General features: G+C 70.1%; 52 protein-coding genes and 4 pseudogenes (1 of these 56 only partly in view). 33 read left to right on the top strand and 23 right to left on the bottom strand.

All coding sequences use genetic code 11. The annotated features are described in order from the left end of the window. Positions 1-267 precede the first annotated feature (267 nt). From ACNFOC_RS04610 to ACNFOC_RS04620, 3 genes are read left to right on the top strand one after another with little or no spacing between them, the layout of a single operon-like run. Positions 268-1,026 (top strand): type 1 glutamine amidotransferase domain-containing protein, encoded by a 759-nt coding sequence (locus tag ACNFOC_RS04610; protein ID WP_416956825.1) that lies wholly within the window; start codon positions 268-270, stop codon positions 1,024-1,026. Positions 1,027-1,036: 10 nt separating this feature from the next. Then, entirely contained in the window at positions 1,037-1,423 is a 387-nt protein-coding gene (locus ACNFOC_RS04615) for a PPOX class F420-dependent oxidoreductase (RefSeq protein ID WP_384148281.1), read from the top strand. A gap of 37 nt (positions 1,424-1,460) precedes the next feature. Then, complete coding sequence (locus ACNFOC_RS04620) at positions 1,461-1,931, top strand: DUF1003 domain-containing protein (protein ID WP_416956828.1); 471 nt, start codon at positions 1,461-1,463, stop codon at positions 1,929-1,931. Positions 1,932-2,032: 101 nt separating this feature from the next. Here the strand turns inward: ACNFOC_RS04620 and ACNFOC_RS04625 are convergent, their stop codons facing one another. From ACNFOC_RS04625 to ACNFOC_RS04635, 3 genes are all read right to left on the bottom strand, one after another. Further along, complete coding sequence (locus ACNFOC_RS04625; RefSeq protein WP_416956830.1) at positions 2,033-4,819, bottom strand: alpha/beta hydrolase; 2,787 nt, start codon at positions 4,817-4,819, stop codon at positions 2,033-2,035. Between the two features lie 207 nt (positions 4,820-5,026). Then, on the bottom strand, positions 5,027-5,440 hold the full coding sequence (locus ACNFOC_RS04630; protein ID WP_416956832.1) for a Zn-ribbon domain-containing OB-fold protein: 414 nt from the start codon (positions 5,438-5,440) through the stop codon (positions 5,027-5,029). A gap of 149 nt (positions 5,441-5,589) precedes the next feature. Continuing rightward, positions 5,590-6,270 carry a TetR family transcriptional regulator gene (locus ACNFOC_RS04635; protein WP_416956922.1) on the bottom strand — a complete coding sequence of 227 codons (681 nt, stop codon included), beginning with the start codon at positions 6,268-6,270 and terminating at the stop codon, positions 5,590-5,592. A gap of 178 nt (positions 6,271-6,448) precedes the next feature. Between ACNFOC_RS04635 and ACNFOC_RS04640 the strand changes: the two genes are divergently transcribed. The 3 genes from ACNFOC_RS04640 to ACNFOC_RS04650 all read left to right on the top strand — a co-directional run bounded on the left by ACNFOC_RS04640 (position 6,449) and on the right by ACNFOC_RS04650 (position 9,212). Further along, on the top strand, positions 6,449-7,570 hold the full coding sequence (locus tag ACNFOC_RS04640; protein ID WP_416956834.1) for a substrate-binding domain-containing protein: 1,122 nt from the start codon (positions 6,449-6,451) through the stop codon (positions 7,568-7,570). Positions 7,571-7,628: 58 nt separating this feature from the next. Next, on the top strand, positions 7,629-8,471 hold the full coding sequence (locus tag ACNFOC_RS04645; protein WP_416956836.1) for an ATP-grasp domain-containing protein: 843 nt from the start codon (positions 7,629-7,631) through the stop codon (positions 8,469-8,471). 87 nt (positions 8,472-8,558) lie between these two features. After that, positions 8,559-9,212 (top strand): peptidoglycan-binding domain-containing protein, encoded by a 654-nt coding sequence (locus ACNFOC_RS04650; RefSeq protein ID WP_416956838.1) that lies wholly within the window; start codon positions 8,559-8,561, stop codon positions 9,210-9,212. A 264-nt stretch (positions 9,213-9,476) separates the two neighbouring features. Here the strand turns inward: ACNFOC_RS04650 and ACNFOC_RS04655 are convergent, their stop codons facing one another. The 5 genes from ACNFOC_RS04655 to ACNFOC_RS04675 form a co-directional block, all read right to left on the bottom strand. After that, positions 9,477-9,851: a hypothetical protein gene (locus ACNFOC_RS04655; protein ID WP_019064417.1), complete on the bottom strand. Its 375-nt coding sequence runs from the start codon at positions 9,849-9,851 to the stop codon at positions 9,477-9,479. A 365-nt stretch (positions 9,852-10,216) separates the two neighbouring features. Next, the gene (locus ACNFOC_RS04660) at positions 10,217-11,137 is read right to left on the bottom strand and encodes a MurR/RpiR family transcriptional regulator (protein WP_019064418.1); all 921 of its coding nucleotides are present in this window, start codon (positions 11,135-11,137) and stop codon (positions 10,217-10,219) included. 67 nt (positions 11,138-11,204) lie between these two features. Beyond that, complete coding sequence (locus ACNFOC_RS04665; protein ID WP_416956841.1) at positions 11,205-12,935, bottom strand: ArnT family glycosyltransferase; 1,731 nt, start codon at positions 12,933-12,935, stop codon at positions 11,205-11,207. Between the two features lie 92 nt (positions 12,936-13,027). Further along, the gene (locus ACNFOC_RS04670; RefSeq protein ID WP_416956843.1) at positions 13,028-14,956 is read right to left on the bottom strand and encodes a phosphatase PAP2 family protein; all 1,929 of its coding nucleotides are present in this window, start codon (positions 14,954-14,956) and stop codon (positions 13,028-13,030) included. A gap of 218 nt (positions 14,957-15,174) precedes the next feature. Beyond that, positions 15,175-16,074, bottom strand: coding sequence for an N-acetylglucosamine kinase (locus ACNFOC_RS04675; RefSeq protein WP_416956845.1), 900 nt, complete (start codon positions 16,072-16,074; stop codon positions 15,175-15,177). Positions 16,075-16,371: 297 nt separating this feature from the next. Here ACNFOC_RS04675 and ACNFOC_RS04680 point away from each other — a divergent pair, with 297 nt between their 5' ends. The 6 genes from ACNFOC_RS04680 (at position 16,372) to ACNFOC_RS04705 (ending at position 24,650) form a co-directional block, all read left to right on the top strand. Next, positions 16,372-17,505 carry an ROK family protein gene (locus tag ACNFOC_RS04680; RefSeq protein ID WP_416956847.1) on the top strand — a complete coding sequence of 378 codons (1,134 nt, stop codon included), beginning with the start codon at positions 16,372-16,374 and terminating at the stop codon, positions 17,503-17,505. Between the two features lie 278 nt (positions 17,506-17,783). After that, the gene (locus ACNFOC_RS04685) at positions 17,784-19,106 is read left to right on the top strand and encodes an ABC transporter substrate-binding protein (protein ID WP_416956849.1); all 1,323 of its coding nucleotides are present in this window, start codon (positions 17,784-17,786) and stop codon (positions 19,104-19,106) included. Between the two features lie 119 nt (positions 19,107-19,225). Next, entirely contained in the window at positions 19,226-20,140 is a 915-nt protein-coding gene (locus ACNFOC_RS04690) for a carbohydrate ABC transporter permease (RefSeq protein ID WP_317769705.1), read from the top strand. Next, entirely contained in the window at positions 20,137-21,039 is a 903-nt protein-coding gene (locus ACNFOC_RS04695; protein ID WP_416956851.1) for a carbohydrate ABC transporter permease, read from the top strand. Before ACNFOC_RS04690 ends, ACNFOC_RS04695 begins: the two co-directional genes overlap by 4 nt. 2 nt (positions 21,040-21,041) lie before the next feature. Further along, complete coding sequence (locus ACNFOC_RS04700) at positions 21,042-22,760, top strand: hypothetical protein (RefSeq protein WP_416956853.1); 1,719 nt, start codon at positions 21,042-21,044, stop codon at positions 22,758-22,760. A gap of 51 nt (positions 22,761-22,811) precedes the next feature. Then, a complete protein-coding gene (locus ACNFOC_RS04705) occupies positions 22,812-24,650 on the top strand; it encodes a hypothetical protein (RefSeq protein ID WP_416956855.1) in 1,839 nt (612 codons plus the stop codon). An 8-nt stretch (positions 24,651-24,658) separates the two neighbouring features. On the opposite strand, the gene ACNFOC_RS04710 is transcribed toward ACNFOC_RS04705, so the two are convergent. Then, positions 24,659-25,339 (bottom strand): nucleoside/nucleotide kinase family protein, encoded by a 681-nt coding sequence (locus ACNFOC_RS04710; protein WP_416956857.1) that lies wholly within the window; start codon positions 25,337-25,339, stop codon positions 24,659-24,661. A 114-nt stretch (positions 25,340-25,453) separates the two neighbouring features. Between ACNFOC_RS04710 and ACNFOC_RS04715 the strand changes: the two genes are divergently transcribed. After that, entirely contained in the window at positions 25,454-25,849 is a 396-nt protein-coding gene (locus tag ACNFOC_RS04715) for a YybH family protein (RefSeq protein ID WP_416956859.1), read from the top strand. Positions 25,850-25,883: 34 nt separating this feature from the next. Here the strand turns inward: ACNFOC_RS04715 and ACNFOC_RS04720 are convergent, their stop codons facing one another. Next, positions 25,884-26,759: an LLM class flavin-dependent oxidoreductase gene (locus tag ACNFOC_RS04720; protein WP_416956861.1), complete on the bottom strand. Its 876-nt coding sequence runs from the start codon at positions 26,757-26,759 to the stop codon at positions 25,884-25,886. Positions 26,760-26,930: 171 nt separating this feature from the next. Here ACNFOC_RS04720 and ACNFOC_RS04725 point away from each other — a divergent pair, with 171 nt between their 5' ends. Both ACNFOC_RS04725 and tmpA read left to right on the top strand, forming a co-directional pair. Beyond that, positions 26,931-27,521, top strand: a complete 591-nt coding sequence (locus tag ACNFOC_RS04725) for a TetR/AcrR family transcriptional regulator (protein WP_416956863.1) — start codon at positions 26,931-26,933, stop codon at positions 27,519-27,521. A gap of 120 nt (positions 27,522-27,641) precedes the next feature. Continuing rightward, positions 27,642-29,300 (top strand): 2-trimethylaminoethylphosphonate dioxygenase, encoded by a 1,659-nt coding sequence (tmpA, locus tag ACNFOC_RS04730; protein ID WP_416956865.1) that lies wholly within the window; start codon positions 27,642-27,644, stop codon positions 29,298-29,300. Positions 29,301-29,334: 34 nt separating this feature from the next. Here tmpA and ACNFOC_RS04735 read toward each other — a convergent pair whose 3' ends face one another. Both ACNFOC_RS04735 and ACNFOC_RS04740 read right to left on the bottom strand, forming a co-directional pair. Further along, positions 29,335-30,108: a GntR family transcriptional regulator gene (locus ACNFOC_RS04735; protein WP_416956867.1), complete on the bottom strand. Its 774-nt coding sequence runs from the start codon at positions 30,106-30,108 to the stop codon at positions 29,335-29,337. Between the two features lie 29 nt (positions 30,109-30,137). Then, positions 30,138-30,521 carry a DUF5997 family protein gene (locus ACNFOC_RS04740; protein WP_416956869.1) on the bottom strand — a complete coding sequence of 128 codons (384 nt, stop codon included), beginning with the start codon at positions 30,519-30,521 and terminating at the stop codon, positions 30,138-30,140. 58 nt (positions 30,522-30,579) lie between these two features. Between ACNFOC_RS04740 and ACNFOC_RS04745 the strand changes: the two genes are divergently transcribed. Next, positions 30,580-31,368 (top strand): LysR family transcriptional regulator substrate-binding protein, encoded by a 789-nt coding sequence (locus tag ACNFOC_RS04745; RefSeq protein ID WP_416956871.1) that lies wholly within the window; start codon positions 30,580-30,582, stop codon positions 31,366-31,368. 17 nt (positions 31,369-31,385) lie between these two features. Here ACNFOC_RS04745 and ACNFOC_RS04750 read toward each other — a convergent pair whose 3' ends face one another. Both ACNFOC_RS04750 and ACNFOC_RS04755 read right to left on the bottom strand, forming a co-directional pair. Beyond that, positions 31,386-31,544, bottom strand: coding sequence for a hypothetical protein (locus ACNFOC_RS04750; RefSeq protein ID WP_416956873.1), 159 nt, complete (start codon positions 31,542-31,544; stop codon positions 31,386-31,388). A 116-nt stretch (positions 31,545-31,660) separates the two neighbouring features. Beyond that, positions 31,661-32,044 carry a BlaI/MecI/CopY family transcriptional regulator gene (locus ACNFOC_RS04755; protein ID WP_416956875.1) on the bottom strand — a complete coding sequence of 128 codons (384 nt, stop codon included), beginning with the start codon at positions 32,042-32,044 and terminating at the stop codon, positions 31,661-31,663. Positions 32,045-32,341: 297 nt separating this feature from the next. Here ACNFOC_RS04755 and ACNFOC_RS04760 point away from each other — a divergent pair. Then, positions 32,342-32,404, top strand: a pseudogene (locus ACNFOC_RS04760) (hypothetical protein); the annotation flags it as partial. A 122-nt stretch (positions 32,405-32,526) separates the two neighbouring features. Here the strand turns inward: ACNFOC_RS04760 and ACNFOC_RS04765 are convergent. From ACNFOC_RS04765 to ACNFOC_RS04775, 3 genes and pseudogenes are all read right to left on the bottom strand, one after another. Next, positions 32,527-32,917 (bottom strand): annotated as a pseudogene (locus ACNFOC_RS04765) (transposase family protein); the annotation flags it as partial. Between the two features lie 246 nt (positions 32,918-33,163). Continuing rightward, positions 33,164-33,568: pseudogene (locus tag ACNFOC_RS04770) on the bottom strand (carbohydrate binding domain-containing protein); the annotation flags it as partial. 633 nt (positions 33,569-34,201) lie between these two features. Continuing rightward, positions 34,202-34,684 carry a GNAT family N-acetyltransferase gene (locus tag ACNFOC_RS04775; RefSeq protein ID WP_416956877.1) on the bottom strand — a complete coding sequence of 161 codons (483 nt, stop codon included), beginning with the start codon at positions 34,682-34,684 and terminating at the stop codon, positions 34,202-34,204. Between the two features lie 599 nt (positions 34,685-35,283). Between ACNFOC_RS04775 and ACNFOC_RS04780 the strand changes: the two genes are divergently transcribed. Continuing rightward, the gene (locus ACNFOC_RS04780; RefSeq protein ID WP_416956879.1) at positions 35,284-36,000 is read left to right on the top strand and encodes a hypothetical protein; all 717 of its coding nucleotides are present in this window, start codon (positions 35,284-35,286) and stop codon (positions 35,998-36,000) included. Positions 36,001-36,017: 17 nt separating this feature from the next. Here the strand turns inward: ACNFOC_RS04780 and ACNFOC_RS04785 are convergent, their stop codons facing one another. Then, positions 36,018-36,599 (bottom strand): hypothetical protein, encoded by a 582-nt coding sequence (locus tag ACNFOC_RS04785; protein WP_416956881.1) that lies wholly within the window; start codon positions 36,597-36,599, stop codon positions 36,018-36,020. A gap of 193 nt (positions 36,600-36,792) precedes the next feature. Beyond that, positions 36,793-37,005 carry a hypothetical protein gene (locus ACNFOC_RS04790; RefSeq protein ID WP_416956882.1) on the bottom strand — a complete coding sequence of 71 codons (213 nt, stop codon included), beginning with the start codon at positions 37,003-37,005 and terminating at the stop codon, positions 36,793-36,795. A 338-nt stretch (positions 37,006-37,343) separates the two neighbouring features. On the opposite strand from ACNFOC_RS04790, the gene ACNFOC_RS04795 reads away from it, so the two are divergent. The 8 genes from ACNFOC_RS04795 (at position 37,344) to ACNFOC_RS04830 (ending at position 46,103) form a co-directional block, all read left to right on the top strand. Next, a complete protein-coding gene (locus ACNFOC_RS04795) occupies positions 37,344-38,372 on the top strand; it encodes an NAD-binding protein (RefSeq protein ID WP_416956884.1) in 1,029 nt (342 codons plus the stop codon). Positions 38,373-38,590: 218 nt separating this feature from the next. Beyond that, positions 38,591-39,478, top strand: a complete 888-nt coding sequence (gene folP, locus ACNFOC_RS04800) for a dihydropteroate synthase (RefSeq protein ID WP_416956924.1) — start codon at positions 38,591-38,593, stop codon at positions 39,476-39,478. A gap of 177 nt (positions 39,479-39,655) precedes the next feature. Next, complete coding sequence (locus ACNFOC_RS04805) at positions 39,656-40,999, top strand: aminomethyl transferase family protein (RefSeq protein WP_416956886.1); 1,344 nt, start codon at positions 39,656-39,658, stop codon at positions 40,997-40,999. 133 nt (positions 41,000-41,132) lie between these two features. Then, positions 41,133-42,005, top strand: a complete 873-nt coding sequence (locus tag ACNFOC_RS04810; RefSeq protein WP_416956888.1) for a methylenetetrahydrofolate reductase — start codon at positions 41,133-41,135, stop codon at positions 42,003-42,005. Further along, positions 42,002-42,907, top strand: coding sequence for a formyltetrahydrofolate deformylase (purU, locus tag ACNFOC_RS04815; protein ID WP_416956890.1), 906 nt, complete (start codon positions 42,002-42,004; stop codon positions 42,905-42,907). Before ACNFOC_RS04810 ends, purU begins: the two co-directional genes overlap by 4 nt. 167 nt (positions 42,908-43,074) lie before the next feature. After that, entirely contained in the window at positions 43,075-43,944 is an 870-nt protein-coding gene (locus ACNFOC_RS04820; protein ID WP_416956892.1) for a bifunctional 5,10-methylenetetrahydrofolate dehydrogenase/5,10-methenyltetrahydrofolate cyclohydrolase, read from the top strand. A 57-nt stretch (positions 43,945-44,001) separates the two neighbouring features. After that, positions 44,002-45,021 carry a chorismate-binding protein gene (locus ACNFOC_RS04825; protein WP_416956894.1) on the top strand — a complete coding sequence of 340 codons (1,020 nt, stop codon included), beginning with the start codon at positions 44,002-44,004 and terminating at the stop codon, positions 45,019-45,021. A gap of 188 nt (positions 45,022-45,209) precedes the next feature. Next, a complete protein-coding gene (locus tag ACNFOC_RS04830) occupies positions 45,210-46,103 on the top strand; it encodes a LacI family DNA-binding transcriptional regulator (protein WP_416956896.1) in 894 nt (297 codons plus the stop codon). Between the two features lie 81 nt (positions 46,104-46,184). Here ACNFOC_RS04830 and ACNFOC_RS04835 read toward each other — a convergent pair whose 3' ends face one another. Beyond that, positions 46,185-46,682 (bottom strand): MarR family winged helix-turn-helix transcriptional regulator, encoded by a 498-nt coding sequence (locus ACNFOC_RS04835; RefSeq protein WP_416956898.1) that lies wholly within the window; start codon positions 46,680-46,682, stop codon positions 46,185-46,187. Positions 46,683-46,819: 137 nt separating this feature from the next. Here ACNFOC_RS04835 and ACNFOC_RS04840 point away from each other — a divergent pair, with 137 nt between their 5' ends. The 4 genes from ACNFOC_RS04840 (at position 46,820) to ACNFOC_RS04855 (ending at position 52,145) form a co-directional block, all read left to right on the top strand. Next, positions 46,820-48,163 carry an aminomethyl transferase family protein gene (locus tag ACNFOC_RS04840; RefSeq protein ID WP_416956900.1) on the top strand — a complete coding sequence of 448 codons (1,344 nt, stop codon included), beginning with the start codon at positions 46,820-46,822 and terminating at the stop codon, positions 48,161-48,163. 273 nt (positions 48,164-48,436) lie between these two features. Next, positions 48,437-49,348, top strand: a complete 912-nt coding sequence (locus ACNFOC_RS04845) for a LysR family transcriptional regulator (RefSeq protein WP_416956902.1) — start codon at positions 48,437-48,439, stop codon at positions 49,346-49,348. Positions 49,349-49,482: 134 nt separating this feature from the next. Beyond that, the gene (locus tag ACNFOC_RS04850) at positions 49,483-50,610 is read left to right on the top strand and encodes an MBL fold metallo-hydrolase (protein WP_416956904.1); all 1,128 of its coding nucleotides are present in this window, start codon (positions 49,483-49,485) and stop codon (positions 50,608-50,610) included. A 173-nt stretch (positions 50,611-50,783) separates the two neighbouring features. Continuing rightward, on the top strand, positions 50,784-52,145 hold the full coding sequence (locus ACNFOC_RS04855; protein WP_416956906.1) for an aminomethyl transferase family protein: 1,362 nt from the start codon (positions 50,784-50,786) through the stop codon (positions 52,143-52,145). Here ACNFOC_RS04855 and ACNFOC_RS04860 read toward each other — a convergent pair. After that, the gene (locus ACNFOC_RS04860; RefSeq protein ID WP_416956908.1) at positions 52,132-53,145 is read right to left on the bottom strand and encodes an MFS transporter; all 1,014 of its coding nucleotides are present in this window, start codon (positions 53,143-53,145) and stop codon (positions 52,132-52,134) included. The two genes, ACNFOC_RS04855 and ACNFOC_RS04860, sit on opposite strands and share 14 nt — an antisense overlap. Beyond that, the gene (locus ACNFOC_RS04865) at positions 53,142-53,612 is read right to left on the bottom strand and encodes an alpha/beta fold hydrolase (protein WP_416956910.1); all 471 of its coding nucleotides are present in this window, start codon (positions 53,610-53,612) and stop codon (positions 53,142-53,144) included. Before ACNFOC_RS04865 ends, ACNFOC_RS04860 begins: the two co-directional genes overlap by 4 nt. Positions 53,613-53,615: 3 nt before the next feature. Here ACNFOC_RS04865 and ACNFOC_RS04870 point away from each other — a divergent pair, with 3 nt between their 5' ends. Beyond that, a complete protein-coding gene (locus tag ACNFOC_RS04870; RefSeq protein ID WP_416956912.1) occupies positions 53,616-53,792 on the top strand; it encodes a hypothetical protein in 177 nt (58 codons plus the stop codon). Positions 53,793-53,942: 150 nt separating this feature from the next. Then, a pseudogene (locus ACNFOC_RS04875) lies at positions 53,943-54,847 on the top strand (universal stress protein). 137 nt (positions 54,848-54,984) lie between these two features. Here ACNFOC_RS04875 and ACNFOC_RS04880 read toward each other — a convergent pair. Further along, the gene (locus ACNFOC_RS04880) at positions 54,985-55,638 is read right to left on the bottom strand and encodes a pyridoxine/pyridoxamine 5'-phosphate oxidase (protein WP_416956914.1); all 654 of its coding nucleotides are present in this window, start codon (positions 55,636-55,638) and stop codon (positions 54,985-54,987) included. Between the two features lie 234 nt (positions 55,639-55,872). Here ACNFOC_RS04880 and ACNFOC_RS04885 point away from each other — a divergent pair, with 234 nt between their 5' ends. Next, positions 55,873-56,895, top strand: partial view of an ATP-binding protein gene (locus ACNFOC_RS04885; RefSeq protein ID WP_416956916.1) — the beginning only. It continues 1,875 nt past the right edge of the window; 1,023 of the gene's 2,898 nt are visible here — the first part of the coding sequence; the start codon lies at positions 55,873-55,875; its stop codon lies beyond the right edge, outside the window.

Genomic DNA, 56,895 nt, shown 5'->3' on the forward strand with positions numbered 1-56,895 from the left:
GAGGAGGAGCGGCGTATCGCCCGTGAGGTGTCCGCCCTGCGACCGACTTCGGGACCGGGGGAGTGGGGCACGTACGGCTGAATGTGGCGACGTCGCCCGAGGTGATCACGGAAGCGGTACGGCGGATGGCGGTGGCGCTGGAGTGAGCACGGCCATGACGTTGAGGTGAGCATGGTGCTGACGTCGGGGTGAGCGGGGCGATGGCGGCGGACCGAGCCGCCCCGGCGTGCTGTCATGGACACCCGACCCGGCTGCCATGATGACCCCATGCGTGTGCTGATGCCGGTCCCCGACCGTGACTTCGACGTCACCGAGGTCGCCGTGCCCTGGCGGCTGCTCACCGACGCCGGACACGAGGTCGTCTTCGCCACCGAACGGGCCGGTACCCGGCCCGCGGCCGACCCCCGGCTGCTGACCGGCGTCCTCTTCGGGCAGCTCGGTGCCGAGGACGAGCCCAAGCGGTTCTACCAACAGCTCACCCAGGCACCGGAGTTCAGCGCCACCGTCGCGTGGACGGACCTGGACGTGACCGACTTCGACGGACTGCTGCTGCCCGGTGGACACGCGCCCGGCATGCGCCAGTACCTGGGATCACCCGAACTGGCCGCCAAAGTCGGGGAGTTCTGGACGCTGGGCAGCCCGGTCGGTGCGATCTGCCACGGTGTCCTCGTGCTGGCCCGGACCCAGGACCCGGACACCGGCCGCGGCGTGCTCGCGGGACGCCGTACGACCTGTCTGCCCAAGTACATGGAACGCACTGCCTACTTGACCACCGCCTGGCGCCTCGGCCGCTACTACCGCACCTACCCCGCCTACGTGGAGGACGAGGTGCGGGCCGCCCTCGACGACCCCGGCACACAGTTCGAGCGCGGCCCCAAGGAACTCACCCGGCGCGGCACCGCGAGCGACGACACGCACGCGTTCGTCGTGCGGGACGGCACCTATCTGTCGGCGCGCTGGCCCGGCGACGCCTACCTTTTCGCCCACCGGTATCTCGACCTCCTGCGGGCACCGACGGGTGCTTAGACTGCCGACCATGGACGAGACCCCGCTGGACCGGCTCGGCGCAAGCCAGTACCTGCTGATCACCAGCTACCGCAAGAACGGCTCCCCGGTCGCCACCCCCGTGTGGGTCGTGCGCGACGGCGAGACCCTCGGCGTCTGGACGGTCGCCGACTCCTGGAAGGTGAAGCGCATCCGGGCCCGCGCCGATGTCCTCGTCGGCCCCTGCGACCTGCGCGGCAACCCGACCGGCAACCAGGTCCCCGGCACCGCCGAGATCTGCGACGCGGAGACCACCGCCCACTACCGCAAGCTCATCACCCGCAAGTACGGCCTCACCGGGCGCATCACGCTCCTCGGCAGCCGCTTGCGCCGCGGGCTCGACGGCACCATCGGCATCCGCGTGACGCTCACACCCTGACGACCACCCCCTCGCCCACCGAACCCAGGGAGCGCCCGTGGACCCCGCGCTGAACCCGGCCGACCTGCCGCTGCGGCAGGAGAGCGTCGTCTTCGCCCGGATGCGCGGCACCCAGGACCGCGTCGCCGACGCGATCACCGCCTTCGCCGGCACCATGCTCTTCGTCTACATCCACGCGCTGTGGTTCGCCGTCTGGATCGCCCTCAACGAAGGGCTCCTCGGATCGGCCGGGATCTTCGACCCGTATCCGTACGGCCTGCTCACGATGATCGTCAGCCTGGAGGCCATCTTCCTGTCGACCTTCGTCATGGTGAGCCAGAACCGCCAGGCGACCCGCGAGAACGTCCGCGCCGACCTCGACTTCGAGACCAACCTCCGCTCCGAGGTCTGGTCCGCCCACATCGGCGCCGCGCTCGGCCTCGACCCCCGCGAGGTCGAACAACGCGTCCAGGAACTCCTCACCGAGAACCGCGCCAAGATGAACGGCGCGACACAGAAGCCGAGTTGAGCGCCAGCACGATGAACATGACGAAGGGGCCGCAGCTCTCGCGCTGCGGTCCCTTCGCCTTCGTGCGACGTTCCTCTACGACTCTCCGCTACGACGTTCCGCTACGACGCGTCGAGCACCGTGCCGGTCAGCTCCGGTCCGCCGCTCTGCGGATCGCCGTTCTCGTCCACGGCCAGGAACCGCACGGACTCGGGCTGTTCGGTCACCTGGTCGGTGATCGTGGGCACGCTGATCTCCGCGCTGAGCTGCCCCGCCGGGACGGACGTCCAGAGGAACAGACCCAGCACCTTGGACAGCGGGCGCTCCGGCGCGGCTTCCTCACCGGAGTTCTCACCGAGCCACTGCGGGTCGACGTCCAGGGTCGACAACTCCGGGCCCGACGCGATCGGTTGGACGAGGAACGCCGGGTTCAGCTCTACGTCGGCGGGCGCGGACAGCGTCACTTTCCACTTGAGGGGCTGTCCCTCGGTGACCCGGCCGGCGATCGGCGTGACGGTGAACGTGGGCATCGGGTCGTCGTTCTCGGTGGTCACCCCGCCCCGGTGGGCGCCGACCACCGCGCCGTGCACCGCCTTCACGAACACGTCGTGCTGGACGCCGTAGTCGAAGCGGGTGTTGCCCTCCACCTTCACCGGTACGTCGATGGCGTTGCCGCCGGGGTGTACCGTCACCAGCCGTGATGTGTCCTGGCCTGTGGCCGGGTTGTTGACGTAGACCCGGACCTGGCCGCTGCCGTGGCCGGACACCTGCACGGGAACGCGGTACGTCTTGACGCCCGAGTCCCCTTCCTTGACGGTGAGTCGGCCGATGTCGACGCGGGGGAGCGGGGCCGAGGTGACCGCCGGAGTGCCGGGGCGCCAGGCCCAGGCGTCCATCAGCCAGGCCTGGCCGGAGCGCGAACGCGGGGTCAGCTCAAGGGACTTGATCCGGCGCAGGTCGAGCCCGGCGTGCGCGGCGGCGGCCAGCGGTACGCGGACCTCGCGGGCCCAGTAGGAGGCGGTGCGCTCGGTGCCGGGGAGGCCGTCGACACGGACCCGGCCGAGGGTCGCACGGTGGCCGGAGGTGTCGGTCACGGACACGTCGAGCTGGGTGCCGGCGGTGTTGGGCGGCACGATCACGCGCAGGGCGAGGCCCTTGGCGCCGCCGAGGGAGACCGGCTTGTCCGGGCGTACCGTCACCTTCGAACCGGCCGCGGACCAGCGCAGGGCGAGCGCGCGGCGGCCGGCCTCCTTCGAGGTCTCCCAGAAGGCGAAGTGCGGGGAACTGCCCTTGGTGTCCGGGCCGAGACAGGCGATAGCCGGATCGGGATCGACCGCGGAGCACAACCTGCCGCCGGACACGGTGACTTGACCGTCCGGCAGGAACCCGGCACCGCGGTTCGCGCCCACCGCGTGGGTGAGTACGCGCGCCGGGTCCGCCGAGGGCGCCCGGCGGCCGGAGCCGTCGAGCAGCTGACGGGCCCGGTCGTCGCCGCCGATGAACAGCCGTGCCGCCGTGGCGATGTAGGTGGAGCCGGCCTTGTGCTGCTGGTCGGCGGTCAGCCGGGTCGCCGTGCCCGGCGAGCACACCGCGTCGCGCTGGTCGGGGTCGTCGTAGAAGTCGTCGGACGCGGGCGCCTGGGCCTGGCCCGGCGTCCACTCGGTGTTGAAGAAGTTGTGGTCGGCGCCCTCGACGTAGACCGCGCTGTGCAGGGCGGTACCCCGGCTGACTCCGCGCGTGCCGTCGACGTAGACCTCGCCCTGGAGGTCGGAGACGTCACCGTCGCAGCCGGGCAGGATCGTCACCGACGGCACGTCGGCCACCGGGTTCTGGCCGAAGATCGTCGGGCCGATGAGGACGGTGCCGCGGATCTTCCAGCGGACCGGGCCGCGATAGCCGTCCTGGGCGGCCGGCGGCGGGTAGAGGCTGTCCATCGCCCCGCGGTTGACGCCCTCGCCACCGCGCGAGTGACCGATCAGCAGGACGCGGGAGAGGTCGGCCCGGGGTGCGTTCCGCACGGCCGGCGGGGCCGTCTCCGGGTGGGCGGACCAGTCGGCCCAGCGGGCCAGGTGCTGCCGGACCAGCGACGAACGGGCCTGCGCGCCGGCGTCCTCGGCATCGGCGTCCTGCGCGTTGATGCCGTTCGCGGAGATCGACACCGTCACATAGCCCTGTGAGGCGAGGAGTTGCTGGTCGCGCAGATAACCCCGGTAGCTCGGGACCGACTTCAGTCCGGTGGGGCAAGGCCAGTCGCCGGTGATGTCCTCGGTGCCTGGCTTGTAGCAGGTGTAGTGACGGCCGTGCAGGAACAGCGCGAGCGGCCGCTTGCCGGTGGCGCCCTTCGGCGCGACCACCACGGCCTGCATCTCGATCGGCTGGGGGTACCCGGGCAGACGGACCGAGTTGAGGGTGTACTCGCCGGTCGTCGTACGGTACGTGCCCGGCTTGCCGGGATCGATAGTGCCGGCCGGGAGCGGGGCGGAGGGCCGCACGGCGGCCCCTGAACGCCCGTCGGTGGAGTCGCTGTTGTCACCAGCGGCATCCAACCGCCGTCCTGCGGCCAGTACTTGAAGGTCCGTCAGCTGCTTCGGCGGTACGGCGCCAAGGCCCAGCCGGAACGTCCGTCCGTCCTTCGCCGGTCTCGGCACACCGAGGAGGCGGCCCCCGGCATGGAACTCCACGCGCGCGTCCCCCATGGGCACCCGCGTGCCCGAGCGCCAGACCAACTGCTGCGCGGAACCCTTCCCTGTGATCCGCCAACCCGGCGGAAGCGTCCCGTCGTTGGCCGCCGGCGTCGCCGTGAACGGTCCGGTGTCCGACGGTGGCGCCGCCTGCGCCGACCCGGACATCCCTCCCGCCACCGCGAGCACCGCCGCGGCCGTGACCCATATTCGCCGGGCACGGAACAATGTGTTCTCCTCCTCGAACCCCAGGCTCAGGCGCCCCGTGCGTCACGGGAGCCTCTCGCGCCCCGGAGGACGACAGGCTGGGCCTGTGGGTTGCCTGTGGAGGAGGATTCGGCCGATCTTCGTCGGGCCGGGCCTGAACTCGGTTTCGTGGTCAGGCCGTTCAGGGGCCGTCCGTCGATCGGTGCCCGCCGGGTCGGTCGGCGGCGGTCAGTGCCAGGCGCGGTAGGGCTCGTCGAGGAGCTGGAAGACGGGCTCGCCGCGCACCGGGTCCTTGGCCGTGGACAGCCGCACGCGGTCGCCGCTGTGGATGCCGATGGGCGGGCCGATGACCCGGCCGCGCACCACGAAGCCCTCGGCCATCTCGATCAGCGACACATTGCGGGCGGCGGGGGTGTTGCGGTGCACGACCGTGGAGTGGCGGACCGTGCCGGTGCCCTCGCTGCGCTCCGTGCGCAGGTCGCCGCCCTGACAGACCGGGCACAACAGCCGGTGGTACATGGCGGTGGCGCACCAGGTGCAGCGCTGGAAGAGGATCGTGTCGCCGTCCGCGGTGGGCGGATCGAGTACGCCCGCCGGGGAGCCGGCTGCCGGACGGGTCGCGAATCCTGAGTGGTGGTACACGCTGTCAACTCCCTGCGCTCGGCCGGAATCCCGCGCGCGCGGACGAGCCGGGCACGCATGTGCGCGGCTCGCCGTGCCACCGTGCACGACCACAGCGTATGGCACTCAGTGCCAAGCGTAAAGACACTGCGTACCCTTTCCTTTCCGGTTCAGTCGCGGCCGAACGCGGACTCGATCTCCTGGACCACGCGCCACATCGGGGCCCCGCGCCGGGAGACGACCACCACGACGTCCTCGGGGCGCTGTTCCTGGTGCGCGTCGGCGGGCCGCACCGGAGGGTGTCCGAAGGCGGACTGCACATACCCCAGGGCGTGGTCCACCTCCGCACCCGCGTCGCGCTGTCCGTCCGAACGCAGCCAGGAACGCAGGGCGTTGTTGTGCGCCGCGACCACGGCGGCCGCGATCACGTCGGCCTGGAGGGTGCCGTCGCGCCGCCCGGCGAAGCGCCCGCGCAGATAGTCGGCGAGGGCGCGCTCGTAGCGCCACACCACCGACAGTTCGTACGCGCGCAGCCCGGGCACCTTCTTGGTGAGGCGGTAACGCTGCACGGAGAACGTCGGGTTCTCGTTGTACATGCGCAGCACGAGCCGGGCCGCGTCGCAGACCCGCCGCACGGGTTCGTGCTCGTCGCCGGAGGCGGAGAGGAAGGCCGTCATGTCGGCGAGGCAGCGCTCGTGGTCGGGGAAGACCACGTCCTCCTTGGAGGGGAAGTAGCGGAAGAACGACCGCCGTCCGACCCCGGCCAGCGCCACGATGTCGTCGATGGTGGTCTGTTCGTAGCCCCGCTCCAGGAACAGCTGGAAGGCGGCCGCCACCAGGGCGTCCCGCATGGGCGGCTTGGAGCTCATGGACGGGAACGTAGCACCAGGCCGGCACGGATGGCACTCAGTGCGCTCCATGCGGGGAACTGAGTCCCCTGGAAGATCTGGAGCGACCGGGACGATCAAAACGATCGAAACGATCCGCGGCATAGAGTGACCGCGACCAGTTTCACCTTCAGGGGGACCCATGCGACCGCACGTCGACCAGCGCCATGAGCGGGTGCTCGAACTCGTCCGCGAGCGCGGCAGCCTGCGGGTCGCCGACCTAGCGGCCGAACTCGGCGTCTCCGCCGTCACCTTGAGGCGCGACGTGGAGGCGCTGGCAGGCCAGGGCCGGGTGCACCGGCTGCACGGCGCGGTGGTGTGGCCGGGCGGCGAGAGGACGGTCGGGCTGCGGGCGCGACAGGAGTCCGCCGCGTCCATCGGACCCGCCGCGTCCGCCGAGGGCGTCGTGATCGGAATGATCGTGCCGACCACCGCCTCGATCTTCGCCGACATCGTGCGCGGCGCCCGCGAGGCCGTGGGAGCACAGGGCGGCCGACTCGTGCTCGGCGTCTCCGGATACGTCGACACGGAGGACGCCGTCCAGGCCGCGCACCTCGTCGCGGGCGGCGCCGAGGGACTGCTCGTCGCGCCCAGCTGGTCGGGCGGCGTCCCCGTCGGCGGCCAGGAACAGTGGCTCCTCGACCGGGACGCGCCCACCGTCCTGGTCGAACGCTCCGCCCCGCCCGGCAACCCCGCGGCCGCCCTGGACCGGGTGCGCACCGACCGCGCCCACGGAGCCGCGGTCGCCGTCGGCCACTTCGCCGCCCTCGGCCACCGCAGGATCACCGCGGTACTCCAGGAAGGCCCGCACGCCGCGCAGATCCTCGCGGGCTACGAGTCGGCCGTACGCTCCCTCGGTCTCGACGACGCCCGGGGTGCCCCGTCCGTCCGCGAACACGGCGACTACGAGTCGAGCGTGGACTACCTGGCCGACGCGGTACGCGAGCGCGGAGTCACCGCCGCCCTCGTGCACAGCGACGAGGACGCGATCGTGCTCGTGCCCCGACTCCAGGCCCGCGGCATCCACGTCCCGGACGACCTGGCGCTCATCGCCTACGACGACGAGGTCGCCCCGCTCGCCGATGTCCCGCTCACCGCCGTGGCCCCGCCGAAGCGGGCGGTGGGGGAGTCGGCCGCGAAACTCCTCCTGCAACGGCTCGCCGAGCGCGACAGCGGACGCCGGCCGGCCCCGCGTCAACACGTCGAACTCCTCCCCGAGTTGAGGATCCGCTCGTCCTGCGGAGGCAAGGCGCTCGCCCGCTGACCACGGGCCGACCGTTTTGATCATTCCGCGCGAACGCTCTCGACCGAGGAGAACCGGCATGCCCTCCGCACCTCTCACCCGCCCCCGCCCCCGCGTCCTGTACGTCACCGACCTGGCCTACCCCGCACGCGGGCGCCGCTACTGCGACGAGGACATCGACCTGACCTCCCGGCTGCGCGAGGACTTCGACCTGGCGCTGTGCCATCCACTGGACGCGGCCACGCTGATGGACGGCTTCGACGCGGTCGTGGTCCGCAACAGCGGTCCCGTCCTCAGGTACCAGGCCCAGTACGACGCGTTCCGTGAGCGCGCGCTCCGCACCGGGGCCCGGGTCTACAACCAGCTGTCGGGCCGGGCGGACATGGCTGGCAAGCAGTACCTCCTCGACCTGAGCACCGCCGGGTTCCCCGTCATCCCGACCGTCGACCGCGTCGAGGACCTGGGCCGGCTGCCGCGCACCGACCGCTATGTGGTCAAGCCCAAATTCGGCGCCGACTCCATAGGCCTGGAGATCGTCCCTGCCGACCGCCTGCCCGTGCTGGCCGACGGAAGCGTCCTGGTGCAGCCGTGCGTCGACTTCTCGTACGAGGTGTCCTTCTATTTCGTCGACCACGACTTCCAGTACGCCCTCTACGCCCCGGACACCGAGAAGCGCTGGCAGCTGGAACCGTACGAACCCGCCCCGGCGGACCTGGAGTTCGCGCAGCGGTTCATCGACTGGAACGGCATCGACCACGGCATCCAGCGCGTCGACGCCTGCCGCGCCCCGGACGGCCGGCTGCTCCTGGTCGAGCTGGAGGATCTGAACCCGTATCTCTCTTTGGGGGCGCTCGACGACACACGCAGGGACGCCTTCGTCGCCGCGCTGGAGGCCTCCCTGCACAGGTTCGTGCGAGCGTGAGGTCGAGCTGAACTCCGGCGGCCGTGCGCGCGTATCTCTCCAGGGGGATGGCGGACATCCGTGCGCGCGGAACGGAAGGAGAGCAGTGTGTCTACACCGCCCGAACCGGGATCGTCGTCCGGCGGCCCGGTCCTCGAACCGTCCCGAGTGATGCGCCGCCGTCGCTCCGACAATCTCGCGGAGCTGCTGCGGGAGACCCGCCGGGACTCCTCCGTCTTCGAGTCCGTGCCGGTGCCCCGGCCGTTCTTCGGCTCCGAGGCCGAGACACAGGAACTGCCGCCCGTACCCGGCGAGTTGCGCCCGCTGCCGACCACCGCCGGTCCCTTCGGACCCGGTCTGCGCCGGGCCGCGATCGTGGTCGGCGTGAGCGCCGCGGCGCTGGTCGGCTTCGCCTGCGCCCTGCTGCTGCCCGGCAAGGGAGAGGCCAGCACGGCCCAGCCGATCAGCACCCCCACTCCGGTGGCGTCCGCCACGGCCACCGCCGCGACCGCGGACCCGGACGGCGCCGGCACCCTCCGCGAGGGCGACAGCGGCCCCGAGGTGAAGGAACTGGAGCAGCGACTCCTGCGCATCCCCAACGTCTATGACAACGGCTCCACGAGCGGCCAGTACGACGCGACCCTCACGGCGGCGGTCGCCCGTTTCCAGCTCTGGTACGGCATCCGGGGCGACGAGAACGGTGTGTACGGCGACGACACCCGCAAGGACCTGGAGTCCCGCACGACGCTCGATGGCCAGTAGGGCGGAACCCCGCCCCACGACACGTTCGGCCCGCTCAGTCGTCGTCGCGGTGTCGGACGTACCAGAACACACCCACGACGAGGGCCAGCAGAAAGATTCCGGGCAGGACGAGCCCCGGAAGACGGGAGGCGCTCATCGGCATGGCCTTCGGTTCGCAGCGGGCGCGACGCCGTCGACCCGCGACGCCGCGCTGTCCATGATGAACGCCGGTGCCTCCGCGAGCCCGCGACTTTCCGCGGGCCTTGCCGCGTGTTCGATACCGGGTCAGCGTCCCGTGCTGTGCCCGACCAGCGCCTCTGTCACCGCACGGACGCTGCGCGCGATGTGCTGGAGCTGGAGGACCTCGGCGGCGTACAGCTTGATGGTGTGCTCGATGACCGACTCGGGCAGGCCGATGCCGGGCAGGTCGGCCCGCGCGGTCTGAAGGGCGGTCCGGGCCACGCGGATCTCGTGCTGGACCTGGATCTGCGCGTGGCGGGCGAGCAGCACCGGGTGGCGGATGAACGCGGGATAGCTGGCGTAGCGGGCCGGCACCAGCTCGCGCAGCCATTTGGCCGCCGAGCGCTCCCAGTCGTAGCTGCCGGGCGTCTTGACCTGACAGGGCCAGTCCTGGCTGATGCGCGTGGTGGTCAGTTGCATGTCATCGCTTCCCGGTGTGCGGCGTCGCGGGGGTGGGTCGACGGTGGGTGGCGGCCCCGGCCCAGGGGATGACCGAGGCCGCCCTGGGCGCTCGCGCAGGCGATGCCCGACCGAACACGCCCGGCGCCGACGCGGGTAGGAGACGGCGGCTGGGAGTGTCCGTGCGAGGGCCCCGGGAAGCAGGTGTCGCCGGCGCGGCGGGTCGAGCGGAGGTGCGCATGGGCGGACCGGGCTTTCTCGGGGCGGGTGCGATCCGTGAGCAGTATTTATATATGCCGTCCGCTTTGCAAGGCGTATGAAAACATTCATGCGCGAAATGGGCGGAATCGTCCCGGTGTGAGGTCGTATGAGGGGGGAGTGGCGGGTCAGTCCCGCATGAAGAACTGGTGCTGCTCGGCGATCTGCTCGTAGTCCTCCAGGCGGGCCTGGGTCCGCTCGGGATCGGCGTCCGTCATGGCCTGGAGCAGGGCGGAGGCCATCACGCCGGGCGCGGCGTACGAGTCGAAGACCAGGCGGGAGCCGGTGCCGGTGGCGAAGGTGACGTCGGCCTCGTCGGCCAGCGCGCCGAGCGCCAGATCGGTCACAAGGGCCACCTTGAGCCCGGCGCTGCGCGCCACCCTGAGCGTGGTGAGCGTCTCGTGCGCGTGCCGGGGCATGTCGAACGCGAGCAGCCAGGTGCCGCCCGCCTCGCGGGACTGGAGGATCGCGTCGTAGGCGACGCTGCCGCCCCGGGTCACCAGCCGTACATCGGGGTGGATACGGCGGGCCGCGTACGCGAAGTACTCGGCCAGCGAGACGGAGATGCGCAGGCCGAGGACGGTGAGCGGGGTGGACGCCGACAGTTCGCGGCCCACCTCGATCAGCCGGTCGGGGTCGGCGAAGTCCCGGCGCAGGTTCTCCAGGTTCGCGATCTCGGCGTCGACGGCGGCCTGTAGTTCGTTGCTGCGGTTCTCCTCGGCCGCCGGGCCGCCCGCGAGGGTGCGCAGGGCGATCGCCTGCAACCGCTCCCGTAGCGCCGGGTAACCGCTGAAGCCGACCGCCGCGGCGAACCGGGTCACCGAGGGCTGGCTGACGCCGACGCGCTCCGCGAGATCGGTGATGGAGAGGAACGCGGCCTCGGTGATGTGCTCGATCAGGTACTGGGCGATGCGCCGCTGGCCCGGCGACAGGCGTGGCCCGTCGAAGAGTTCTCGGAGTTGGGACGTCGGTGCCGCGCCGACTTCCGGGTCGGTCTTCCCCGAGGTGATCACGGATGCCTGGGCGCGTGCCTGCTGCGGCGATGGCACCGGTGCGCTTCCTTTGTCTCCCACAGCCACTGAACATAGCTCACGGAGCGTTGTGACCAGAGGGTGATCAGCGCCGGTAGATCGTGATCGAATGACCGACTTGATCGATCGGACGACTGCTGTCGATCAACTCGGCCAGTTTTCCCCGGGCTTTGTCGATCGAGGTGTCCGAGACGACCAGCAGCCCGTGCACCTCGCGCACCCCTGCCTTGCGCGGATCGGACGACTCGATGCCGTAGTACGACGGCACACCGCTGCCCTTGTAGACGAGCCAGACCCGCTCGCCCGCGTACCGCTCGTTGAGCCGGTCGGCGAGGCGGCCGAGGTCCTGCCCCCAGTCCACGTTGGAGTCGTGCAGTCGCAGATAGGTCTTGGCCGGACCGCCGAACGCCTCGTTGGAGTACGGCAGATAGTAGGGGAACGTCCGCAGCGAACTGACCGCGACGAACGCCACCAGCAGCCCCGTGGACAGCGGAGCCCACCGCCACCACGACCGCAGCGCCGGCACACAGGCCGCCGCGACCGCCAGGAACATCGGCACGAAGATCGCGTACCGAGTGCCGAAGTCCCGCGAGCCGTCCATCGCCGTGGCCAGCAACACGGCCGTGGGCACGAGGAGATACGGCGCCGCGGGCCGCAGCCGCCGTACCGCCACGACCGCGACGGCACCCGCCGCCCACAGCGCGATCATGCCGAGCGGGGTCTTCACCAGCAGGGCCACCGGCAGGTAGTACCAGTGCGACCCGGTGTAGAGGTGCCCGAACAGGAAGCCCTGCCACGGGTAGTCCTCCATGCCGAACTGGATGAGCATCCCGTCCCGGAACGCACGCGGGAACGGCATCAGATCCACCAACTGCCCGCGCAGCCCGTGAATCACGGGCACCGGTTCCGTGGACGTGAACCGCAGCTGCGGATCGACCACGAGATACGACGCCCATACGACGGCGACCGTCACCACCGCGACCACGGCCGCGCCCGCGACCCCGAGGGCCAACGCACGTCGCCCGGAGTCGCGATCGGCCGGGCGGCGGGCGGACCACACCGACACGACGGCCAGGAGCATCAGCACCGGTACGGCGGGCAGCGCGCTCATCTTCGTCGCCACGGCGGCACCGAGCGCCGCCCCCGCGAGCGGGACGTACAGGCGCGGTCGCCGCCTGGCCCGCCACAGCAGCCACACCGACGTCAGCAGAAAGCCGGCCTGCGGCACGTCGAGCGTGGCCAGCGAGCCGTGCGCGACGACATCGGGCGAGAACGCGTACAGGGCGAGGGCCACCAACCCCCGTGCCGGGCCCACGAGTTCACGGGCGAACGCGAACACGACCAGCCCGAACAACAGGGTCAGCACGATCACCGGCAGCCGGGCCCAGAACATCAGCCGCCAGGGGTCGTTGCCCGACTCGTACAGCAGATGACGGCCCAACTCCCCTTGGTCACCTTTGTAGTTGGTGTCGAAGTGCGGGTCGGCGATCGCGACTCCGGCGGCGATCACCAGCTTCCCGAGCGGCGGGTGCTCGGGGTTGTAGTCGAGGCTGTGCTCGCGCAGGTAGACGGTGGCCGTGGCCACGTACACCGGCTCGTCGATGGTCGGTGTCTGCTGTACGGCGGTCGTGACCATCACGGCGGCCATCTGCGCGAGGAGCACCACGACGAGGAAGGGCAACAGCCATCGCTTACGGCGCCGCAGCCCGGCGTAGAAGCGTGCCGACCGGCCGACTGTCGCGCGCGGCAGCGGCTGCCCGCCGTCGTCGTCGAGCGCGTCGGGGTCGAGGACCGAGTACTGTTCGCGCGCCATCATCCGCCCTGCGGTGAGGCCGGCCGCGCGGTGGCGGGAGCGGGCCGGGGCCGGGTCATGGCCCTACTGTCGCATCGCTCCCGCCACCAGGGGCGTCACCGCTTCAGGAGTCGTACCGACAGACCTTCCGCCGTATACACGGGTACGGCCCGCAGCTTGTCCGAGTTCACCTCGATGCTGTCGAACTGGCCGCGCAGCGAGGACGCGCCCAGGACCCGCACCGTGGAGCCCGGGGCCGGCGGGTGCTCGGCGTCGAACCGCAGGGTCAGCGTGCTGCCCCGGCCGAGCGTCGCGCGCCGGGTGACCTCGACGGCGGGCTGGTGGCCCGAGCGGAGCGTGACCTCCAGCGCGGCGGACTGCTGGGTGTAGGCGCCGTGGATCTGCACGGACTCCGAGACCCGCAGCGCACCACCGAGAACACTCACGTCACCGTGGCCCAGCGCGTGCGCCGAACCGGCCACCAGCGCACCGGACTTGAGCACGGTCCCGCCGGTGTACGCGTTGTGCCCGGTCAGCGTGAGCGTCCCGGTGCCCTGCTTGGTCAGGCCGCCGCAGCCGTCGATGTCGTTGCGCCAGGCGTCGGCCGCGCCGAAGCCACCGGCCGCCGCGTCGAGGGAGACGACGACGTCCGACTCGAAGGAACCGTAACCGTCCGCCGCGGCGAAGAGGTTGAGGCGGCCCCATTGCTCGAAGCCGTCGAGCAGGACGTATCCGGACGGCAGCGCGGTGGTGCGCAGCACCTCGCGTCGCTGCGCCGCGTCGAGGTACGGCAGCCGGGTCTCCAGCAGCACCTCCGCGCCCTTCGGCACGGTCAGCGGCTTGTCACGGCCGCTGCGGGTCAACACATAGGTGAACTTGGGCTTCACCTGACGGGAGTTGGCGGTCCGGTCCGCGTACGGGTCGGTCGCGGTGGGCGCCGAGTGGGCGTAGGCGTACAGGGTGTCCGCCGTCGTGCCGGTCTTCGCCTCGAAGTAGGCGAGGGCCTGGGCGCGTGCCGCGGCCTTGAGCGTGGCGTTGGCCGGATCGGCGAGTGTGGCGGCGGCCAGGGCCGTGGCCATGACGCGGCCGCCCATGACGTCGACCGTCGAGTGCATCCCGGCCATGATCCGGGTGTGGCTCAACTCGAAGGTGCGGGTGACCAGTTCCTGGAAGCGCTCCGGTACGGCGTACGCGTAGGCGAGGCCCGCCAGGTGGAAGGCGTTGGTGTGGCCGCTGGGGAAGCCGCCGTCGTCGACCGGCGAAGTGCTGCGCTGGCGCAGGAGTTGGGGCGCGACGACCACCTTCGAGTCGTAGACCGGGTAGCCGAGCGCGTCGACCTTGCCGGTGTCGACGACCTCGCTCTTCTCGTTCATGCGCCACGGACGCGGGTACTGGTAGGCGTACTTGCCCGGGTTGCCCGAAGCGTAGTTGCCGCGCAGCGTGTCGACGAGTTCGGCCACCTTGCCGAGCGCGGAGTCGTGCGAGCCCGCGCCGAGCGCGGAACCGGCGGGCGCGTCGGCGGGGACGGCGTCGCTGATCGTGGTGGCGGGCGTCCCGTCCGGGGCGCTGGTGATCGAAGTGACCGCCAGGGCACCGGACTTGTACAGGTCGGCCAGCGGACCCAGGCCCGCGATCATCGCGTAGCTCTGGTGCTGGCGGTCGTAGAGGAACGCCTCCTTGGCCTGGGCCTCGGTGCGGTGCGTGGTGAGGTCGACGCAGTACCGCACGTTGGCGCGCAGGATCTCGGGCCGCAGCGGGGTGCCGGTGTTCCAGGCGGCGCCGGTCTTCCATATCTGCGCCATGCCGCCGAGGACCCGGACCACAGCGTTGGTCTCGGGCGTCAGGTTCGCGATGACGTTCGTCTTGTAGTCGTCGACGAACGCGAGCGGAACCGTGGTGGCCTTGGCGTCCGCGGCGGCCAGCCAGCTGACCAGCGTGGGCGCGGCGACCACACCGGCCGAGGCGCCGAGCGAGGTCTTGAGGAAACCACGTCTGTTCACGGCGGGTCGAACGGCGTTCGTGCGCTGCCCGGCGGGTGACGGCATGGGTGAGCCTCTCTTGAGTTCTACGGCCGATGAGGCCGGCGAGGTCGTGCGGCCAGGGAGGGTCGTGCGATCGGCTGTGGTTCGGGGTGCACCGTACGACGTGGGAAAGCGCATACGTCAACGGGTGCGTACGTGCGAAGATTTACGGTGAGCCGTGTCCCGGTGGAGGGGGTTCGGCGTCCACGACATGACCCCCGGGTGAACGGGGGCCGTGCGGTTCACAGGATCGATCGGGCCAACGCCACCGCGCCCTCGACGGGCGGCACTTGGATGGGCCATGGCCGTGCCCCCGGCACCCGCTCGGCGAGCGCGCTGGTGAGGGCGTCGTACAGCAGGGGCTGGGCGAGGACGGTGCCGCCCGAGACCACCACGTCGTCGACGGGGACGCCGCGTTCGGCGAGCCGTACGACGAGTGCGGCGAGGGACCGGCCGGCCTCGGCTATGACCTCGTGCGCGAGGAGCGAGCCCGCGTCGGCGGCGGTGAAGACGACCCGGGCGTGACGGCCCCAGTCGGCGGAGACGTCGGAAGCGCTTTCCAACGCGGCGCCCAGTGCGGGCACTTCGGCCACACCGAACGCCTCGACGAGTCCCAGGGCCAGTTGGTCCGGAGCCTCGCCTCGGTCGTGCGCGGCCCAGGCGGCGCGGGCCGCCTCGCGGACGAGTCCGGCGGCTCCGCCCTCGTCACCCAACACCGCGCCCCAGCCGCCCACTTGGAGTCGGCCGCCGTCGGCGAGCAGGCCCACCGCGACCGAACCGGTGCCGGCGACCAGGCCGACCCCCTTGTCCAACCCGGCGGCGGGGACGAGCAGTTCGGCGTCCCCGACGACCAGTACGGGCACCTTGAGACGTTCCTCCAGCGCGGCACGGATCTCGGCGCACTGGAGGGGGGTCTCACAGGCGTGCCCGCCCACGGCGACCGCGGACGGGCGCGTGTGTGCGGGCAGGGCGTCATGGATCAGCGCGGTGAGCCAGTCGGCGGCGGTCGCGGGGTCGTGCGGCCGCCAGCCGCTGCTCGCGCGGATGTGGTCGGCGATGACATCCGTGCCCGCGCACGCGCGCAGATGAGTCTTGGTGCCACCCACGTCGATGCCGACCACGAGGGGCGTGGAGTCCTGCACGGAACCTCTTTCGTCGTTGCGCTGTGCTGCGACGGTTGGGCGAACCGTGTCCGGGGGAACGGTGGTCTGGAGCACTAGGGAAGCCCCGGGACGGGCTTCTGGCGGACCACGGCAGGCGAGTACCGTGACGTTCGTTAGGAAGTTAACTAACGAAGTACAGTGCGTCAAGAGTCATCGCGAACTCGGTCGCGGGGACCGTTTTCCGGGCCCGCGTGACGTCAGGACATCCCATCGCCGCATCCCACGGACACCCACCGGGAACGCGGCCTGTGAACTGGGGGAAGTGTGGAACACGTCGTGGCGCAGGCGTCTCGGCTGACCGAGAGCGCGAGTGCGGTGTTCGCGGTGCTGGCGAGAGCCGGCAGCGCGACCCGGCCGCAGCTCGCGACCCTGGCCCGCCTGTCCAAGCCGACGGTGTCCTCCGCCGTCGTGGAGCTGGAGAGCGTCGGGCTCGCCGCCCACTCCGGCACCGCTTCCGGCGGCACGGGCCGCAACGCGGCCGTATACCGTCTCGGCCCGGCCGCCGGCGCCGTACTCGCCGTCGACCTCGGCCCCGCCCTCACCCGGGTGCGCGGCTGCGCCCTCGACGGCACCCTGCTGGCGGAGGCCAGCAGATCCCGGGAGGACGCCGCCGGCGCCGTGCGCGAGGCCCTCGACGCGCTGCCCGCCGACACCCCGCTGCGCTCGGTCGTCGTCGCCGTCGGTGACGTCCTGGCGCGGAACCGGGCGGGCGCCGGAATGCGCCCCGCGACCGCCAAAGCCGGCCCGGTGTTCGACGCCATGACGGTCGCCCTGCCGCCGGGCGTGCCGGTCCACCTGGAGAACAACGTCAACTGCGCCGCCCTCGCCGAACTGCACGAGGGCGCCGCCCGGGGCCGCACCACCTTCGGCTATCTGCGCATCGGCGTCGGTATCGGCCTCGGCATCGTCGTCGGCGGCCATGTGCTGCGCGGCGCGAACGGCGCGGCCGGTGAGCTGGCCCGGCTGCCCTACCCGTGGGACGACGCCGTGGAACCGCGCCGTGAGGCCCTGGAGGAGTACGTCGGAGCGCGCTCGCTGCTGCGCCGGGCCGCCGCTGCCTGGCGGGACACCGACGGGCCGTGCCCCGCGACCGCGGACCAGCTCTTCGCCCTCGCCGGGCAGGGGCAGGCCACGGCGGGTGCGCTGGTCCGCCGGCACGCCGCCGACGTGGGCAGACTCGCCGCCGCCGTGGCCGCCGTACTGGATCCCGGACTGATCGTCCTGGGCGGCAGCACGGGCACGGACCCGCAGCTCCTGCCCGGTGTGCGGACCGAGCTGGGGCGGCTGAGCTGGCCCACCGAGGTGGTCAGCAGCACGGTCGGTGATCTCGGCACCGTGGTGGGCGCCGCCCGGCTCGCGGTCGCCAGAGGAGTCCAAACCGTGACCGATGGTGCGGGGGCGAAGGATTGACGGCCTCCGACTTGGTCTGCCAATGTCCGGACAAGCGCTTTCTAAGTCGGTCGGGACGCCGACTTGGGGTGAGCCTTCTCAGCCCGTACGTGACGTACGGCAACCGCACGAGGGTGTGCTTGTGCGGTGACGGCCATGACGGCCGGGGATCTCGCCCCGCGTGGACGCAGCGGCCGGGCGAGGCCGCGCCCCCGGAAAGCGACTTTTCCTGCAAAATGCACCCGTGCCGCCTCAGCCGGCGCCGTGCTCCGTCCCCTACGACGAAAAAGGGATCGAAGATGACCACTGTGGGTGTGCGGCGCTCCAGCCGACTCGGCCGCGGCGGCATGCGCCGCCTGGTTCCCCTCGCTGCCGTCGCTGTGTCAGGTGCCCTGCTGCTCTCGGCCTGCGGGTCGGGGTCCGGCTCGGGCGGTAACGCGAAGTCGCTGACGTTCTGGATCTCCACGGTTCCGGGGCAGGACGCGGGCTGGAAGAAGCTGGTCGCGCAGTACAAGAAGGAAACCGGCGTCAGCGTCAAGCTCGTCAACATCCCCTACGACGGGTACACGACGAAGCTGCACAACGCCGCGCAGGCGAACTCCCTGCCCGACGTGGCGGACGTGCCCGCGCTGGACCCGATCTGGTCGAGCAAGCTGATCGACCTCAAGTCCATCGCGAACGACAAGAGCTACAACATCAACTCCAACTTCCTCGCGAAGGACTCGTCGGGGAAGGTGCTGGCCATCCCCTCGGACGTCACCGCGTCCGGCCTGTTCATCAACAAGTCGCTGTTCGAGAAGGCCGGCGTCGCCGTCCCCGCCTCGCCCGCGAAGACCTGGACCTGGACCGAGTTCATCGCGGCCGCCGACAAGGTCCGCGAGAAGACCGGCGCCAAGTACTCCCTGACCTTCGACCAGTCGCCGTCCCGGCTCCGCGCCATGGTGTACGAGATGGGCGGCAAGTACGTCCACGCGGACTCCTCCGGCAAGTTCTCGGTGGACGCCGCGACCAAGAAGGCCGTGAACTACTTCGTCGGACTGAACGACGACAAGACCATGCCGAAGTCGGTGTGGACCAGCGGCGCCGACCCGTCGGCCATGTTCCAGAGCGGTGACGTGGTCGCCTACTGGTCCGGTGTGTGGCAGGTTCCCGCCTTCGCGGACAGCATCAAGAAGTTCGAGTGGGCGAGCGTCCCGACCCCCGCCCAGCCGGTGCAGGCCAGTGACGTCAACAGCGGCGGCATGATGGTCGGCTTCAACAACAACGGTGCCGCGGCCACCGCCGCGCAGAAGTTCATGTCCTGGGTGTACGAGCCGAAGAACTACACCGAGCTGGTCGAGACCTCCGGATTCCTGCCGGTCGAGAGCGGTCTGAGCCCGAAGTACCCCTTCAAGTCGGCGGCGGCGCAGGCGGCGTTCAAGCTGTACAACGAGGAGATCCCGCTCTACGCCCCGATCTCGGGCTACTTCAACGGCGCGCAGACGAACTGGGTGCTGAAGGGCAAGAGCCTCACCGAGGACCCGACCAAGACGGAGCTCGGCAAGGCGATCAACGGCCAGCAGTCGGCCGACAAGGCCCTTCAGAACATCGTGGACGGCTACAACACGGCGGTCGGCGGCTGATCGTGGACCAGAGGGCCGGGCGGCGGGCTCACCGCCGCCCCGCCCTGGTCGCCCACGTGATGCCGGGCTCATGACGTGAGCCCACAGCGATCCAATCCACCAGCACGGAAGTCAGGAAGATGACAAAAAGCGCCGCGGACGTGTCCGTGAGGCCGCCCAGGAAACGACGAAGCACCTACACCCTCGCGCCGCTCGTCCTCATCGCGGCCAACGTCGTGCTCTTCGCGTTGTTCTTCGTGTGGCCGGCGGTGATCGGGCTCGTCTACTCGTTCACGAACTACACGGGTGTGGGGGCGTTCCAGTTCATCGGGCTGGACAACTACCAGAACCTGTTCGGGGACTCCACGTTCTACGACGCGCTGTTCCGGACGCTGCTGTACGCCGTGCTCGTCGTCCCGCTGAACTTCGTGCTGTCGCTGTTCATCGCCAACCTGGTGGTGAGCAAGCAGGCCAAGGGCGCGTCGGTCGCCCGTGTCGTCTTCTTCATCCCGTGGCTCATCTCGCCCATCGTCGTAGGCGTCCTGTGGCGGTGGCTGTTCGGTGAGAACTTCGGACTGATCAACTACGTCATCGAGAAGCTCGGCGGGCACGCGATCGCGTGGCAGTCGAACGCGGACCTGTCGCTGGGCGTCGTGGTGATGGCGGGTGCCTGGTGGGGCACGGCCTTCTCGATGCTGCTGTTCATCGCGGCGATCAAGAACGTGCCGGTGTCGTACTACGAGGCGGCCTCGCTCGACGGTGCCGGCCCCTGGCGCCAGTTCAGGAGCATCACGCTGCCGAGCATCGCGCCCACCTCCTTCATCGTCATCCTGCTCAACACGATCAACGCGATGAAGGAATACCCGCTGTTCGTCTCCCTCAACAACGGCGGACCCGGCACCTCGAACAACCTGCTCGTCCAGTACATCTATCAAACCGGCTTCAACCGGGGCCAGATCGGCTACGCGAGCGCCGCGTCGTTCGTGCTCATGCTCATCCTGATGGCCGTCGCGATCATCCAGCTGATCGTCAACCGGCGGGTGGAGAACCGATGACAACCACAGACACGCCGCGTCCGGTCGAGGGCAAATCCGTCCGGACCCTTTCCAAGAGGCAGCGGCGCAACGTGCGCGACGGTGGGCTCCGGCGCGCGGTACCCGCGACGACACTGCTGTGGATCCTGGCGGCCCTCTACGGGCTGCCGGTGCTGTGGTTCGTCCTCAGCTCCTTCAAGCCGGCGGGAGACCTGTTCTCCCTCCCGCTGACGGTGCTTCCGCACAACCCCACCGTGTCGGGTTACAAGGCGGCGTGGGACAGCGCCAACTTCTCCCAGTACTTCATCAACACGGCCATCGTGTGCGTGATCACGACGATCCTCACGGTGGGGGTCAGCTGCTGCACCGGGTACGCGCTGGCCAAGTACAACAACAGGTGGCTCAAGTTCTTCTTCATCTGCATCCTGGCCACCACGATGCTGCCGTCCGAGGTCATGCTCGCCCCCGAGTTCCTGGTGGTCCGCGACCTCGGCCTCTACAACACGTTCGGCGGCATCATCCTCCCGGCCGTGCTCACCGCGACCGGCTGCTTCATGTTCCGCCAGTTCTTCCTGACGGTCCCCGACGAACTCGTCGAGGCCGCCCGCATCGACGGCGCGCGTGAACTGTCGATCTTCCTGCGGATCATGGTGCCGATCTCCCGGCCCATCATGCTGACCCTCGCCATCCTGTCCTTCCAGTGGCGGTGGAACGACTACATCTGGCCGCTGCTGATGCTGAACGACCCCAACAAGTTCACCGTGCAGATCGGCATCCAGAGCCTCGTCGGGGCGCAGAACATCAACTGGTCGGTGCTGCTCGGCGGTTCGGTCATCTCGATGATCCCGCTGATCCTCATCTTCCTGGTCTTCCAGCGGTACGTCATGAGCGCCGACATCAACGCCGGACTGAAGGACTGACCTTGCCCACCCCGCTCGACCACGATTTCGTCCGCGCGGCGGCCGGAGCCGCCGACCGGACGGCCGCCCCGCTGGCGGCCGGCCCCGACGAGGAACCCGCCGGTGTGCCGCACCGTGGTCTGGCGCGCCGGGTGAAGACCCTCATCGCGGCATACCGTTCCCCGGACTCGGCACTGCACGGCAGCGGACAGGCGGTCGCCGCCGCGACGACCCACCTCCGCGCCCTGCGGGCCGTTCAGACGCCCTCCGGTCTCTTCGCGGGCGGAGACAACGTCCAGTCACCGCCCGACTCCGCGTTCACCGTCAACGACGTGTGCGACGCGTACGTCCTCGCCGCCGACGCGGGACCGGAACTGGGCGAGGTGACGGCCGTGCTCGCCGAGATCGCCGGCGCCGCCACCGCCAGTCTCCTGACCGGTGGCGTGCACACCCCGAACCACCGCTGGGAACTGAGCGCGGCACTGGCCCGGCTGCACCGGTCGTTCCCCGACGACCGGCTGCTCGACCGCGTGGAGGAGTGGCTCGCGGAGGGCGTCGACATCGACGCGGAGGGCCTGTACTCGGAGCGGAGCGCCGTCTACGCATCCCACGTCTCCAACCCCTCGCTCCTGCTGCTGGCCGACGTCCTCGGCCGCCCCGGCCTGCGGGACGCCGTCGAACGCAACCTCACCGCGACCCTGGACCTCATCAGACCGGACGGCACGGTGGAGACCCTCCACTCGCGCCGCCAGGACCAGAAGCTTTCGTTCCCGCTGTGGCCCTACCTGCCGCACTACCGGCTGCTCGCGATCCGCACCGGCCGGGGCGACTTCGCCCGCGCGGCCCGCCTGGCGGCCGTCGGCGGCATCGACGACCCCGACTTGCTCGCCGGGACCATCCTCACCCCCGACCTGTGCCGCGAGCTGCCGGCACCGACGCCGGAACCCCTTCCCCGCGACCGCTACATCACCACGGCACGCCTCGCCTCACGCGCCTCCGCCACCGCGCACAGCGTCCTGTACGGCGGCTCCGACGTGCCCGAGCACCGGCGCATCCGCTCGGGCCTCGCCTGCAACCCCACCTTCCTGCGCCTGTTCGCCGGTGCCGCCGTCCTCGACGCGGTCCGCCTCTCGCGGGTGTTCTTCGACCTGGGCCCGTTCCGTGCCGCCGACATGGAACAGCTTGCCGACAACCGGTACCGGCTCACCCAAACCCTCACGACCGCCTACTACCAGCCGCTCCCGAAGGACCGGAGGCGCGACGACGGCGCCTATCGCCTGGTGGACGAGGGCCGCTTCTCCGCGGCGATGGCCTTCCCCGACCGCCCTCAGGACGAGGTCTCCCACACGACCCGGGTCGAGGTCGACCTGCGGGACGACGGGGCCGACCTGCGGATCGACATCAGCGGCCCATCGGTGCCCTGGGCTCTCGAACTGACCTTCCGGCCGGGCGGCGAGCCGCAGGGCGCTGTACCGCTCGGCGACGGACGCTGGTGCCTGACGACCGGGCCGATGACCTACCGCGTCGGCGACGACGAGATCCGCGTAGAGGCCACCGTCGAGGCGGGCGAACCCCTCGCCGGGCCCGACCGGACCGACGTACTACGGTACGACCCGGGGCAGGACTACACGGTGGTGGGCGGCACCGACGCGACGACCGGCCACCGCGTCTACATCGGTGGAATCGGCCCCCAGACACTGAGCGTCGCACTCCGCGCCCGCCGCCCCGCACCCGTCTCCTGACCCCGACGACCCACACCATGGCCACCTCAGGCATGAAGGGCTGAACCACCCGTGCACCTCCTCCACCAGCGCGGCCCGCTGCACGACCTCCCGGACACCCAGGAGGCCTACGACGCGGTCCTCGCCGACGTCGTCGAGCAGGCCCTGCGCCGCATCACACCGGACGGCAACCTCGAACACCCCGACTGCCACGACGACATCGGGGACACCTCGCTCGGGATCACGTCACTGTTGGCCCTGGCCAACCAGCGCACCCAAGATCCGCGCCTGTCGGAAGCGGTCCTGCGAAGCCTCCGCTTTCACCTCCGTGAGCGGGTGTTCACGGAGGACAACCCCGGCTACCCGAACCTGAAGGTGCGTAACTCCGGGCTCCCGTACGCCCGTTACGTTCTCGAAGCGGGCGCGCACCCGATCGGGGACTGGCCGAGCACGGTGTGGGCGCTGCTTCAACTGGTCAATGTCGTCGAGGTGGGCGACCGGGTCCTGGACGATGAACTCCGGTATGAACTGGGCGAGTTGGCGCTCGGCTACTGGCGTTGGCTGACCGAGGCCACCTTCTTCAATCCGCAGGAGGCCGGAAACCAGGCCATCGGATGTGTCGTGGGCGGTCTGATGCTTGCGCGTCAGCTTCCCGGGGGTGAGGGGAAGGAGGTTCGCGAGCGCGCCCTGAGCCTGTACCGCGACGAGATCCGCGCCCACCGCGTGCGCGACCGCGGCGCCCTCCTCCCGCCCGAGCACGGCGGCGCGTACGACAACAACTACGGCCCGATCTCCCTGTCGTTCCTCGCGCAGGCCCACATCGTCAGCGGCGAGGACGTCTTCGCCGAGGACGGGGAGGCGCTGGCCCGCTACATCGACGCCCGCCTCACCAACGGCGGCTTCGACAACGGCGGTCCGCGCTACAGCGAGCAGCACTCCGCCTTCGAATCGGTCCTCGGCCTGCGCTACTTCGGCAGCCGTATCGGCTCGGACATCGGCCGCTACCGGGGCGACAGCCGCTGGGCCCGGCACGCGGTCAAGCCGGACGGGCGAGTGGACGGACACTTCGCGTGGATGCTGGTCTGGCAGATCCAGGACAGCACACGCTGGCACCGCACACCGGCGACGGGGACGGTCCGCCACCAACTCCGCGCGGGAGCCGTCTCGGTGGCCTTCGACAGCAAGATGACCCCGTCACTGATCGAGGCGGACGGCACCTACTACCTGCCCGCGGCCGTGAACCGCCAGCACGGCTTCGGCCCGGTGCTCGACGGTTTCCTGTTCTGCCGCCCGATGGGCGAGGTACGCGTCCGGGACGTCCGCGCCGAGGGGCTGACCGCCAAGCTGGTCACCAAGCCGGTCGTCGGCCGCGACCACGTCCTGCGGCACATCCAGTCCCTCTACGTCACCGACGGCACCACCCTGTGGACGACGGTGGCCGTCGAACGGCTGGACGGAGAACCGTACTTGCTGGCCGGGCTGCCGTACGCGGCGGACGAGGGCGACCGGGTGCGCAGGACGGCGGAGGGCGAGGTCGCGGCCGCGGGCGCCCTGCGCCTCACCCACCCGACCGGCCAGGGCGCCGACCGCTTCGACGCCCGCTCCGAACTCACCCAGCAGGAGGCGGCGTTCGACCTCGCCGCAGACCCGCGCGGCTACGGCAACCCCGACGAGGGCTGGGGTCACCTGGTCACGTCCACCGCACTGGAGGCGGACCCGGCACCGGGCGCGCCGGAGAACCTGCACGTGTTCGCCGTACGGTACGGGCCCGGGGAAGGGGAGTTCACGCCCGCCTTCGAGACCGGCGAGGACGGTCGCACCCTCACCGTCCGCACCGAGGCGTTCACCGCGGTGATCGGCGACCCGGCGGGCGATGCCGACGCCGAGCCGGAGCTGACCCTGCGGGCCTGAGGGTCCTCTCAACTGCCTGCCCGCGCCGCCGAGTTCTGCTCCGGCGCGGGCAGTGCGCCGACCGGCACGACCAGGTCCGCCCGGTCCCGGGTCGCCGCCACCAGGTCGGCGTTGCGCTGGTCGGTGCCCAACACCCAGGCCACGGCGGTCCCGTGGTCCTTGCCGAACTCCTCGTGCCGGGCGACGAGCCGGCGGACACGTTCGTCCTCGTCGACCTCGCAGAACCACACCTCGTCCAGGCACGGTCGTACCCGCGACCATGAACCCGCCTCCAGCAGAAGGTAGTTGCCCTCCGTCACGATGAGCCGGGCCGTGGGCGGTACCGGGATCGCGCCGGCGACGGGCTGTTCCAGCACGCGCTCGAAGGCCGGCGCGTACACCACCTCGTCGGGCTCCTCGCGCAGCCTCCGCAGCAGTGCCGCGTAGCCGCCCGCGTCGAAGGTGTCGGGCGCGCCCTTGCGGTCGCGGCGGCCGAGGCGGTCGAGTTCGACGTCGGCGAGATGGAAGCCGTCCATGGGGACGTGCGCGACCCATGGTTCCGCGCCGCTCTCGTTCAACGTCCGCACCAGGCGCTCGGCGAGGGTCGTCTTGCCCGCGCCGGGGCTGCCGGCGATACCGAGGACGGCACGCCGGCCGGGGGCGGCGAGCGCGGTGGCACGGGTGAGGAGGTCGTCGAAAGTCAGCGGCACACGGAGAGTGTGCCATCCGTCTCGGTTGCCCGGCCGGGGCGATGATGTGCGGAAGATCGGGGAGTCGACCCGGCAGAGAGACCATGGAGTGGGGGACAGGAACAGGAGCCGTCCATGACCGACGACGCGACACAGATCCGCGCCCTGATCACCGGCTGGGCCGAGGCCGTCCACCGCGGCGACCTCGAGGGCGTCATGGCGGACCACACCGAGGACCTCGTCATGTACGACGTCCCGCCGCCCCACGCGGGCATCCACGGCCTCGCCGCCTACCGCGCCACCTGGCCGCCGTTCTTCGACTGGCAGGCCCAGGGCGCCTGCTTCGACATCGACTCCCTCGACATCACGGCCGGCACGGATGTCGCCTACGCCCATGCCCTGCTCCGGTGCGGCACCCCCGAGGAGTTCGCCGCATACCCGGCCCTGCGACTGCGGCTCACCTTCGGCCTGCGCAAGGAGCGGGGCCGGTGGCTGGTCGCGCACGAACACCATTCGTTCCCGCACGACTGACACGACTGACGTACGTCTGATGTCGAAAGGGCGCTCAGGTCGACTTGCTGATCAGCTCGTCGGCGACCCAGCGCGCGACATCGGCGGGATAAGGGGAGGACAGTCCGAGCACGATGTGGTGGAAGCCCGCGTCGATCGCCTCGCGGATCGCGTGCCGGGTGGTGTCGGGCCTGTCGTAGGAGGCGGACAGATGGATGGAGCGGGTGATCGAGGCGGGATCGCGGCCGATTTCGGCGCAGTAGCGGTCGAGGAGTGCGCCGCGGTTGGTGGCGTCCTCGATGTTGCCGCCGGGGATGTTCCACAGATCGGCGTGCTCGGCGACCACGCGCAGCGTCGCGGATGAGCGTCCGCCGATGAGGATCGGCGGGTGCGGGCGCTGGACGGGCTTGGGGTTGCCGAACGCTCCGGTGAGATGGTGGTGGGTGCCGTGGAAGTCGAACGGTTTCTCCTCGGTCCACAACCGCCGGATCACCGTGCAGGCCTCGGCGAGGCTTGCCACGGCGTGCGCGGAGTCGTGGAAGGGGAGGCCGTGCGCCTCGTACTCCCGCCTGGCCAGCGGGTGATCGGGGCGTGAGCCGACGCCGATGCCGAAGTCGAGCCGTCCGCCGGAGACGATGTCGACGGTCGTGGCGATCTTGGCCAGCATCGCGGGCGGCCGGAAGCGGTTGCTCGTCACCATCACGCCGAGCCGCAGTCGCCGGGTCTGCGCGGCGAGGGCCGAGAGCAGCGTCCAGCCCTCGAAGGCCGGGCCGTCCGGGTCGCCGCCGATGGGCATGAGGTGATCGAAGAGCCAGGCGTGCTCGATCTCCGGGACGGTGTCGGCTTCCTGCCAGACGCGGAGGAGGTCGGGGTACTCGACCTGCATGGGGGCGGTCATGATTCCGAAGCTGGGGCGGGGTGTTTGGGGCATGGGCCTTCCGTCCTTCGGTAACGCGTGGTGGCAGGCATGGCTTGGTCGTCCGGCTTCCGCTCTGGCATCATGAGCAAGCGGAACGATGTTCCGGAAAACGATACGGAACGACGTTCCGCTTATCAAGCCCCCGTGTGTCGAGCAAGTTCTAGTGGTGGAGGAAGCTGCGCGGTGAGCGACAACGAGGCAGAAGCGGGCGGCGCGGTCCAGCCCAAGCGGGCCGACGCCCGGCGCAACAAGGAGACCCTCCTCGACGCCGCCGCCAAGGTCTTCGTCGCGTCCGGTGTCGACGCGCCGGTGCGCGACATCGCGCGCGAGGCGGGGGTCGGGCTCGGCACGATCTACCGGCACTTCCCGACGCGCGCGGATCTCGTCATCGCCGTCTACCGGCACCAGGTCGAGGCCTGCGCCGAAGCCGGTCCGGCGCTGCTGGCGAGCGGTGCCACGCCGTACGCCGCGCTGCGGGAGTGGATCAATCTCTTCGTCGACTTTCTGGTCACCAAGCACGGGCTCGCCGCGGTGCTGCGGTCCGACACCGCCGGTTTCGAGGCGCTGCACACCTACTTCCTCGACCGCCTGCTGCCCGTGTGTGCCGAGCTGTTCGACGCGGCGGTCGCCGCCGGTGAGGTCCGGTCCGATCTGACCGCCTACGAGGTCATGCGCGGCGTCGGCAACCTCTGTGCCGGCGCGGAGGGCGACGACCGCTACGACGCGCTCCGCCTCGTCGACGTCCTCATCGCGGGCCTGCGCCTGCCGAACTGACGGAGCCGCCGGGCTCGTTCATGCGCTGGTGGTCGGCGCGTCACCTCTTGGTCATCCGGCGCTGAGACGTTCGCTCTGTCGGGAAAGTTGGCTATACAACTTGGCGAGAGAGTGGTGGGGATGTCACCGTCCGTAGAAGGTCCAGTAGAGGACTCGATAGAAGACCTGCCGCTCACCTGGCTGCGGGACAACTGCCCCTGCCCTCGGTGCCGCGACCCGCGCAACGGGCAGAAGCTGTTCCAGATCACCGAACTGCCCACAGACCTCGCGCTGGACGCCGTACGGCGGACCGTCGACGGTGTCGAGGTCGACTGGGCGCCCGACGGGCACCGGTCCGCGTACTCGGCGCAGTGGCTGACCGCCAACCGGCCTGAGGGCGGTGACGGTTCCGGGGACCGGCGTGGTGAGAACGGCAAGACCCTGTGGGCCGCCGCCGACCTGAACGGCCGTCTCCCTGAGGCGAGTTGGGCGGTGTACCTGGGCGATCCGCTGGTCAAGGCGCGGGTGCTGGAGTCGGTCCTCGGGCTCGGCTTCGCCCTGTTGCGTGACGTGCCGTGCCGCGAGGGGCAGGTGCTGGAGGTGGCGGAGACCTTCGGGTACGTCCGTGAGACCAACTACGGGCGGCTCTTCGACGTACGGGTCGAACCGGACCCCAACAACCTCGCTTTCACCGGCGCCAGGATCACCCCGCACACCGACAACCCGTACCGCGACCCGGTGCCCACGCTCCAACTGCTGCACTGTCTGTCCAACGCGGCGGCCGGCGGTGACTCCGGACTGGTGGACGGGTTCAAGGCCGCCGCGCTGCTGCGTGCCGAGGACCCGGAGGCGTTCGCCGTACTGACGCGCACGCCGGTGCCGTTTCAATTCAGTGACGCGCAGACCGTGTTGGCCGCCGACCGCCCGCTGATCGACGTGGACGGCCGCGGCCGGATCCGCGAGGTGCGCTTCAACAACCGTTCCATCGGCACCCTGTTGCTGCCCGCCGACGAACTGGAAGCCTTCTACCGGGCCTACCGCACCTTCGCCGAGATCACCCTGCGGCCCGAACTCCAGCTGGAGTTCCGGCTGTTGCCCGGCGACTGCCTGATCTTCGACAACGTCCGGCTCCTGCACGCGCGCACCGCCTTCGAGGAGAGCGGCGCCCGTCACCTCCAGGGCACCTACGCCGACCTCGACGCACTGGCCGGCACCTTGGCCGTCCTGCGTCGCGAACACGCCGTAGCCGCAACGGAGTTCGTGGACGAGCTGGCCGAACTCTTCGAAGGCGAGGGCGCGGGCGCCTACCTGGGGGAGGAGGTCACGATGGCGCAGCACATGCTCCAGGCGGCGGCGCGAGCAGAAGAGGCCGGTGCGTCCGACGCGTTGGTCGCCGCCGCGCTGTTGCACGACCTCGGCCACTTCCACGGGCCGGTCAGCGGTGAGGAGTTGATGGAGGGCACCGACAACCGGCACAGCCACACCGGGGCGGACCGGCTGGCCGAGTGGTTCGGTCCCGAGGTCACCGAGCCGGTCCGGCTGCACGTGGCGGCCAAGCGGTATCTGTGCGCGGTCGAACCGGGCTACTTCCGCCGGCTCTCCGCGGCGTCGGTGTACACGCTGGAGGTGCAGGGTGGTCCGATGTCTCCAGCGGAGGTCGCCGCGTACGAGGCGAATCCCTATGCGGCCGACGGGGTCGCGGTGCGCCGCTGGGACGACGAGGGCAAGGACCCCGAGGCGCGGACCCCGGACTTCGCGCACTTCCGGCCGCTGCTCACGGCCTTGCTGCGGAAGGACTGAACAGGGCCTGCCTATAAGGACTATGAGGACTGACTCAGGCGTCGTCGGCCGGGCGACGGGCCAGCGAGCCGGACGCGGCCGAGCTGTGCACGGTGAAGGCCACGGTCTCCGGAAGGTACCGGTCCTCGGACCATTCGACCGGTGTGCCCGCCGGATCGGTGCTGCACCGGCGTTCGCGCAGCAGCGGGTCGCCGGGCCGGCAGCCGAGCAGCCGGGCGTCCTCCTCGTCGGCCCGGCACAGGTCGATGGTGTGCTGGGCGTCCGCGATCAGCACGCCCGACTCCTCCAGTGCCACGGTGTGCGACACGGTGTCGGGCGGCAGCTCGGCGATCAACTCGCCCACGGCGGACGGGTATACGGTCCGCTCGATCATCACGGGTCGTCCCGAGAGGGTGCGCAGCCGCCGTACCTCGTAGATCTCAGCCCCTGCGGGCAGGCGCAGTCGGTCCCGTTCGGTCGCGTCGGCGGGGCGGGTCTCCACGGTGACGATCCGGGCGCCGGGTTCCTCGCCCGTGGAGCGGGCCCAGCGGGTGAAGCTGAGGAGTTCGCCGAAGCTCTGCGGGCGGGGCGTGCCGATCACGACCCGGCGGGTGCCGCGCCGGGAGGCGATCAGCCCCTCGGTGCGCAGCAGGGCCATCGCCTGGCGGACCGTGCCCCGGGAGACGCCGTACCGTTCGGCGAGTTCGCCCTCGGCGGGCAGTCGTCCGCCGGAGCCGTAGCGGCCCTCGCCGATCTCGCGGCCGAGGTCGGCCGCGACCTTCCGGTACATCGCCGGGGACTTCCCCGTGCCGGCCGGGCCGTCCGTCACCGCGCGCCTCTCCCCAGGTCCCGAGGCCGTCAGTCGTTCTCGGCGTTCTTCTTGTTCTTGATCCGCTCGGCTTCCTTGCGGACCTCGGCCTGGATGGCGCGCTCCTTCTCCAGCCACTCGGGGCCGTCCGTCTTCAGCGCCTCGATCTGCTCGGTGGTGAGGGGCTCGGTGACCCCGCCGCGGGCGAGACCGGCGATGGAGACGCCGAGCCTGGCCGCGACGACCGGGCGCGGGTGCGGGCCGTTGGCGCGCAGGTCACGCAGCCACTCGGGCGGACTGGCCTGCAACTCGTTCAGCTCGGCGCGGGAGACGTCACCCTTCTGGAACTCGGCGGGGGTGGCCTCTAGGTACACACCCAGCTTCTTCGCCGCCGTGGCAGGCTTCATGGTCTGGGTGGTCTGGTGCGACTTCATACCGTCAAGAGTATCGACCGCGTTCGAGACCTCCGACCACGGCGGGTAACCTTGCGGGGTGACAGGCTCGGAAGCATCCCCCACGTTCCGGCTCGCGTACGTCCCCGGGGTGACGCCCGCCAAGTGGGTGCGGATCTGGAACGAGCGCCGGCCCGACGTCTCCCTCGTCCTCGTACCGGTACCGGCCGCCGAGGCAGCCGATGTGCTGCGGCGCGGCGATGCCGACGCCGGACTCGTACGGCTGCCGGTCGACCGTGAGGTCCTCAGCGCGATCCCCCTCTACACCGAGGCGACCGTGGTCGTAGCCCCGAAGGACCACGTCGTGACGGCGGCCGAAGAGGTGTCCCTCGACGAACTCGCCGACGAGGTCGTCCTCCACCCCCTCGACGACGTCCTCGACTGGGAACAGCCGCCGGGGGAGCCCGCGTTCGAGCGTCCGGCGACCACCGAGGACGCCATCGAACACGTGGCGTCGGGCATCGGCATCCTCTACGTCCCCCAGTCCCTGGCCCGGCTGCACCACCGCAGGGACCTCACCTACCGGACCGTCGTCGACGCCCCCCAGTCGGACGTCGCCCTGTCCTGGCCCGAGGACAAGACCACCGAACTGGTCGAGGACTTCATCGGCATCGTCCGCGGCCGCACGGTCAACAGCACCCGGGGTCGCACTCCGACGCCCGCCCAGCCGAAGACGAAGGCGAAGCGCGCCGAAACCCCCGCGCGCCGTAAGCCCGCCGCCGGAAAATCGACCGGCAAGGCCGGCAGGACCGCAAACACCGGCAAGAACCCTCGTGGCTCCTCCGGCGGTGCCAAGGGCACCAAGCGAGGCAAGCCCCGAGGCCGCTGACAGCCGACGTGGTCCGCTCAGGCAGACCTCGACGCCTTCGCCAGCTTGAGCACCCGCGTCAGCATCCGGAACGGATCGCCGGGCGCGCCGGGCGTGGGCAGCGCGCCAAGGGTGAGGACGGCTGCCGCGAGGGGCCGCAGGCGCGGTGCGGAGCCGTCTGCGACACCGTGATCCAACGGATGACGGCACTGTCGGTGAAGCTCAACGCGCGGACGGGCAGAGCGCGTTCGGCGCTCAGGATGGCGCGGGCCGGGGCCGACAGCGGCACCCGGGGAGGGAGAGACCTCGAACTTCATCCGGCGCCCCCGGCCAGCAGATCGCGCAAGGCCCTCTCCTCATCGGGACGCAGACCAGTGACGAACTGCTGGAGCGCGGCGATCGGATCGGGGCCGCGGTCCAGCGCCTCGTGCATCGCCTCGGCGGTCAACTCGGCCGCGTTCTTCGCCGGCCGGTAGGCGCCGCGCCGCCCGTCCGCGTCACGCAGGACGAGCCCCTTGTCGTAGAGCCGCTTGAGGATCGTGTGCACGGTGTTGTAGGCGAGAGGGCCGACGATCCCGGCCTGGATCTCGGCCGGAGTAAGCGGCCGGTCGGTCGCCCACAGCGAGGCGAGGACCTCGCTCTCCAGCTCACCGGCACTGCGCCGCGCCGCCCGGACCTGCGGGTCTCTGCCAGCCATGACGCTCACCTTACAGCGTGTAGGGCGCGACTTGCCTACCGTTGGCGCTCTGACCAGGCTCTTCTGCCTGGTCGGGGTCGATGAATGCGCCGGGGGCTTCCTGCTTCTACCTGGGAGTTCCCGGGGGTTCCGGTGGAGCGGTGGAAGTGTGCACGGGTTGTGCACTGAATCCGGGGAGGGGGCTGGGCGGTGGGCTCGATTAGTTCCGTCGCGGAGGAGAGTGAGGGCGAGGTCACCAGTCGTGGCTTTGACTCTGAAGTCTGGATCCGTCCTCTGTGTGCGGTGGTCGTGGCGGGGATGGCCGCCCATGCCTTCTACGTGCACCAGCGGGAGTTCGCCCGTCAGGGCGGAGCGGATGCGGTCAGTACCTCGTTGTTGTGGCCGCTGTCGGTTGACGGGCTGTTGCTCTTGGCGACAGTCGGACTGCCGAAGCCGTGGGGTTCGGGGACGCGACGGGAGCGGTGGACGCCGATCACTGCGGTGGCCCTCTTGTTGTTGCCGGTGGCGACGGCCCGGTGGTTCTTGAAGCGGTTGATGGTCCGCTCCATCTCGTTTGTGGCGTTTGCGGATCTCTCTGTGGAAGCCACTGAGTCGTCGGCCCTTGCCGCCGCGTCGCTTGCGGTGGGCTCGCTGGTCCTTCGGCTCGGGGATCGTGTGCTTGTTCCGGCGTCTTCGCAGATAGCGGCGGTTTCGGCGAGAGCTGTATGCGCTGTCGCCGCCGACGTGCCCAGGCCGGGTGTGCGGATGGCCGTTCCGGGGACGGGGAACGCGGATGCGTTCGAGAACTTCGATCCTCTGCGGAGTGTCACTGAACTGGCTGGGGGTTGCCAGGAGGGGCAGGGGTCGGCATCCGCCTTCCCCGGCGAGGTGAATTCAGCTGGTCAGGCAGCCTCGGCCCGGGATCCATACCAGTCGGGGTATTCCACCAGGCCATCCCGGTACGGAAATTCCAGACGCTCCCGTTGAAGATCATCCGGTCGTTCGGCCGCTTTTGGCCCCGCAACGACTCGGGCGGTAGCGGCAGGCCGAACTCCCCCTCGGTGTCGGACTGTTTACGGTGACGTACCGCCTGCCCATGATCCAACACGCGGGCTCACTTGACGGCAGGCTCTAGGTATGGCCGCCGCCATCGGGCCCGGTCAGGGTGATGTCGTCGGCGTAATACCTGCCCTGTGCGTACCAGCCGTGCACGTAGATGGTCGCGTTGGTCTGGGTCGGGCCTGTGGTGAAGGGGACGGTCAGCCGGGTGTAGGCAGAGGGGGAAGTGGTCCAGGTGGAGGTGCCGCCGTTCACGCCCAGGTAGACGTAGGAGCCGCGGACCCAGCCGCTGAGTGAGTAGGTGGTGTTCGGCCGTACCGCGACGGTCTGGCTGCACTGCGCGGTGTCGCTCGAACTCACCTTTCCCTGGAGGGCTTTGGAGCCCGCGTGGACGGGAGAGGCGACGATCGAGCCAGGGTTGCCGGCGCAGCTCCACGGCGAGACGCTGCCCGACTCGAAGCCGGGGTTGGTCAGGACGTCGGCTGCCCCGACTGCGCTCGGGGCAGCCGACGTTGGGGCGGCCGACGCACTCGTCGAGGGTGCGACCGGGGTGGCCTCGGTAGGGCCGGGGATCAGGAGGGAGCAGCCGAAGCCGGCGACGGCCGCCGCGGCGAGCGCGATCACCACGGCTGCCCGGCGCTGTCCGGGCCCCAGGCGCAGGCGGTCTACGGGGCGCGGCGGTCGGGCGTAGCCGTCGGGTACGGGGAGTTCCTCTGTCTCGCCGTCGGCCGGGGTATGTGGGACGGGTGCGGTCACGGTTGCGTGGTCGCGGTAGTCCTTGTCCTGGCGTATCTCGTCGAGTAGTTGGGCCAGTGCGTCGGTGCGGCGCGGGCGCAGCACGCGGATGGGCTCCAGCGCGGTGCGGTTGTCTGGTGCGTCGGAGGCAGGCGGTGTGGGCACGGTGCTCTCCTTCCGTCCCGTGGCAGAGACCGGAACTGTCTCTGCGGAATTCATACGCAGGGACAGCTCCGGAGGTTCAGCCGGCGGCACGCCCGGGGAAGCCGCGTTCGACGCTCATGAGGTCAAGGACAGCCTTACGTCGACCGTGTGTTGACGCGGGCCGGTCTGAAGTCCTCGGCTGCCACCGGCGTTTCGTTGATACCGCAACGGCCGTAACGCCTACAGCGTCACTTCCAAGGTCACTGACTTGGAAGTGAAACCGTTGCGCTCATAGAACCGGATCGCCTCGGTGTTGCTCGAATACGCCGTCACCTCCGCCAGGTGTGCTCCCTTTTCCTTCGCCCAGGCCCTGAACTCTTCGATCAGGCGCCCGCCGATCTGCCCTCGGCGATATGCGGGCTGCACATACATGCTCACCAGCGAAGTGACCCTCACCGGCTTCATCGCAGAGGCCTCGGCCACCACGCCCGTGAGGTGGCCCACGACCTCCCCGTCTCGTTCAGCAACGAGAAGTAACCGGTTGGGATCCTCCACACCGGCAGCGAAACGCTGAGGCCCGTGCTCGCGCGGCCAGTCGACGTTGATGCTCGGGTCACGGGTCCCGGCGTCCTCCGTGAACAAGGCACGACTGCAGGCCACAAGACCGTCGATATCCGCATGCTCTGCCTTGCGGACAATCACTTCAGGTCGTTGATCATTCATGGGCCCGGACACTATCGACTCCCACTGACAGCCTGCTCAGTACCTCAAGTGGTCCCAGCCCAAGCCAATCCCCGGGGCCACTTCACGGCTCTGGCGGCGATCACGGGGAGTCATCACGGTCGGTGATAGTCATGTTTGATCTGCCCGCCGGCCCAAGGCCGTTGCGCGACTCCTACCGCGCCCGGAACCGCGCTGACCACCCTCCTGCTCCCGCCGCCCGGCGTCGGCGACCAGCGGCTGCGCCTGGCCTTCACCGCGGCCGCGCTCGTCGTCGACGCCTCCCTCGTCGGGATCGACCCTGTCGGGCGCGATCGGCGGCCGCGGCGGGGGCCTGCGAATGCGCGCCGCTGGCAACCAGCTCGAGGTCCGCCTGGCTGAAACGGTGCACCGCCTGGACCTCGACAACCGGGACTCTTCGATCGACCGGGGCGAGGACGAAGAGGAGGACCTGGCGCGGATACTGATCGTCGCGGCCTGGTACCAGGTCCTCGCCCGCCCGCAACCCCTTCGGCTTCTCCTACACCCCGTTTGCCATCACCGCCCTGGAGGACCCCGGCTCCTTCACCTTCGCCCGGATCCTTCAGCTGCCGCACCGCGACATGGTCGCCGACGTCACCGTTCAGCTCCACCATGCTGCCCAGGGCTCCCTTCAGACCCTGCGCGCCCGCACCCGGCCCCAGGACTGCGTCGGTGGGGCGACGTTCGCCGGCGCCCGGATCAGCGCCGACGCGTACCTCGTCGTCGATGGGCTGCTGATCGACTTCAAGGGCGCCCGCCGGCCTCTCGCGGAGATGTCGCAGCGCACCGCCTGGCAGCTGACCGGCTACCCGCTCCTCGATACGGTCGACCGGTACCGAATCGACACCGTCGGCCTCTACCTGACCCGCTCCGGGGTCCGCGCCTCCTGGCCCGTCGACGACTACCTCGCCCTGCTGGGCGCCTGTCGCCGCGAACTCACCGAGTTGCGCGGGGTGTTCGCCGAACTGCTCGCCGGATGCCGGGTCCAGGCCAACGCTAGCTACTTTGCCACCGACGACGAGACCGAGCGTGTCCGGCAGCTGCTGCAGGCCTCGCCGTGCGGATCACCCGTCAGGCCGCCGCCGTGCGCAAGACGTAGACGATGCCGCCCAGCGCCACGCGGTCCGATATCGACAGTCGCCCGGGGTACCGGTGGCGTCGAGTCGGCCGAGCAGCAAGAAGGGGAGCGACGCGCTCCCAGAGGTCATCATGAACCAGGTCAGCGGACACGGGCGCGGAGTCTGCTGAGGGCTGTCGTCAGTCGCCAGCGGCGCCGTCAAGAGCGGCGCGTCAAGTGATCGAGGATCTGTCGGACTCAGCGCCAGCCCCCGAGTCGCGGTTCCGCGTACTTGCCGAACAGCGGATCGTAGACGCCCCCGTCGTCGGTGGTCACCACGTAGTCAGGCTCGGTTCTTGAAACAGCTGCGTGCAGGCGGATGACCAGGTCAGGGACAGGAAAGTTACGTAGCGACAGAGCCGCAGTTACCCGAGTACGCTGTTTGGCAATCTCCGGATTGTCCCTGGCCAGATACCTCTCGACATGCTGGGCGGAAGCCTGCATGACCTCCAGATCGCCGCCGCCGGAGAATCCGAGGCAATCCCGCCACCCCAGCCCGACGATTTTTTCCAGTGCGCTCGACAGGTCGTGGGCGATCAGCCCGCCCGACCCTTCGGAGTCGGCGAACACTACTGCGCGCCGGCCGCCATCCTCGGCACAGAGGAAGTAGCTCCCGCCGGTGAAGTCCCCCGCGATCGGCTCCAGCTGCGCCCCCGAGGAAAGCCTCAGGCCATTACCCGACTCCTTCCGCGCGATGTCGAAATCGAAGGACGCTCGCAGCAGCCCGCGGATGTCCGGCTTGCTCTGGATGAGTTCGAGCAGATGATCGCTTGGGGCCATGACATCGACGATAGCCACGGCTGCTGACGGGCTGAGACCAGGCCCAACTCGCAGCCGACCATTCCTGACATCTACTCGGCAGCATTGCCCCAGCGGGTCATTCTGAAACGATGAGTAAGGCGATGGGCGGTGTCGTGTCCCGTATGCGCAGAGCGTTTTGGTCTCCTGGACTGTTCACGCAGACCAGAACCGGTCAGTGGGGGAGCGCGCTGTCGGACGATCGGGTGTCCCGCAGCCGCAGCCGCAGCCGCAGCCGCAGCCGCAGCCGCAGCCGCAGCCGCAGCCGCAGCCGCAGCCGCAGCCGCAGCCGCAGCCGCAGCCGCGGACGTCGTTCTGCCGGTCCGCCCGGTCCGCCCGGTCCGCCCGGTCCGTATGGACCTTGGGCTCCCGGCCCGTAGGACCACATCCGCCATCGGACGCGCGATGAACCATGGTTTCGGCCGGTCCGGCGGGCGCGACGGGATGGAGCCGATGCCGGAGCGGCGCTTCGACGACCGATTTCCCCTTCAGGGTGCAACGTTTGCTTTCGCCCGGTGAGCAGGACATCGCCTCTACCATCGCTCCGCCGAAGGCACGAACGAAGTACCTCGCCCCCGCCGGCCGCCCTGTGCGGACACCGCGGACGGCACACCGACGCGGCCCTTGACCGGCTTCAGCCTGGCGAGACTCCCTCATTACGCCCTCCGACGGCAGGACGCCCAGGACCGTGACCATGCAATCGGTACGCCCTCGTACCAACCGTCATTGATCGCCACGGTCTTCAACTGGACCGTGGCCGACGAACTCAGCCGGCTGCTGCCGCAGTGCGAGGTCACCTCGCCCGCGGACCTGGTCGCGCCCGCCCTGGCCGGGCCGTGCCTGGACCCCGCCATCATCGCGGTACAGCGGCACGGAGACCGGATCCGGGCGGTCCATCAGAACCACCAGAACATCCTCTGCGCAGAGGACTGGAGTCAACGGCCTCGAGCACGCTGCAGAACCCGGGCCGGCTGGGCACTACGTCAGCTGCGCCCTCACGATGCAGGCACACGACGGCTGATCGTTGGGATGCTTGCCGTTCTCGCCGTTCTGATCGGGGACTGGGTGTGGCTGGTCGGGTGCGGTCACCCCTCGGCGGAGGCGTTCTTCGACGCGGCGCGGGTTGTCGCGGGTGTCGGCCCTGCGGGCGCTCCCGCCGATGCCCAGGGGTACCAGGTGTTCGCCGGACTCGCGATGCTGAGCACCGTCGCCTTCACCGCGCTGTTCACCGCGGGAGTGGTGGACCGGATGCTCGGCCCGAAGCTGATCGGCCTGGTGGGGCCGCGGACCCTGCCCCGCTCGGGTCACGTCATCGTGGTCGGTGTGGGGCAGGTGGGCATGCGCTTCTGTGCGGAGCTGAGGAGTCGTGGAGTACCTGTCGTCGGCGTCGAACGCGACCCACAGGCAGCCGCAGCGCGACTCGTCCGCAACTCGGGCGTCCCGGTCATGACAGGCAACGGCGGTGACCGTCACGTACTGGAGCGGCTCCGGCTGCGCACCGCCCGTGCCCTTGCCGCGGTCGGTTCGGACGATCTCGACAACATAGCCGTCGCCATTGCCGCGCGCGGGGTCGCGGCCGACACACGCGTGCTGATCAGGGTGGGCGAACACGAAGCCATCGCCGAAACACGTTCCCTGCTGCCCATGGGAACCATCAGAGACGTCACCGGCATGGCGGCCGGCTACGTCGTCGCCCGCCTCCTGGGGCAGCCCGTGGCCGGCGTGGTCGCCCACCAGGACGGCGTCTTCCCGTAGAGCCCCGATGCACCTTCAGTCACGGCCCTGTCGGATCGGGCCCGCTGCGGGCATCTGACCGCCAACCCGTCGGAGGTGGCGGCGACGGTCTCGTAGATAGTCTTCCGGAAGGACTAGAACGATTAAGTATTCTGCCTGTAACCTGACGACCTAATCGATTTAGCGTTCCTTTCTCACGGCGGGACGTGGGATCAAGGGGGTTGCCACCGATGCCAACCATGCAAGACGTCGCCGTCAGGCGGCCGAGAACACCTGTGGGACTCGAAGGGCTGCCCCGGCCCGGACGATGCCTGGTCATGGGGATCCTGAACGTCACGCCTGACTCGTTCTCCGACGCGGGCCTGTACGCGGACACCCGATGTGCCATCGACCGGGGACTGGGACTCGCGGCTCAGGGCGCGGACATCGTGGACGTCGGCGGCGAGTCCACCCGCCCGGGGGCGCACCCCGTGGGTCTGGACGAGGAACTTGCCCGGACCCTGCCGGTCGTGCGTGAACTCGCCCGGGCCGGCGTGTGCACGAGCATCGACACCATGCACGCGCCCGTGGCCCGGGCTGCCGTCGAGGCGGGTGCTCGTCTGGTCAACGACGTGAGCGGCGGCCTGGCCGACCCGGCCATGGCGTCCACCGTCGCAGCGGCCGGCGTGCCGTACATAGCCATGCACTGGCGTGCGCCGAGCCGTGAGATGGACGACCATGCCGAGTACGGCGATGTCGTCGCCGATGTCGTCACCGAACTCGGCCGAGCCCTTTGGCGGTTGGCGGAAGGGGGAGTCGACCTGGCTCGCGTCGCCATCGATCCGGGGATCGGCTTCTCCAAGCGGCCCGAGCACGACTGGACGCTTCTGGCCCACCTGGGATCTCTCCGGCGACTGGGGTATCCGGTGCTCGTCGGTGCGTCGAGGAAGCGCTTCATCGGCGCTGCCCTCGCGGCCGGGGGTGCCGGCGAGGTGCCGCCGGCAGGGCGGGACGTGGCGTCGGCGGCGGTCTCCGCGCTCGCCGCCGTCGGGGGCGCGTTCTGTGTGCGTGTCCATGATGTCCGCGCCGGCCTCGATGCGGTGCGCATGGCGGCCGCCTACGGCGCGCACCTCGATCGAGAACCGTAAGGAATCCACCCGCTGGTACTCGCCCCGGGCGAGGCCGGTTTGCTAGCTTCACTAGATCGGTTTAGCGCCGCGAACTCCCTCCGATTTGCTGAGCGGGGGAACCCGTCGTCCAACTACTAGATCGATTTAGTTTCCATGGAACAGACCGCTGAGAGTCGCTACGAGCAAGGAGCCACCATGGCACTCCCCACCCTCCAGGACGGCATCGACAAGGCCGGTTCGCCGATGAAGCTGCTGTGGCAGCCCGGTGCCGAACCGTGGACCCCCGAAGTCGTCGAGCGTGAGTACTCCGGCTGGCGTCAGGAGCAGGCGGCCTGGCACGAGGGCGTGGCCCTCCTCAACCTCTCGCATCACATGTACGACATGTGGATCGAGGGCCCGGACGCCACGAAGGTGCTCGCCGAGCACGGGGTCAACAACTTCGAGAAGTTCGCGATCGGGCAGGCCAAGCAGTACGTGCCGGTCACCCGCACCGGCCACATCGTCACCGACGGGATCCTCGCCCGGGAGGGCGAGAACAAGTACCTCCTCAGCGGGATCCCGGCCGCGCAGCACTGGGTGCAGTACCACGCGGAGAAGGGCGGCTACGACGTCGGCTTCGTCACCGACCCGTCCTCCGCCTTCCGTCCGGGTGGCGGCGATCCCAAGCTGTTCCGGTACCAGATCCAGGGGCCGCTGGCGACGGAACTCGTCGAGCGGGTCTTCGGCGGGCCGTTGCCGGAGACGAAGTTCTTCCACTCCAGCGCGGTCTCCCTCGACGGCCGTCCCCTTCGCGCCCTGCGTCACGGCATGGCCGGCCAGGCCGGCTTCGAGTTCATCGGCCCGTGGGAGCACTCCGCGTACGTGCATGAGGCATTCCTCAAGGCCGGCGAGCCGCTCGGCCTGATCCAGGTCGGCGCCCTCGCGTACGCCACGCCCAGTGTGGAGAGCGGCTGGATTCCCTCGCCCGTCCCCGGCATCTACACCGACCCCGACCTGCTGGACTACCGCGGGTACCTGCCGCTGTTCGGCATCGAGGGCAAGCGTCCGCTGAACGGCAGCTACTTCTCCGAGGACATCGAGGACTACTACGTCTCCCCGTACGAGCTGGGCTACGGGAAGGTGATCCACTTCGGCCATGACTTCGTGGGGCGGGACGCCCTGAAGAAGGCCAAGGACGAGCCGCTCCGTACCAAGGTCACCCTCGTCCTCGACCCGGACGACGTCCGCACGGCCGTCGGACAGGGGGAGGACCCCGGCTTCGTCCTCTCCTACGCCCGTCACCGGGTGGAGACCGCCGCCGGTCTGGTCGGCGTGACGATGCAGAGCGCGTCGATCGACCCGGTGGGGGCGGTGCTGGCGCAGACCCTGATCGACTCCGAACACGCCGCGCCGGGCACCGAGGTGACGGTGGTCTGGGGCGAGCACCCCGGTTCCGGCACCGACCCTGAGGCCGACCTCGGCTTCCCCCGCATCCGGGCCACCGTCCAGACCTCCCCGTTCAACCAGCACGCGCGCACCCTCTACCGCCGCGACCGCTGACCTCACCGGACTGCACGGCACCGCTACGGCCCGGCCTGATGCTGACGCGACGTCATGTCGCCGGGCCGTCTCGGCGGTGCTGCGGGAGCCCCCATGACCGGCCCCCGCAGACGAGAAAGCGAGACGAAAGACGATGAATCCCGAGAGCACGGTACGAGCAGCGGTCGGTACGTCGTTGCTGGAGGACTTCTCCCTGGAGATGACGGGGAAAGACGTCCCCAAACTGGAGGAGGCCCGCGACAGCATCCCCGAGGGCACCCGGATCAATATCACCTTCCTCGGCAACGAGAACCTGGAGATGCGGTTGGAGGCGGCGCGGGCGGTCAAGCGGCTCGGGTTCGTTCCGGTGCCCCACATATCGGCCCGCCGCCTGGGGTCGCGCGCCGACTTCGAGCAGTTCCTGGCCGGCCTGCGCGACGACGGCACATCCGGCAACGTGTTCGTGGTCGGTGGGGATCCGGCGCAGCCCGAGGGCCCCTACTCCGATTCCCTGTCCCTGATCGGCACGGGGCTGTTGCAGGAGTACGGCGTCCGCCATGTAGGCATCAGCGGATATCCGGAAGGTCATCCCGAGATCGACGGCGGAGCACTCTGGTCCGCGTTGCAGGACAAGCACACGGCGCTCGTCACCCAGCCCCTGGAGGGCTGCGTCATCACGCAGTTCGGGTTCGACGTCGACCCGGTGCTCGCCTGGGTCGAACAGGTCCGCGGCCGGGGCATCGCGCTCCCGATCAGGATCGGAGTGCCCGGGCCCGCCGGAGTACGCCGGCTCATGTCGTACGCCGCCCGTTTCGGCGTCGGAACCAGCGCCTCGGTCGTCAAGAAATACGGATTCTCGCTGAGCAATCTCATGGGCACCGCAGGACCCGATCGCTTCCTGCGCGATCTCGCCACGGCCTACGACCCGGCCCGGCACGGCGACCTGAAGATCCACTTCTATACGTTCGGCGGGCTCAAGGCCACCTCCGACTGGGCCGCCCGCTTCCGGAAGGACAGCCTGGCATGACCCTCACGCAAGACGCTCCGGCCCGCACCGTCACGAGCAAACGACACGCCCAGCAGGCTTCGCTGATCGTGCAGGGCGCCGACGCCACGGGCATCGTCGCGGCCGTGACATCCGTCCTGAGCCGCCACGGCGCGAACATCGTCTCCCTCGACCAGTACTCCGACAACCCGCAGGGCGGCGCCTTCTTCCAGCGCACGGTCTTCGGCTTCGACGGGCTCCAGGCCGTGCTGCCCGCGCTGCGGACCGATCTGGACGAGCACCTGGTGGACGCGTTCGGGCTGAACTACACCCTGCGCGACCTGTCGGTGCCCAAGCGCGTCGCGATCTTCGCCTCGAAGTCCGATCACTGCCTGCTCGACCTGCTGTGGCGCCACCGGCAGGGGCAACTGCCCGTCACCGTCGCCATGGTGATCTCCAATCATCCGGACGTCGCCGAGGAGGTCCGCAGCTTCGGGATCCCCTTCTTCCACGTGCCCTGCCAGGGAGCGGACAAGTCCGCTGCCGAGGCTGAGCACGTGCGGCTGCTGAAGGGCAATGTGGACTTCGTCGTCCTGGCCCGCTACATGCAGATCCTCTCCGGCGGCTTCATCGAGCAGGTGGGCGTGCCGATCATCAACATCCACCACTCCTTCCTCCCCGCCTTCATCGGCGCCGGTCCGTACGCCAAGGCCAAGGAACGCGGTGTGAAACTGGTGGGAGCCACCGCCCACTACGTCACCCAGGACCTGGACGAGGGCCCGATCATCGAGCAGGACGTCGTGCGCGTCACCCATGCCCACTCGGCCACCGACCTCACGCGCCGGGGCGCCGACGTGGAACGGGCGGTGCTCTCCCGCGCCGTGCTGTGGCACGCCGAGGACCGGGTCATCCGCGACGGCAACCACACCATCGTCTTCGCCTGAAGGCGAGACGGCTCATCGATTCCCGTCGACAGGAAACCGCCCGTGGTGACCGCGGCAACGACCAGCTCGGCCTGGGCGCCGTACAGCCGTGGTCACCCCGACCACGAACAGCACGCCCCTGTCATCCGGGCGGATCGTTCACCATCACAAGAAGGCGGTTCGTCACCATGACAACCAGGATCGACGGCACCAGGATCGCTCGACGGATCCGTTCGCAGGTCGCCACGGAAGTCGCCGCGATCGCAGCTACCGGTTCAGGGAGAATCCCCGGATTGGCGACCGTCCTCGTCGGCGACGATCTGGCCAGCGCCGTGTACGTCGCGGCGAAACGGCGCGCCATCAAGGAAGCCGGCATGCGCGACTTCCACCGCCACCTGCCCCAACACGCGACGCACGACGATGTGGCCGCCGTAGTGGACGAACTGACCGCCGATCCGGAGGTCTCCGGCATCCTGCTCCAACTCCCCCTGCCCCGGCAGCTCGACGCGGCCACGCTGATCGACCGCATCCCCGTCGCCAAGGACGTCGACGGCCTCACCACCGCAAGCCTCGGACTCCTCGCCCGTGGGGAGCGGGGGTTGCGCCCCTGCACGCCCAGCGGTGTCATCGAACTGCTCGATGCCGAGAGCATTCCGCTCACGGGCGCGAGCGTCGCGGTGGTCGGCTGGGGAGAACTCGTCGGCAAGCCCTTGACCAGCCTGCTTCTGAGGCGCGGGGCAACTGTGTCAGTGGCGCACGAGTTCACCGTCGATCTCGCCGCGGTCACCCGTCGCGCCGACATCGTCGTGGTCGCCACCGGCGTACGCGGGCTCGTCGGACCCGAACACGTCAGGCCCGGTGCCGTCGTGATCGATGTCGGCATCCACCGGACGCCTTCGGGCCTGGCCGGCGACGTCCGCGCCGAAGAGCTCGACGGAATCGCCGGACGCATCACCCCCGTCCCGGGCGGTGTGGGCCCCATGACCATCGCCATGCTCCTGGTCAACACACTGCGAGCCGCCCAGTGGAGCTCCGGATGCGAGATCGCCGCGGCTTGAGATCCCGGCGGAGTTCGAGCTCGACGGGGGAGACGCTCGCGGCGAAGGAGGTTCGGAATGGTCCAGTTCCCTCCCGTGGCACTGCTCGGCGGACACCTCGCCACCGGTCTCGCGGACGTCACCGACGACCCTGCGGCGCTGGACTCCGAGGGCTTCTGGGCCGTGGCGGCGGACTTCGAGGGGCACCTGACGTGTGCCCGCTTCCACGATGTACGACCGATCGAGACCGGCCGTCTTCCTGCGGCGCCTTGGCGCGGTCCCCGTGCCGGCGAATGGACCTCCTCCCTCAGCCGTCCCGCCTACATGGACGGTGTGGCACGCATCCGCGAGCACATCGCCGCGGGTGAGGTCTACCAGGCCAACCTCTGCCGTGTGGTGTCGGCTCCCGTCGTACCGGAAGCCGATGTCGTGGCACTCTCCAGCCTGCTGGTGCGGCACAATCCCGCACCCTTCGCGGGCGTGATCCGCCTGCCGCGGCATGGTGTGGAGCTGGCCACCGCCTCGCCGGAACTCTTCCTGCGGCGCACCGGAAGGTACGTGGCGTCGGGCCCCATCAAGGGAACCGGCCGCACCGAGGCGGATCTGCTGGAGAAGGACTACGCGGAGAACGTGATGATCGTCGACCTGGTCCGCAACGACCTCGGCCGCGTGTGTGTCCCCGGCTCCGTGACGGTGCCCGACCTGTGCGCAGTGGAGAAGCATCCGGGGCTCGTGCACCTCGTGTCCATGGTGAGAGGGCGATTGCGCGAAGGTGTGGGCTGGCCCGAACTGCTGGCGGCCACGTTCCCACCCGGTTCGGTCACAGGAGCGCCCAAGAAGAGCGCCCTGGAGATCATCGAGGCGTTGGAGACCTCGCCCCGCGGTCCTTACTGCGGTGGCATCGGCTGGGTCGACGCCGACCGTGGACGCGGCGAACTGGCCGTAGGAATCCGCACTTTCTGGATCGACCGCGGTGAAGGGCTCCTGAAGTTCGGTACCGGGGCGGGCATCACCTGGGGTTCGGAACCCGAGCGGGAGTGGGAGGAGACCGAGCTGAAGGCACGTCGGCTGTTGGCCATAGCGATCGGCGGCCCGTAGGGGCTTCCGCGGTCCGGGTGAGTCGTGTCCTCCACTGGAGAGCTGAATCGATCTAGCACGTAGAGTGAACCCAACGTGCTGATGGCCGGCCACTTTCCGTGATGCCTGCTCGCGGGGCGTACAGCGTGCAAGGCCGACGAGGGGAGTGTGCGGGCATGGGCCGTTCGGGCCGAGTGACGTTGAGTGACGTGGCCAAGGCGTCCGGTGTGTCGCGGGCGACGGTGAGTTTCGTGCTGAACGACGACCCGCGCCAGACCATTTCCGCCGCCACCCGCGAGCGGGTGATGGAGGCCGCCCAGGATCTGGGGTACGTCCCGCACGGGATCGCCCGCGCACTGCGCGAGGGGTCTTCGCGCATCGTGGTGCTCAATGTCGACTGGGGCATGGAGGGCAACTTCTCCCGCAGTTATGTCCGGGGCCTCGACGAGGAGTTGGCCGAACACGACCACATCCTTCTGGTGCGGCACGGGCACTCGATCCCGGAGGCAACGCAGAAGGTTCTGGACACCATCGTGCCGCGGGCGGTGCTGCGGCTCGGCGAGGTCTACATGCAGGGACGCGCACCGAGCGAGGAGGACTGGGAGAGCGGATTCGCCGCCAACGCCGCGTTGCAGATCGCATATCTCGCCGACCGGGGGCACACCCGGATCGCCCTGGCGATGCCCGACCACGACTTTCCGCTGACCGATGCCCGGCTCGGCTTCGCCCAGGAGGCCGCCCGGCGTCGGGGGCTTCCGCCCCTGGAACGTTTCGTCGTACCGAGGCCGCGGGAAGCCGGCGCGGCCGCCATCCAGATGTTCCTGTCAGCCCACGCCGACGTGACCGCCCTGGCGGCCTTCGACGACGACATCGCGTTGCGCAGTCTTACGGCTCTGCGGGATCTCGGAGTGCGGGTACCCGAGAAGGTGGCGGTGATCGGCTTCGACGAGACCGAGCACGGCTCGCTGACCACACCCGCCCTCACCACCGTGCACATCGACGCCGAAGTCCTGGGGAGGATCGCCGCCCGCAATGTCCTGGGAATCGACACCGGAGGGCTGGCGCCCGTGCCGGGGTGGATCGTGGCGCGGGGGTCTGTGTGACCGCTTCACACCCGTAACCAGGGCGTCGCCGGAGTGGCGATCGTCGGCGTCGCCCCGTGTCGATGAGCGGTCCGCCGTCGCTCACGAGGTGGTACGGACGACCGGCCACATCCCCGCATACGTCTGATCCTCGCCTTCCAGCGTGACGAGCAGCTTTCGCAGCTGTCCGATGATCTCGTCCTTGCCTCCGTCGCCCAGGATCCCGGCGAGTGCGCTGTCGATCGCGGCGATGCGCGCCCGGCCGTCCGCGACGCCGGCGAGGCCCGCTTCGGTGAGTTCGTGGAGGATGACGCGCTTGTGCACCGGGTGGGGCAGCCGGCGGACCCACCCGACGCGTTCGAGCTGCGCGAGGGCCGTCGTCGCGCTCTGCGGCGTGATGTGAAAGAGCCGTGACAGGTCCGAGGCGGACATCAGGCCGAGTTCGTCGAGGTGAACGGCGAGGCCCAACTGGGTCACCGTGACGTCGAGTTCGTCGAGTGCGCTCTGAAGACGGCTGTGTACGGCCTGCTGCGTTCGCCACAGGACGTGGGGAAGGCCGTCCTGCCATGCGGGACCAGTGCTGTCCTTCGCCGAAGACATCGTCACCCTCCGTTTGTGCGGAGCACCAGTATCCGCCGAGGCTCATTGTTTCAGACATCTTCAAACTTTACAGGTGTCTGTTATACGGTTTCGGGGCGCAGCAGCGAGGCTGCGCACCGGTGACCGAGAGGAATCCCATGCCGAGTCTCGAAGAAGAGATCAACAAGGCTGGAGGAGCGCTCGCCCTGCTTCGTCAGGGGCGCTCCGGGGCGTACCCGTTCCCGATCAAGTCGGAGTTCAGCAACTGGCGCGACGAGCAGGAGGCATGGCGCAACAGCGCCGCGCTGATGGACCTGTCGCACCACATGACGGACCTCGTCGTACAGGGGCCCGACACGTACAGGCTGCTCGAACACCTCGGGGCGAACAGCTTCCAGGGCTTCGGCCCCGGCAGTGCCAAGCAGCTCATCACGGTCCGTCCCGACGGCTACATGATCGGTGACTGCATCCTGTTCTGCGTCGGCGACCGCCACGTCCGGATCGTCGGCCGGCCGCCGGCCCTCAACTGGGTCCAGTTCAACGCGGCCACCGGCGACTGGGACGTCACCGTCCGCCGGGACGAGCGCACCGTGAACAACCCGAAGGGCCGGGACCTGTTCCGGCTCCAACTCCAGGGCCCGCACGCCGCGGCGATCTTCGAGAAGGTCAACGGCGGCCCGATGCCGGACATCCCGTTCTTCACCATGGGCCGCTTCAACGTCGGCCCGCACCAGGTCACCGCGCTCAACCACCGCATGTCCGGCTTCCCGGGCTACGAGTTCACCGGGCCGTACGCGGACATCGACCCGGTGCGCGACCTCATCGTGGAGGCCGGCGCCGAGTACGGCCTGCGCCAGGTCGGCGCCCGCGCCTACGCGTCGGTCGCCACCGAGTCGGGCTGGATCGCCAACACCCTGCCGGCGACCTACTCCGGCGAGGATATGAAGGCGTTCCGCGAGTGGCACTCGGCGCGTTCCTTCGAGGGCAACCTCGCCCTCGGCGGCAGCTACGTCGCCGACCGGATCGAGGACTACTACACCACCCCGTGGGACCTCGGCTACGGCCACATCCTCAAGTTCGACCACGACTTCGTCGGACGCGAGGGGCTTGAGGCGATCAAGGACCAGCCGCACCGGCGCAAGGCCTGGGTGCTCTGGGACCGCGACGACGTCGCGAAGATCTTCGCGAGCATGTACGAGAAGGGCGAGGGGCGCTTCAAGTACATCGAGATGCCGGCCGCGTTCTACACCGCGTGTCAGTTCGACCGGGTGGAGAAGGACGGCGAACTCGTCGGGGCGGCGATGCTCACCTCGTACTCGGCGAACGTACGCGGCTGGATCTCGCTCGGCACGATCGCTCCGGAGGCCGCGGCCGGCGACCAGGTGGAGATCGTCTGGGGCGAACCGAACGGCGGCTCGCCCAACCCGGCCGTCGAGCGCCACGCCCAGACACGCGTCCGCGGAACGGTCATGGCGCGTCCGTTCGCGACGAAGAAGCACTGACGGGGCCGCGGACGAGCAATGCGATGGATGCTCTGACACCGCAGGAACCGCGCTTGCCGTGCCCAGGTCTCGTGGTAAGGGTGGTTTCTGTTACGATCGCTAGATCGATCTAGTGGCTGGGTGTGCCGCCCGATCCGACTCCGATGGTCTTGCGCTTCGCCATCGCCGGCCTTCCGGGCTCGGCACTTGAAGGTGGTACTGCCCAGCTGCATCGCCGCATGCTCGACGCGGCCCGGGAGGGACACCGGTGCCGTGGACGACCGGAGGAATCCCATGGACCGTCTGCTCCTCATGCGCAGTTTCGTCATCGTCGCCGACCTCGGCAGCTTCAACGGCGCCGCCAAAGCGCTGGGATCGTCGGGGTCGCTCGTGTCGCGGCATGTCGCCGAGCTGGAGCGACAGGTCGGTGTCCGGCTGGTCAACCGCACGGCCCGCTCGGTGAGCCTGACCGAACCGGGCCTGCGCTATGCCGAGTTCGCCGCCCGCATCGTGAAGGAGATCGACGCCGAGGACTCCAACATCGCGCATCTGCACGACCGGGCGGAGGGCGTGCTCAGCATCATCTGCCCGAAGTGGATCGGGAGCCTGGACCTCGGGGACGCCATCGCCGCGTTCTCCGCCGTGCACCCGAAGATCCAGATCCGGTTCGAGCTGGGAGGCGTGTCCGACCGGACGTACGACTTCCTGGACGGCGGTTTCGATCTGGCGTTCCACACCCGGGACCTCAGGGACTCCAACGTCCGACTGAAGAAGATCGCCTCGCTGCCCTTCGTCCTGTGCGCGTCGAAGACGTACGTCGACGAACACGGACCCCTGACGCATCCCAACGACCTGGCCGGCCGCGACTGCCTGGTGCACGTCAACGACCCGGTCTGGCGCATCGGGCACGGCCCTACCTCCACGCTGCACAAGATCCGCAACGTGGCCTTCTCGTCCAACTCCTACATCGCACTCCAGAAGGCCGCCGTCCATGGGCGCGGCATCGCACTGCTCCCACAGCGGTCCGTCTACGACGATCTCGTCTCCGGGGCCCTCCAGGTCCAGCTGCCCCACCTGGCGGCACCCGACCGGCCGCTCTACGCCATCCACGGGCCCGGGCCGGGCACCCAGCGCAAGATCACCGTCTTCCTGGACTTCCTCGCGCAGTGGTTCGCTGAGAACCCGATCCCGACGTTCGGCTTCTGATTTCTACGGATGCATGCTCGGCGTGAAACCTTATGATTCGCCCCGGGAATTCATAATTTGTGCTGAACGATGGACAGTTGTGCTCCATGTGGCCACTGTGGCAAGGCCAATCGAGCCGCCAAGGAGCTGTCCTCATGTGCGAACCCCTGGATGAACCGACGTCCCGCCGGACGATGCTGGGCGCGATGGCGGCATCCGCCGTCGCCGTCGCCGTACCGCTGCTCGGCGCCGAGCCGGCCGCGGCGGTGACGGACACGGGATCCGCGCCCTCCGGAGCGGGCCTGTCCGTGACCCTCCTCGGCACCAACGGCGGCCCGCCGCCCCTGGCCACCCGGTACGGCATCTCGTCGGCGCTGACGGTGAACGGCAGAACGTATGTGATCGACTGCGGACGAGGAGCGGTGACGCAGTACCTGCGCGCCGGTCTGTCCATGCCGTCGCTGGCCGGGATCTTCCTGACCCACCTGCACGCGGACCACATCGTCGACTACTACTCGTTCCCGCTGCTGTCGGCGGGCGCCGCGGGCGCGCAGGGCTTCCAGAACCCCGTCGACGTCTACGGCCCCGGCTCCGCCGGCGTCGCCTCGACGGTCACCGGAGCCCCCGGGCTCCTGCCGGGCACCGTCGAGATGACGAGGCTGGCCGGCCAGGCGTACGCGGCCTCACCGACCTTCTTCATGACCGAGCACGCCGGCATCGACCCGGCGACCATGCTCGACGTCCACGACGTGCTGCCGCCGTCGGGGATCGGCGCCTCGGCGGCGAACTCCGCGCCGGCCATGGCGCCGTTCACCGTCATGGAGAACGACGACATGAAGGTCACCGCCGTCCTCGTCCCGCACGGCGCGGTCTTCCCCGCCTACGCCTACCGCTTCGACACCGACCACGGCAGCGTCGTCTTCTCCGGCGACACGGCACCGACCCCGAACATCATCACGCTGGCGGCACACACGGACGTCCTGGTCCACGAAGCCCTGTACCCGGCGGGACTCGCGAGTCTCGGCCTGTCCCAGGCGCTGATCGACCACATCACCTCGACCCACACGGACGTGGCCCAACTCGGCCGGATCGCCGCGGAGTCGGACGCGGGAACGCTGGTCGCGACCCACCTCGGCCCGGGACAGCAGGTGGCGGTCTCCGACGCGACCTGGCGACGCCTGCTCCGCGACAGCGCCCGCACGGCGGGCTTCGGCGGACCGATGGTGCTGGGCGCGGACCTGCTGTGTCTGCCGGTACGGCGACGCGGGTCCCGCCGGTCCTGACCGGTCCGGCACCACGGAGAAGTTCCGGATTGCTTGCACCGCGCGACCGATCACCGGTGCGTCACGGCTCTCGCCTCGCCCCGAAACGCCTGTTACCGTCCGGCTTAATCGATCTAGCACAGGGTGAGCCTCCGGACGGCACCCTGGACGACGGCCACTCGACGGAGAGTGAAATGAACCCTGTCCCGCAGCAGCGCAGTACCTACGAAGCGGTCCTCCGGCTGAACGAGGCTCCGTTCATCACGGAGCGGCCGGCGATGTTCAGCCCGGCCGCCGCAGCCCAGGACGAGGGCAACGCGCGGGGCACCTACGGCCGCTTCGCGCAGATCCTGCTTCCCGAGGAGTACACGGAGTGGGTCGAGGAGAGCGCCGCCCACGTCGTCTCGTGCTACCTCGGCGACTGGACCTCGCTGCACAAGGTGAAGGTGCACGGCCCGCAGGCGCTCGCCTTCCTTTCCCGGCTGGGGATGCGGGACCTGTCCCGTTTCGAGACCGGGCAGATCAAGCACCACGTGCAGCTCGACGAGAACGGCTGGATCGCCTCCGAGGGCGTGCTGTGCAGACTGGGGCCGGACGAGTTCGTCTACACCGCGGGCAGCTGCGACTGGATGCTGTGGCAGCTGAGCCAGGGCAGTTGGGACGCCGCCGCCACCGACATCAGCCCCGAGCTCTTCATCTTCGGCATCCAGGGACCGGCGTCCCTGGCCACGCTGGAGAAGCTGACGGGGGACGACCTGCGCGACATCGGCTTCAGCCGCAGCCGCATGTCGAAGGTCGACCGGGTCCCCGTACGGGTCCTGCGCACCGGGATCTCGGGCGAACTCGGGTACGAGCTGCACGGGCCGGCCGAACACGCCAACGAGATCTGGGCGGCGGTCGTGGCGAGCGGGCAGGACGTCGGCATCCGCCAACTCGGCTTCCGGGCGCAGCCTGTTCAGCACATCGAGGCCGGGATCGCGACCAACGGCCTTGACTATCTGCCGGCGTCGATCCTCACGCCGGGTGCGCCGAGGCAGTTCCGCAAGGGCACGCCCACCGGAAGTTTCGTCCCCGTCAACGGGGTGACCGACTACTTCCGCAAGCCGGCCGAACTCGGCTGGGGCTTCGGCAAGGGCGTCCCCGACCGGGACTTCATCGGCCGGGACGCACTCGTCAGGGACGCCGAAAGCGGCGTACCCGCACGCCAGTTGGTCGGTCTGCGGTGGAACGCACAGGACGTCGCCGGCGTTCTCACCTCGCTCCTGAGCGAGGCCGAGCTGCCCGACCAGATGGAGATGCCGCGCGGACGCGGTCCCCACTTCGACCAGGTCCTGGTGTCGGGCGATCCGGTGGGCGTGGCCACGGGCCGGACGGTCAGCCCCACCCTGCGGTCCATGATCTCCCTCTGCGTGCTCGACCCCGCGCACACGACACCGGGCACCGAGGTCGTCGTCCTGTGGGGCCGCCCTGGCACCCCGCAGCGGGAGATCCGGGCGACGGTCACGGCGCTGCCGTTCAAGCCGGACAACCGGCGGGCCGACGTCACCGCGCTGTGAACAACACCCGGTCCACTCCCGGGTAAGGGCCCGCCAGGCAGAGAGCACCGACCACGACATCTGCGTGGCGGGCGAGCCGCGGGCCGATCTCGCGGGCGCGTGCGGCGCCGCCTCGGTCTGCCCAGAGGCTGGGGCGGTAGTTGGGGTCGTAGGAGGCGGTGACGTTGTGCCGTCGGGCCGAGGCCATCGCCTCGTCGGCCACGTCCACCGTGGTGTCCGACAGGGCCAGGAGCATGCTGGTGGCGGCCTCGCTGAAGGCGGCGGTGTCGTGCAGGAGCGGGGTCACGTAGGTGTAGACGGTGAAGTGCCCGAGGACGAGCAACGCGGTTGCTGCCACCAGGCTTCGCAGGCCGGGCAGGCGCAGCGCGCTGCCGAGGCCTGTCGACCGTGGCGGGGCGGAGCGGTGGGGAACGTCGGGCAGGAATCGCCGGGCGGCGGCGAGTGCTCCGAGGCCGAGGGCCGCCGCGGCCCAGAAGGCACCGCGCCATCCGACGACGCCGCCGAGGACGGTGCCCAGGGGGACGCCCAGAACCAGGGCCGTCGAGTTGCCGGCGAAGACGACAGCCGTGGCGCGGCCCGAGCGGCCGGGCGCGGCGGCGTATCCGGCGACGATCGACCAGAAGACCCCGTGCACCATCCCGCACAGGAACCGTCCGATCGCCAGCATCGGGTAGTTCTCCGCGGCCGCGGACAGCACGGTGCCCAGGGAGAAGACCGCGCTCACGGTCAGGTAGAGATGTTTGCGCGGCCGGCCGGCGGTCCAGTGGGTGAGCGGAGCCGCCGTCAGTCCGACGCTGAAGGCGTACACGGTGACCAGCAGCCCCACCCGTGATCGCGCGACTCCCAGATCGTCGCCGATCGGCGTCAGCAGCCCGACCGGCAGCAGCTCCCTGGTGACGACGACGAAGGTCGTGGTGGCGAGAACGAGCAGACCGTTCCGGCGCCGGGCCGGCGACTCCGTGGGCGGACCGGCCTGATCGGAGAGGAGCGGTGCGCTCACGCCGACGCGGCGGGGAGAACGGCGAGGAACTCGCGGACGTGACGGAGCCAGGTCGCCCGGTCCGCCGCGTTCAGGATGTGGGCGGCGCCGGGCAGCTCGATCAACTGGGCGCCCGGAATGCCGGCCGCCGGCCGGTACGAGCTTTCGGGCAGCACCAGCCGGTCGCCGGTCGGCGCCACCACCAGGGTGGGTGCGGACACCTTCGCCAGGTCGGGCCGGACACCGACGCGGGACACCAGGTCGAAGTGGTCCAGCATCCCCGGCGGCATCGCGGCCAGGGTCTGGGCGACCGGTGCGTCGAGGTCGGCCGGTTCGAGGTCGGCCAGGTCCGCCGGGGACATGCAGGACACGATGGCGAGCCGGGCCAGGTCGTTCCTACGATCCGCGGCCGCAAGGGACTTGATCGGCTGGGCGGCGAGCGCCAGGACGGGGTCGGCGGCAGGGAAGCCGGCGGTGAGGACGAGCACCTGGTGCCCACCTGTCCGGATTTGCTCGCCCAGCTGCGCCGGGAGGGCGAGCGGATCACCCGCGCCATCGAGGATCTACAGGCGTCGCGCGCGATGCTCGACACCATCATCGCCGCCGCGCCGCCTGTGGACGCCGGGACGCCGGGACCGCTTCAGCCGGACGTTGCCGAGGCAAGCTAAGCGCAGGTCCCGGATCGAGAAGGGTGTCCCACCTGATTTTCCGGACACGCGACCTTGAGAACCCTTCTGGCGCCGACGCCTGAGCCAGGCTGGCCCCAGAGGGGGAGGCCCCATAGGGGGAGGTCCCGTTACTCCGGAGGTGAGGAACCCATGAGCACCCTGCCGGTCATCGCGGCGGTCGACGGTTCGGACGACAGCCTGCGTGCCCTGGACTGGGCCCTCGACGCGGCCCGTGGACGCGGGGCGCCGTTGCGGGTCGTCCATGTGTGGCAGTACGCCGCCGCCTGGACACCGCCCGGCGTCCTGGTCGCCGGGCCGCCGGAGCCGGACGAGGACGAGGTGCTCGACCAGGTCCGTACGTATCTCGAAGGGCGTCCTGACCGGCCGGTCATGGAGTACCTCGGGCTGCAGGGCGCACCGGGCGCCGTACTGCCCGAACTCGGTTCCACCGCACAGCTGTTGGTGCTCGGCTCCCGAGGTCGCGGCGGCTTCGCCAGCCTGCTGCTCGGCTCCAACGGCATGGCCGCCGCCGCGACGCCGCCTGCCCCGTCGTCGTGGTGCCCCGGCCCGGATGCGAGGTCCACGGCGCGACTCCGGTCGAGCCCGGACCCCGGGTGGTCGTCGGTCTGCACGTGGACAGCCCCGACGAGGCCACCCTCTCCTTCGCCTTCACCGAGGCCGCCCTGCGCGGAGCCCGCCTCCAGGTCGTCGCCGCCTACCCGTGGCCGCCGCAGGCCTGGACGTCCCCCGGCGAACTCGTCCCGCCGGTCATCGACCAGGACGCCATCGAGAACGAGACCCGCACCCTCACCGAGGCCCTCCTCGCCCCGCACCGCGAACACCACCCGGACGTCCGGACCGAGCCCTACGTCGCCCCGGGCGACGCGGCCGGCCACCTCGTCGCCGCCTCCAAGGACGCGGACCTGGTCGTCGTGGGCCGCCACCGTCGGCGCCTGCTCTCCCCGGCCCGGTTGATCGGCTCGGTCACGCAGGCGGTCCTGCTGCACGCGGCGAGTCCGGTGGCCGTGGTGCCGCCGATGGCCTTGGAGGAGTGAGTAAGTCCCGTGCCTCTACGGTGACTTGCTCGCCTGCGTGACACGGGCCGTGTTGAGTCGGTAAGCAAGTCGCTGTAGCGGCACGTCCGTTCGTCCTCGACCATGTAGATGGCTATACCCCGCAGGCGAGTTGACGATCACGGCCACAGCAGCTGCTTGCGCCACCCCGCACCCTCACGCACGTACACAAGCCGCGTATGCCGACGCTCCTTGTCCCCCTGCCAGAACTCGACCGACTCCGGCCGCACGGTGTGCAGGGTCCAGCCCGGAGCCACGAGATCCGGCTCGTCCTCCAGCCGCTCCAGCGACTCCTTGACCGCCGTGTCCCGTTCGGCGAGGTCCGTCAGCGGCTGCGACTGGCGGCCGACGAGCGCCTCCGCGCGGGCGCCGGTGCTCCGGGCCAGGAAGTCCGCCGCGCTGTCCGCCGCGCCCGCCGCCACGACCGGACCACGCACGCGGACCTGGCGGGCGAGCGGCGACCAGTAGAACGTCAGGGCCGCGAAGGGCCGTTGGGCGAGATCGCGGGCCTTGAGGCTGCCGCCGTCCGACGCGAATCGCCAGCCGTCCGGGCCAACGCCCTTGAGGATCAAGGTTCTTGAGGTCGGGTTGCCGTCGGCGCCGGCTGTCGAGACCGTCATCGCGTGCGGCTCGCGCACACCGGCCTCCAGCGCCCCCAGCAGCCACTCCGTGAACAGCTCCGACGGAGTGTCCGGCGCGGCCAGAGGATCGAAGGTGGGCAGTTCGCCCGCGAAGACCTCCAGGTCGCGCAGCAGTTGCCGTAGATCGTCCATCGATGTTCGCCTCCAGGCCCGGGGACAGTGGTGATCCCATCGTCGGTCTCGGGCGGGACTTGATCAAGCGGGATCCGTGTCCCTGTCGTCCCTGACGAAACAGGAAAACCGGCCGGTACGCCTTCGTCGACTACCCGGTCGCGCGACCCTCGGGAAGCGTACGCTGAGGTCCCTGTAGCTCACGGTGCGCGTTCGCTCCCCGCGCGGGCGCACCACCGTGGCAGGGGGTATGGCATGGGGCACCGGAGTGCGCACAGCAGAAGGACGCTCTTCGAACGGGAGAGTGAACTCGCCGCCGTGGACGAGGCGTTGGGCGAGCTGACAGGTCTGCGCACGGACGGCGGCGAACCGGGTGACCGCCCACGCGGTGCCCTGCTCGCCTTCGCGGGACGGGCCGGCATCGGCAAGACCACCCTCCTCACCGAAGTGCGCCGCCGGGCCGCGGCACAGGGCTGCACCGTGCTGTCCGCACGCGGCGGCGACCAGGAGCAGCGCGTCGCCTTCCACGTCGCCCGACAGCTGCTGCAACCGCAGTTCGCCGGTTCGGCCGACGCCGATCTCCGTACCGCGCTGGGGAGTTGGTACGACATCGTCGGCCCCGCCCTCGGCCTGTGCGCCCCCACCGAAGGCTCCCCGCCCGACCAGCAGGGGCTGCGTGACGGCCTCGACTGGGTGCTCACCCACCTCGCGGTCAACCGTGCCCCGATGGTCCTCGTCCTCGACGACGCGCACTGGGCCGACCCCGAATCCCTGGGCTGGCTGGCCGCGTTCGCACCCCGCGCCGAGCAACTCCCGCTGCTGGTCGTGGTCGCCTACCGCCCCGACGAACTCCCCGACCACGCCGAGTCGTTCAGGGGACTGCCCGGCCGGGCCGGTGGACGCCCCCTCGATCTCGAACCGCTCAGCGTCGCGGCCGTAGCCGACCTGGTGCGGGAGACGCTCGGCGAGCACGCCGACGACGCGTTCTGCCACGAGTGCTGGGCCGTCACCGCCGGGAACCCGTTCGAGGCCGTCGAACTCGCCGCCAAGATCCACGACCGCGGCCTGAACCCCACCGAGGCCGGGGCCCACCAACTGCGCGATCTCGCCGCCGCCGTCAAGGGCAGCGGCCTCACCACCCGCCTCGAACGCCTCGGCACCTCGACCGTCCGCTTCGCCTGGGCCTGCGCGGTCCTCGGCACCGAACCCCATCCGATGCTCGCCGCCGCCGTCGCCGGACTCGGTCACGAGGAGGCCGCCGACGCCGTCGACGCACTG

Origin of the sequence: Streptomyces colwelliae, assembly GCF_048158785.1 — a bacterium.
Classification (GTDB): Bacteria; Actinomycetota; Actinomycetes; order Streptomycetales; family Streptomycetaceae; genus Streptomyces.

Coding starts and splice junctions, on each gene's coding strand:
- ACNFOC_RS04610 (WP_416956825.1), top strand. CDS start 268: ATGCGTGTGCTGATGCCGGTCCCCGACCGTGACTTCGACGTCACCGAG.
- ACNFOC_RS04615 (WP_384148281.1), top strand. CDS start 1,037: ATGGACGAGACCCCGCTGGACCGGCTCGGCGCAAGCCAGTACCTGCTG.
- ACNFOC_RS04635 (WP_416956922.1), bottom strand. CDS start 6,270: ATGCGGGACGCCCTGGTGGCGGCCGCCTTCCAGCTGTTCCTGGAGCGG.
- ACNFOC_RS04640 (WP_416956834.1), top strand. CDS start 6,449: ATGCGACCGCACGTCGACCAGCGCCATGAGCGGGTGCTCGAACTCGTC.
- ACNFOC_RS04645 (WP_416956836.1), top strand. CDS start 7,629: ATGCCCTCCGCACCTCTCACCCGCCCCCGCCCCCGCGTCCTGTACGTC.
- ACNFOC_RS04655 (WP_019064417.1), bottom strand. CDS start 9,851: ATGCAACTGACCACCACGCGCATCAGCCAGGACTGGCCCTGTCAGGTC.
- ACNFOC_RS04665 (WP_416956841.1), bottom strand. CDS start 12,935: ATGATGGCGCGCGAACAGTACTCGGTCCTCGACCCCGACGCGCTCGAC.
- ACNFOC_RS04670 (WP_416956843.1), bottom strand. CDS start 14,956: ATGCCGTCACCCGCCGGGCAGCGCACGAACGCCGTTCGACCCGCCGTG.
- ACNFOC_RS04685 (WP_416956849.1), top strand. CDS start 17,784: ATGACCACTGTGGGTGTGCGGCGCTCCAGCCGACTCGGCCGCGGCGGC.
- ACNFOC_RS04690 (WP_317769705.1), top strand. CDS start 19,226: ATGACAAAAAGCGCCGCGGACGTGTCCGTGAGGCCGCCCAGGAAACGA.
- ACNFOC_RS04695 (WP_416956851.1), top strand. CDS start 20,137: ATGACAACCACAGACACGCCGCGTCCGGTCGAGGGCAAATCCGTCCGG.
- ACNFOC_RS04715 (WP_416956859.1), top strand. CDS start 25,454: ATGACCGACGACGCGACACAGATCCGCGCCCTGATCACCGGCTGGGCC.
- ACNFOC_RS04720 (WP_416956861.1), bottom strand. CDS start 26,759: ATGCCCCAAACACCCCGCCCCAGCTTCGGAATCATGACCGCCCCCATG.
- tmpA (WP_416956865.1), top strand. CDS start 27,642: ATGTCACCGTCCGTAGAAGGTCCAGTAGAGGACTCGATAGAAGACCTG.
- ACNFOC_RS04740 (WP_416956869.1), bottom strand. CDS start 30,521: ATGAAGTCGCACCAGACCACCCAGACCATGAAGCCTGCCACGGCGGCG.
- ACNFOC_RS04755 (WP_416956875.1), bottom strand. CDS start 32,044: ATGGCTGGCAGAGACCCGCAGGTCCGGGCGGCGCGGCGCAGTGCCGGT.
- ACNFOC_RS04775 (WP_416956877.1), bottom strand. CDS start 34,684: ATGAATGATCAACGACCTGAAGTGATTGTCCGCAAGGCAGAGCATGCG.
- ACNFOC_RS04780 (WP_416956879.1), top strand. CDS start 35,284: ATGGTCGCCGACGTCACCGTTCAGCTCCACCATGCTGCCCAGGGCTCC.
- ACNFOC_RS04785 (WP_416956881.1), bottom strand. CDS start 36,599: ATGGCCCCAAGCGATCATCTGCTCGAACTCATCCAGAGCAAGCCGGAC.
- ACNFOC_RS04790 (WP_416956882.1), bottom strand. CDS start 37,005: ATGTGGTCCTACGGGCCGGGAGCCCAAGGTCCATACGGACCGGGCGGA.
- folP (WP_416956924.1), top strand. CDS start 38,591: ATGCAAGACGTCGCCGTCAGGCGGCCGAGAACACCTGTGGGACTCGAA.
- ACNFOC_RS04805 (WP_416956886.1), top strand. CDS start 39,656: ATGGCACTCCCCACCCTCCAGGACGGCATCGACAAGGCCGGTTCGCCG.
- ACNFOC_RS04810 (WP_416956888.1), top strand. CDS start 41,133: ATGAATCCCGAGAGCACGGTACGAGCAGCGGTCGGTACGTCGTTGCTG.
- purU (WP_416956890.1), top strand. CDS start 42,002: ATGACCCTCACGCAAGACGCTCCGGCCCGCACCGTCACGAGCAAACGA.
- ACNFOC_RS04820 (WP_416956892.1), top strand. CDS start 43,075: ATGACAACCAGGATCGACGGCACCAGGATCGCTCGACGGATCCGTTCG.
- ACNFOC_RS04825 (WP_416956894.1), top strand. CDS start 44,002: ATGGTCCAGTTCCCTCCCGTGGCACTGCTCGGCGGACACCTCGCCACC.
- ACNFOC_RS04835 (WP_416956898.1), bottom strand. CDS start 46,682: ATGTCTTCGGCGAAGGACAGCACTGGTCCCGCATGGCAGGACGGCCTT.
- ACNFOC_RS04840 (WP_416956900.1), top strand. CDS start 46,820: ATGCCGAGTCTCGAAGAAGAGATCAACAAGGCTGGAGGAGCGCTCGCC.
- ACNFOC_RS04845 (WP_416956902.1), top strand. CDS start 48,437: ATGGACCGTCTGCTCCTCATGCGCAGTTTCGTCATCGTCGCCGACCTC.
- ACNFOC_RS04850 (WP_416956904.1), top strand. CDS start 49,483: ATGTGCGAACCCCTGGATGAACCGACGTCCCGCCGGACGATGCTGGGC.
- ACNFOC_RS04855 (WP_416956906.1), top strand. CDS start 50,784: ATGAACCCTGTCCCGCAGCAGCGCAGTACCTACGAAGCGGTCCTCCGG.
- ACNFOC_RS04880 (WP_416956914.1), bottom strand. CDS start 55,638: ATGGACGATCTACGGCAACTGCTGCGCGACCTGGAGGTCTTCGCGGGC.